Source organism: Acinetobacter sp. AOR12_HL (assembly GCF_027855275.1).
In the GTDB taxonomy this organism is placed as follows: Bacteria; Pseudomonadota; Gammaproteobacteria; order Pseudomonadales; family Moraxellaceae; genus Acinetobacter; species Acinetobacter baumannii.
On record NZ_JAKTIJ010000010.1, the window covers coordinates 173015 to 230685 of the forward strand.

Annotated in this window: 53 protein-coding genes (2 of these 53 running past the window's edge); 20 read left to right on the plus strand and 33 right to left on the minus strand. The window is 37.3% G+C overall.

Annotated features, from left to right (window positions below):
* From MKL36_RS03980 to accC, 5 genes are all read left to right on the plus strand, one after another.
* A protein-coding gene (locus MKL36_RS03980; protein WP_021511174.1) for an ABC transporter substrate-binding protein crosses the window boundary here: on the plus strand, window positions 1-709 show its 3' portion. Its footprint begins 302 nt before the window's first position; only the last 709 of its 1011 coding nucleotides appear in the window; its start codon lies off the left edge, out of view; it ends in the stop codon at window positions 707-709.
* Between the two features lie 333 nt (window positions 710-1042).
* On the plus strand, window positions 1043-2371 hold the full coding sequence (locus tag MKL36_RS03985) for a Y-family DNA polymerase (protein ID WP_021511173.1): 1329 nt from the start codon (window positions 1043-1045) through the stop codon (window positions 2369-2371).
* Window positions 2372-2606: 235 nt separating this feature from the next.
* Window positions 2607-3062 carry a type II 3-dehydroquinate dehydratase gene (aroQ, locus tag MKL36_RS03990; RefSeq protein WP_000099412.1) on the plus strand — a complete coding sequence of 152 codons (456 nt, stop codon included), beginning with the start codon at window positions 2607-2609 and terminating at the stop codon, window positions 3060-3062.
* 17 nt (window positions 3063-3079) lie between these two features.
* Complete coding sequence (gene accB, locus MKL36_RS03995; protein WP_000354611.1) at window positions 3080-3499, plus strand: acetyl-CoA carboxylase biotin carboxyl carrier protein; 420 nt, start codon at window positions 3080-3082, stop codon at window positions 3497-3499.
* 16 nt (window positions 3500-3515) lie between these two features.
* Window positions 3516-4886 (plus strand): acetyl-CoA carboxylase biotin carboxylase subunit, encoded by a 1371-nt coding sequence (gene accC / locus MKL36_RS04000; protein WP_000939648.1) that lies wholly within the window; start codon window positions 3516-3518, stop codon window positions 4884-4886.
* A gap of 54 nt (window positions 4887-4940) precedes the next feature.
* On the opposite strand, the gene MKL36_RS04005 is transcribed toward accC, so the two are convergent.
* The 3 genes from MKL36_RS04005 to MKL36_RS04015 form a co-directional block, all read right to left on the minus strand.
* Entirely contained in the window at window positions 4941-5444 is a 504-nt protein-coding gene (locus tag MKL36_RS04005) for a hypothetical protein (protein ID WP_001238663.1), read from the minus strand.
* A 147-nt stretch (window positions 5445-5591) separates the two neighbouring features.
* The gene (locus MKL36_RS04010) at window positions 5592-6758 is read right to left on the minus strand and encodes an MFS transporter (protein WP_199942078.1); all 1167 of its coding nucleotides are present in this window, start codon (window positions 6756-6758) and stop codon (window positions 5592-5594) included.
* Between the two features lie 280 nt (window positions 6759-7038).
* Window positions 7039-7902, minus strand: coding sequence for an iron-containing redox enzyme family protein (locus tag MKL36_RS04015; protein ID WP_000037356.1), 864 nt, complete (start codon window positions 7900-7902; stop codon window positions 7039-7041).
* A gap of 323 nt (window positions 7903-8225) precedes the next feature.
* Here MKL36_RS04015 and MKL36_RS04020 point away from each other — a divergent pair, with 323 nt between their 5' ends.
* From MKL36_RS04020 to MKL36_RS04030, 3 genes are all read left to right on the plus strand, one after another.
* A complete protein-coding gene (locus tag MKL36_RS04020; RefSeq protein ID WP_000043926.1) occupies window positions 8226-8798 on the plus strand; it encodes a TetR/AcrR family transcriptional regulator in 573 nt (190 codons plus the stop codon).
* Window positions 8799-9409: 611 nt separating this feature from the next.
* Window positions 9410-10750 (plus strand): PepSY-associated TM helix domain-containing protein, encoded by a 1341-nt coding sequence (locus MKL36_RS04025; RefSeq protein ID WP_021511146.1) that lies wholly within the window; start codon window positions 9410-9412, stop codon window positions 10748-10750.
* A 164-nt stretch (window positions 10751-10914) separates the two neighbouring features.
* Entirely contained in the window at window positions 10915-12588 is a 1674-nt protein-coding gene (locus MKL36_RS04030; RefSeq protein ID WP_000157981.1) for an FMN-binding glutamate synthase family protein, read from the plus strand.
* A 41-nt stretch (window positions 12589-12629) separates the two neighbouring features.
* Here MKL36_RS04030 and MKL36_RS04035 read toward each other — a convergent pair whose 3' ends face one another.
* The 5 genes from MKL36_RS04035 to MKL36_RS04055 form a co-directional block, all read right to left on the minus strand.
* A complete protein-coding gene (locus tag MKL36_RS04035) occupies window positions 12630-13658 on the minus strand; it encodes an alpha/beta hydrolase (protein ID WP_001290023.1) in 1029 nt (342 codons plus the stop codon).
* Entirely contained in the window at window positions 13658-14788 is a 1131-nt protein-coding gene (locus MKL36_RS04040) for a YdcF family protein (protein ID WP_001127151.1), read from the minus strand. Before MKL36_RS04040 ends, MKL36_RS04035 begins: the two co-directional genes overlap by 1 nt.
* Window positions 14789-14792: 4 nt before the next feature.
* On the minus strand, window positions 14793-15827 hold the full coding sequence (gene murB / locus MKL36_RS04045) for a UDP-N-acetylmuramate dehydrogenase (RefSeq protein WP_001166920.1): 1035 nt from the start codon (window positions 15825-15827) through the stop codon (window positions 14793-14795).
* Window positions 15828-15847: 20 nt separating this feature from the next.
* Window positions 15848-16351, minus strand: a complete 504-nt coding sequence (locus tag MKL36_RS04050) for a low molecular weight protein-tyrosine-phosphatase (protein WP_000388070.1) — start codon at window positions 16349-16351, stop codon at window positions 15848-15850.
* Between the two features lie 300 nt (window positions 16352-16651).
* Window positions 16652-17896, minus strand: coding sequence for a lactonase family protein (locus MKL36_RS04055; RefSeq protein WP_005138714.1), 1245 nt, complete (start codon window positions 17894-17896; stop codon window positions 16652-16654).
* A gap of 225 nt (window positions 17897-18121) precedes the next feature.
* Between MKL36_RS04055 and MKL36_RS04060 the strand changes: the two genes are divergently transcribed.
* The gene (locus MKL36_RS04060; protein ID WP_021511144.1) at window positions 18122-19279 is read left to right on the plus strand and encodes an iron-containing alcohol dehydrogenase; all 1158 of its coding nucleotides are present in this window, start codon (window positions 18122-18124) and stop codon (window positions 19277-19279) included.
* Window positions 19279-19713: an acyl-CoA thioesterase gene (locus tag MKL36_RS04065; protein ID WP_021511143.1), complete on the plus strand. Its 435-nt coding sequence runs from the start codon at window positions 19279-19281 to the stop codon at window positions 19711-19713. Before MKL36_RS04060 ends, MKL36_RS04065 begins: the two co-directional genes overlap by 1 nt.
* A 47-nt stretch (window positions 19714-19760) precedes the next feature.
* On the opposite strand, the gene MKL36_RS04070 is transcribed toward MKL36_RS04065, so the two are convergent.
* From MKL36_RS04070 to amvA, 4 genes are all read right to left on the minus strand, one after another.
* The gene (locus tag MKL36_RS04070) at window positions 19761-21989 is read right to left on the minus strand and encodes a phosphocholine-specific phospholipase C (RefSeq protein ID WP_021511142.1); all 2229 of its coding nucleotides are present in this window, start codon (window positions 21987-21989) and stop codon (window positions 19761-19763) included.
* A 26-nt stretch (window positions 21990-22015) separates the two neighbouring features.
* Window positions 22016-22168: a hypothetical protein gene (locus MKL36_RS04075; protein WP_001987559.1), complete on the minus strand. Its 153-nt coding sequence runs from the start codon at window positions 22166-22168 to the stop codon at window positions 22016-22018.
* Between the two features lie 144 nt (window positions 22169-22312).
* On the minus strand, window positions 22313-24469 hold the full coding sequence (locus MKL36_RS04080) for a DNA polymerase III subunit gamma/tau (RefSeq protein WP_270908979.1): 2157 nt from the start codon (window positions 24467-24469) through the stop codon (window positions 22313-22315).
* Window positions 24470-24642: 173 nt separating this feature from the next.
* Window positions 24643-26121: a multidrug efflux MFS transporter AmvA gene (amvA, locus tag MKL36_RS04085; RefSeq protein ID WP_021510448.1), complete on the minus strand. Its 1479-nt coding sequence runs from the start codon at window positions 26119-26121 to the stop codon at window positions 24643-24645.
* Between the two features lie 125 nt (window positions 26122-26246).
* Between amvA and MKL36_RS04090 the strand changes: the two genes are divergently transcribed.
* The gene (locus MKL36_RS04090; RefSeq protein ID WP_000323808.1) at window positions 26247-26825 is read left to right on the plus strand and encodes a TetR family transcriptional regulator; all 579 of its coding nucleotides are present in this window, start codon (window positions 26247-26249) and stop codon (window positions 26823-26825) included.
* A gap of 47 nt (window positions 26826-26872) precedes the next feature.
* Here MKL36_RS04090 and MKL36_RS04095 read toward each other — a convergent pair whose 3' ends face one another.
* The 3 genes from MKL36_RS04095 to MKL36_RS04105 all read right to left on the minus strand — a co-directional run bounded on the left by MKL36_RS04095 (window position 26873) and on the right by MKL36_RS04105 (window position 30524).
* Entirely contained in the window at window positions 26873-28132 is a 1260-nt protein-coding gene (locus tag MKL36_RS04095; RefSeq protein ID WP_021510447.1) for a serine hydrolase domain-containing protein, read from the minus strand.
* Window positions 28133-28203: 71 nt separating this feature from the next.
* Window positions 28204-29058 carry a MaoC family dehydratase gene (locus tag MKL36_RS04100; RefSeq protein WP_001097350.1) on the minus strand — a complete coding sequence of 285 codons (855 nt, stop codon included), beginning with the start codon at window positions 29056-29058 and terminating at the stop codon, window positions 28204-28206.
* 74 nt (window positions 29059-29132) lie between these two features.
* The gene (locus tag MKL36_RS04105; protein ID WP_000132115.1) at window positions 29133-30524 is read right to left on the minus strand and encodes a 3-oxoacyl-ACP reductase; all 1392 of its coding nucleotides are present in this window, start codon (window positions 30522-30524) and stop codon (window positions 29133-29135) included.
* Window positions 30525-30759: 235 nt separating this feature from the next.
* Between MKL36_RS04105 and MKL36_RS04110 the strand changes: the two genes are divergently transcribed.
* Window positions 30760-32328, plus strand: a complete 1569-nt coding sequence (locus MKL36_RS04110) for an acetyl-CoA C-acetyltransferase (RefSeq protein WP_000047940.1) — start codon at window positions 30760-30762, stop codon at window positions 32326-32328.
* A gap of 67 nt (window positions 32329-32395) precedes the next feature.
* On the opposite strand, the gene aceI is transcribed toward MKL36_RS04110, so the two are convergent.
* A complete protein-coding gene (aceI, locus tag MKL36_RS04115) occupies window positions 32396-32830 on the minus strand; it encodes a chlorhexidine efflux PACE transporter AceI (protein ID WP_002010078.1) in 435 nt (144 codons plus the stop codon).
* A gap of 90 nt (window positions 32831-32920) precedes the next feature.
* On the opposite strand from aceI, the gene MKL36_RS04120 reads away from it, so the two are divergent.
* From MKL36_RS04120 to leuE, 3 genes are all read left to right on the plus strand, one after another.
* Window positions 32921-33814 carry a LysR family transcriptional regulator gene (locus MKL36_RS04120; protein ID WP_001024738.1) on the plus strand — a complete coding sequence of 298 codons (894 nt, stop codon included), beginning with the start codon at window positions 32921-32923 and terminating at the stop codon, window positions 33812-33814.
* Between the two features lie 130 nt (window positions 33815-33944).
* Entirely contained in the window at window positions 33945-34934 is a 990-nt protein-coding gene (tal, locus tag MKL36_RS04125) for a transaldolase (RefSeq protein WP_000149842.1), read from the plus strand.
* A gap of 72 nt (window positions 34935-35006) precedes the next feature.
* Window positions 35007-35657 carry a leucine efflux protein LeuE gene (gene leuE, locus MKL36_RS04130; protein ID WP_000467074.1) on the plus strand — a complete coding sequence of 217 codons (651 nt, stop codon included), beginning with the start codon at window positions 35007-35009 and terminating at the stop codon, window positions 35655-35657.
* A 36-nt stretch (window positions 35658-35693) separates the two neighbouring features.
* Here leuE and MKL36_RS04135 read toward each other — a convergent pair whose 3' ends face one another.
* Entirely contained in the window at window positions 35694-36167 is a 474-nt protein-coding gene (locus MKL36_RS04135) for an Lrp/AsnC family transcriptional regulator (protein ID WP_000344220.1), read from the minus strand.
* A 186-nt stretch (window positions 36168-36353) separates the two neighbouring features.
* Here MKL36_RS04135 and MKL36_RS04140 point away from each other — a divergent pair, with 186 nt between their 5' ends.
* On the plus strand, window positions 36354-37526 hold the full coding sequence (locus tag MKL36_RS04140) for a benzoate/H(+) symporter BenE family transporter (RefSeq protein WP_021510445.1): 1173 nt from the start codon (window positions 36354-36356) through the stop codon (window positions 37524-37526).
* Between the two features lie 73 nt (window positions 37527-37599).
* Here the strand turns inward: MKL36_RS04140 and MKL36_RS04145 are convergent, their stop codons facing one another.
* From MKL36_RS04145 to MKL36_RS04170, 6 genes are all read right to left on the minus strand, one after another.
* Window positions 37600-38319, minus strand: a complete 720-nt coding sequence (locus MKL36_RS04145; protein ID WP_000775740.1) for an MgtC/SapB family protein — start codon at window positions 38317-38319, stop codon at window positions 37600-37602.
* 15 nt (window positions 38320-38334) lie between these two features.
* Window positions 38335-41091 (minus strand): magnesium-translocating P-type ATPase, encoded by a 2757-nt coding sequence (gene mgtA, locus MKL36_RS04150; protein WP_086374161.1) that lies wholly within the window; start codon window positions 41089-41091, stop codon window positions 38335-38337.
* A 100-nt stretch (window positions 41092-41191) separates the two neighbouring features.
* Entirely contained in the window at window positions 41192-41353 is a 162-nt protein-coding gene (locus MKL36_RS04155) for a hypothetical protein (protein WP_001983688.1), read from the minus strand.
* Between the two features lie 301 nt (window positions 41354-41654).
* On the minus strand, window positions 41655-42098 hold the full coding sequence (locus MKL36_RS04160; protein WP_000221476.1) for an RDD family protein: 444 nt from the start codon (window positions 42096-42098) through the stop codon (window positions 41655-41657).
* Between the two features lie 272 nt (window positions 42099-42370).
* Window positions 42371-42544, minus strand: coding sequence for a hypothetical protein (locus MKL36_RS04165; protein WP_001139332.1), 174 nt, complete (start codon window positions 42542-42544; stop codon window positions 42371-42373).
* Between the two features lie 178 nt (window positions 42545-42722).
* A complete protein-coding gene (locus MKL36_RS04170; protein WP_000774578.1) occupies window positions 42723-42950 on the minus strand; it encodes a hypothetical protein in 228 nt (75 codons plus the stop codon).
* A gap of 288 nt (window positions 42951-43238) precedes the next feature.
* Here MKL36_RS04170 and MKL36_RS04175 point away from each other — a divergent pair, with 288 nt between their 5' ends.
* Window positions 43239-43682 (plus strand): universal stress protein, encoded by a 444-nt coding sequence (locus tag MKL36_RS04175; RefSeq protein ID WP_001109442.1) that lies wholly within the window; start codon window positions 43239-43241, stop codon window positions 43680-43682.
* A 259-nt stretch (window positions 43683-43941) separates the two neighbouring features.
* Entirely contained in the window at window positions 43942-45528 is a 1587-nt protein-coding gene (locus MKL36_RS04180; protein ID WP_021510443.1) for an ATP-binding cassette domain-containing protein, read from the plus strand.
* 73 nt (window positions 45529-45601) lie between these two features.
* Here the strand turns inward: MKL36_RS04180 and MKL36_RS04185 are convergent, their stop codons facing one another.
* The 4 genes from MKL36_RS04185 to MKL36_RS04200 all read right to left on the minus strand — a co-directional run bounded on the left by MKL36_RS04185 (window position 45602) and on the right by MKL36_RS04200 (window position 50334).
* Window positions 45602-46027 carry a hypothetical protein gene (locus MKL36_RS04185; protein ID WP_000720290.1) on the minus strand — a complete coding sequence of 142 codons (426 nt, stop codon included), beginning with the start codon at window positions 46025-46027 and terminating at the stop codon, window positions 45602-45604.
* 423 nt (window positions 46028-46450) lie between these two features.
* The gene (locus MKL36_RS04190) at window positions 46451-46582 is read right to left on the minus strand and encodes a hypothetical protein (protein ID WP_000161254.1); all 132 of its coding nucleotides are present in this window, start codon (window positions 46580-46582) and stop codon (window positions 46451-46453) included.
* A gap of 179 nt (window positions 46583-46761) precedes the next feature.
* A complete protein-coding gene (locus MKL36_RS04195; RefSeq protein WP_004736587.1) occupies window positions 46762-47874 on the minus strand; it encodes an OmpW/AlkL family protein in 1113 nt (370 codons plus the stop codon).
* A 303-nt stretch (window positions 47875-48177) separates the two neighbouring features.
* Complete coding sequence (locus MKL36_RS04200; RefSeq protein ID WP_021510442.1) at window positions 48178-50334, minus strand: TonB-dependent siderophore receptor; 2157 nt, start codon at window positions 50332-50334, stop codon at window positions 48178-48180.
* A 193-nt stretch (window positions 50335-50527) separates the two neighbouring features.
* On the opposite strand from MKL36_RS04200, the gene MKL36_RS04205 reads away from it, so the two are divergent.
* Complete coding sequence (locus MKL36_RS04205) at window positions 50528-51034, plus strand: GNAT family N-acetyltransferase (RefSeq protein ID WP_021510441.1); 507 nt, start codon at window positions 50528-50530, stop codon at window positions 51032-51034.
* A 32-nt stretch (window positions 51035-51066) separates the two neighbouring features.
* Here the strand turns inward: MKL36_RS04205 and MKL36_RS04210 are convergent, their stop codons facing one another.
* From MKL36_RS04210 to MKL36_RS04230, 5 genes are all read right to left on the minus strand, one after another.
* Complete coding sequence (locus tag MKL36_RS04210) at window positions 51067-51450, minus strand: hypothetical protein (RefSeq protein WP_000825561.1); 384 nt, start codon at window positions 51448-51450, stop codon at window positions 51067-51069.
* Between the two features lie 174 nt (window positions 51451-51624).
* Window positions 51625-51906 (minus strand): hypothetical protein, encoded by a 282-nt coding sequence (locus tag MKL36_RS04215; RefSeq protein ID WP_000650376.1) that lies wholly within the window; start codon window positions 51904-51906, stop codon window positions 51625-51627.
* A 188-nt stretch (window positions 51907-52094) separates the two neighbouring features.
* Window positions 52095-52565, minus strand: a complete 471-nt coding sequence (locus MKL36_RS04220) for a hypothetical protein (protein WP_001123845.1) — start codon at window positions 52563-52565, stop codon at window positions 52095-52097.
* Window positions 52566-52976: 411 nt separating this feature from the next.
* Entirely contained in the window at window positions 52977-53228 is a 252-nt protein-coding gene (locus tag MKL36_RS04225; protein ID WP_000179474.1) for a hypothetical protein, read from the minus strand.
* 298 nt (window positions 53229-53526) lie between these two features.
* A complete protein-coding gene (locus MKL36_RS04230) occupies window positions 53527-54762 on the minus strand; it encodes a mechanosensitive ion channel family protein (RefSeq protein WP_000345327.1) in 1236 nt (411 codons plus the stop codon).
* 451 nt (window positions 54763-55213) lie between these two features.
* On the opposite strand from MKL36_RS04230, the gene MKL36_RS04235 reads away from it, so the two are divergent.
* The gene (locus MKL36_RS04235; protein ID WP_021510440.1) at window positions 55214-57484 is read left to right on the plus strand and encodes a TonB-dependent receptor; all 2271 of its coding nucleotides are present in this window, start codon (window positions 55214-55216) and stop codon (window positions 57482-57484) included.
* 62 nt (window positions 57485-57546) lie between these two features.
* On the opposite strand, the gene MKL36_RS04240 is transcribed toward MKL36_RS04235, so the two are convergent.
* Window positions 57547-57671 carry the 3' portion of a TetR/AcrR family transcriptional regulator gene (locus tag MKL36_RS04240; RefSeq protein ID WP_002059404.1) on the minus strand. Its footprint extends 430 nt past the window's final position, so only the last 125 of its 555 coding nucleotides appear in the window; its start codon lies beyond the right edge, outside the window; the stop codon is at window positions 57547-57549.

Sequence of the window (57671 nt, forward strand, 5' to 3'; positions counted from 1 at the left end):
AATTCATCAACTGGCTATTAAAGAAAATGATAATGCACAAACTACCGCCCAAAAAGTTACTCAATACATTGAGCAAGATCATACTCTTTCTCTAGCCCATGTATTTAAACATTCAATCCATCATTATTGTTTAAGAGAATGGCTTGCTTTGGCAGACTCTAGAATAGCTCAAACGCTCAAACTCAAAGCACTTCCGCCACCGTATATGGTCGAAGCTTTAGATAACCATGTGATTGATGGTTTTTGTGTGGGAGAGCCTTGGAATACTCAAGGTGAACTTTTAGGTTTAAGTAAAATCGTCTGCTCAAGTCAAGACATTATTCCCAATGTGGCAGATAAAGTTCTCGCAGTAACTCAAGAATGGGCTGAACAACATCCTCAAACCTTAGTTGCCCTTACAACGGCAATTATGAAAGCTCAAAAAGAATTGAGTAATTTAAAAGATTTTGCACCTGTCTTAAAGTTATTGGTCGAGTTTGGGATTGTCCGATTTCACTGTTCTGAAGAAGTACATGTCGATAAATATTATATGATTCAAAATATTGTAAAACACTTGGTTAAAGAAAATGCGGCTCCCCAACCTGAAGATTTCCATTGGTTATTTCAGCAAATGCAAAAATGGGAAAAACTCCAATTAGCCCCTGATCAAATCATAGAACTGAGTGCACAATGCATTAATCTCGATTGCTACAATCAAGCCAAACTCTAAAAAATACTTAAGCACATTATAAAAAAAAGCTGTCTTTATTAAAAAAGACAGCTTGAAAGACCCATAAGACAAATGCGTTATACGCATTACTACATTTAAAAGACTCAACTCATCCATTAAATATAGCTCTTATGTTTCCGATCATAACCAATTAAAACTTATCATTTTCAGACATTTCCATATCAATAACTGACATTTCATAGACTTTATCTCCTACCTATAATTTCGACGAACAACCGAAACTCCCCTAGATATCAGTCCGTAATTTTGTTAACTTGATTATGTTACAAATTCAAAATACAGATTTGAGCTAATGAGTAAGGGAATGAAATCATGAAAGATATCTCACACCGTGAAGTTTATGCACTGGTTGATATTAATAATTGCTATGTTAGCTGTGAGCGTCTTTTCAACCCTAAACTCAATGATAAACCTGTAGTTGTTTTATCTAATAACGATGGCTGTGTGGTCTCACGTAGTGAAGAGGCAAAACTTTTAGGGATTAAAATGGGCGTACCGTGGTTCCAAATTGAAAAAGATGCTTTACAAGCAGGCGTTCAAGTCTATTCAAGCAACTACACTTTATATGCCGAGATGTCCCGCCGTTTTTTTGCTGTTCTCGGTGAGTTTTTCTCTCCAGATGATTTAGAAGCCTACTCTATAGATGAATGCTTTATTCATCTCACCCCCTACCTCCAATCTATCGATATCTCTGACTACTGCAACAAAGTGAGAAACACTCTCCTAAAATGGTTAGGCTTACCTTGTTGCATTGGAATTGGATATTCAAAGACACAAGCAAAACTTGCCAATCACTATGCTAAGAAAATTAAAAGTTTTAAAGGAGTATGTAATTTCATCACCTTAGATCCATTAATTATGGAAGACCTCATGCAACAGACATCAGTCAAAGAGGTATGGGGAATCGGCTATCAATTAGTCAAACAGCTACAAAGTTATGAGGTGTACACATGCCTAGACTTAACTTTTGCCAATGAACACCATATGGCAAAGGCATTTTCTGTGGTCATGGCACGCACCATTCGTGAGCTAAAAGGCCAATCCTGTATTCAACTTGATGATCCAGCTATTCCAACGAAACGGATTTTAGCATCACGAAGTTTTGCTCAAGCTTTATCCAGTATTGAGATTATTAAACAAGCACTTATCTTTCACCTTAACCGGGCACATCGCCGTTTAATGAAACAAGAACAACTTTGTGCCTGTGTTCAAGTTATGCTTTATGAAAAAACCGACAAACCGCCCTATAAAAAAGCCACATCTCAAGCAATTGGTCTTCATTATGCAACAGATGATTTATGCATACTTACTAAAGCAGCGATGCAGCAAATTGATGTTTTATATAAAGAAAATAAAAGTTATATAAAAATTGGAGTATTATTTTGTGGTCTACACGCACGTCAGCAACATATTGATGATTTATGGCAGCCTCTGGAACTTATTCATCAAAGACAACAATTGATGGAAACTTTAGGTACAGTCCGTAAGCGCTTTGGTAGCCACTATTTACAAGTTGGATATCACTCACGTAATCCATCTTGGCAAATGAAACAATGTCATCGCTCAAAAAATTACCTAACTCGCTGGAATGAAATGTTAACGATTGAAGATGCTTATCCCCCCGTTACACAAAATACATGAACTGTTTTTGTCAATTCGGTTTAAAATAAGCTCCGTTAAATTACTTGAAATTTTGTCATTTTTTAACATTGCTAATTCGTCGCAAAATTTACAATATATAAGCCGAATTTGGTGTACCCTTTCTGCGACAATTAAAAGAAATTATAAAAAACTTGTAGAAACATATGCCATAATAAGCAAACTTTGCAGACATCTTGCAAAGATTATTTGCAACTTTAGAGCTGGAGCAATCTGAATGAGTTCGACCATTTTGGTAATTCATGGACCGAATTTGAATTTGCTGGGAAAACGCGAACCAGAAGTATATGGTCATCTTACCCTAGACAATATCAACCAACAACTTATTGCTCAAGCTGAACAAGCCTCAATTACACTAGATACTTTTCAAAGCAACTGGGAAGGTGCCATTGTTGACCGTATTCATCAGGCACAAACAGAAGGCGTAAAACTGATTATTATTAACCCTGCTGCCCTCACCCACACTTCAGTTGCTTTACGCGATGCCTTACTTGGCGTTGCTATTCCCTTTATTGAAGTACATTTATCAAATGTTCACGCACGTGAAGCTTTCAGACATCACTCTTATTTATCAGACAAAGCAATTGGCGTGATTTGTGGTCTAGGCGCAAAAGGTTATAGCTTTGCACTCGATTACGCTATTGAAAAAATTCAACCATCTAACCCAAACTAGTTCAGGAATAGTCGCCCATGGATATCCGCAAAATTAAGAAACTCATCGATTTAATGATTGAGTCTGACTTGCAAGCGATTGAAGTTAAAGAAGGTGATCAATCGATCGCTTTAACTCGTCGCAATCCTGTCGTTGCTGCGGCTGGTGTAGCACTTCCGGCAGCTCCTGTTGCTGAAGCACCTGTTGCAAAAACACCACGTGGAGCAGTTGAAACTTCTCCTATGGTTGGTGTGTTCTATGCTGCTCCAAGCCCAGGCGAAGCACCATTTGTTAAAGTAGGTCAAACAGTATCTGCTGGTGAGACTTTGGGTATTATTGAAGCAATGAAAATCATGAACCCGATTGAAGCAACTCAAAGCGGTGTGATTGAAGAAATTTTAGTGAAAAATGGTGAAGTGATCCAATTCGGTCAACCTTTATTCCGTTATCGCGCGTAATACCCCGGGGACATCTATGTTGCAAAAAGTTTTAATTGCAAACCGTGGTGAAATCGCTTTACGAATTACCCGGGCTTGCAAAACACTAGGAATCAAAACTGTTGGTATCTATTCAGATGCCGATAAAGATTTGATGCATTTACGTTTCGTTGATGAAGCAGTATGTATTGGTCCGGGTGCAAGTAGTGACAGCTATTTAAACATCCCGGCAATTATTACTGCTGCAGAAATTACTGGTGCCGATGCAATTCATCCAGGTTATGGCTTCCTTTCGGAAAATGCCGAGTTTGCTGAAATTGTAGAAAGCTCAGGTTTCACATTTATTGGCCCTCGCCCAGAACATATTCGTTTAATGGGTAACAAGGTTTCTGCAATTGTTGCAATGAAAAAAGCTGGCGTACCTACGGTACCTGGCTGCGACCATGCTGTAACTATCCATAACGCATTAGCTGAAGCGAAAGAAATCGGTTTCCCGCTTATTGTTAAAGCGGCAGCTGGTGGTGGTGGCCGTGGTATGCGTATTGTTGAACGTGTAGACACACTACTTGAGTCAGTTCAAGCGGCTCAACGTGATGCAGAAATGTGGTTCGGCGATGATACCGTGTATATGGAACGCTTCTTACAAAAACCTCGCCATGTCGAAGTTCAAGTTTTGGGTGATGGTAATGGCCACGCGATTCATTTATATGACCGTGACTGTTCATTACAACGTCGTCACCAAAAAGTGTTAGAAGAAGCTCCTGCTCCAAATCTACCGGAACAAGCACGTGCTGATATTTTACAAGCCTGTGTACACGCATGTCAGTTAATGCAATATCGTGGTGCTGGTACGTTTGAATTCTTATTTGAAGATGGTGAATTCTTCTTCATTGAAATGAATACTCGTGTTCAGGTTGAGCACCCTGTAACTGAAATGGTAACTGGGGTTGACATTATTGAACAGCAATTACGTATTGCAGCTGGTTTAGGCTTAGAGCTTCAACAAGAAGATATTGAAGTTCGTGGTCATGCCATTGAATGTCGTATCAATGCCGAAGATCCAACAACATTCTTACCTTCACCAGGTAAAATTGAAAGTTTCTATGCACCAGGTGGTGCGGGTATTCGTTTAGATTCTCATATCTATCCTGGATATAGCATTCCGCCATATTACGATTCAATGATTGCAAAATTGATTGCTCATGGTAAAGATCGTGAAACTTCACTTGCCCGCATGCGTCAAGCGTTAGATGAAATGATTCTTACAGGAATTAAAACCAATATTCCTTTACATAAAGATCTTATTTTGCAGGATAAAAACTTCTGTTCTCAAGCAATGGACATCCATTACCTTGAAAAACACTTGTTAAAGCAAGTGGAAGAAGAAAAGAAAGCTGAAACTGCTTAATCTGCTTCATATAAAAAAGCCTCTTAAATAAGAGGCTTTTTTATATCTACTTGTTTATGGCAACATTCGGCGTAAAGTTGCGAAACATTGCTCACCCTTAGCCGTTGAGCAGAAATTAATAGTATGGTCATTTTTCCATTGCACGAAATATTGAGAAATATCACCTGTCTGATCTTGCTTCTGACCAGAACAATCTACTTTATTATTATCAAACTTAATTTGCATTACTAAAGCCGATAGCTGCTCTTTAGGGTCATCAGATGGCTGATATTCATAAATACCGTATGACCACTCTTCACCACTTTTAATCACCACATCGTTACTACTGCGGAAATTATAATACTCTACACATTTTTTATTATTTGGAATCTCCATTCCCCATAATCCCATAATTTCAGGACGCGTAACAATACGTATAGCATTAGGATTACTTGCAGTGCGAACAGGTTGTTCTGTGGGCTGTTGAGTCACTGTCTCAGCCATAGCAAAACCAGAACAAGCCAATAATAATCCCATAATATAAATATTTTTCATAGATTTATTAATCATTAAACGCATGGGTTTAAGTTAGCACATTTTTTTAGAAAAACATTGTTTCATAACCATATAAAAACAATATTTTTCAACCGTAATGAACCGATACTTCTCATCAAACAATTTCTATCTTTAACTCGGTATTCCTAACAATTTTTATCACTATTTAATCTAAGAAACTGAATTTTCGATTCGTTTAGGTAACCAATAAACAAAGCACAAACCCAATAGAACCACTAAAGCAGCGATCATAAAAATATGCTCACCCGTAAGAATTTTCCAGTAATGACCAGCCAAAATACTTCCGAACGCCACTCCAAGTCCCCACATGGTGCTATAAAAAGCCTGACCTCGACCTTGCTGCCCTATTGAAAAGTTTTGAAAGATAAGCCGCATTGCGATGAGATGAAATAATCCAAAACTAAAGGCGTGTAGGCACTGTGCAAATAGCTGACCTATGAAATAGTGAGAGAAAATAGCAACTAATAACCAGCGTATACTTGTCAAAATCAAACATACTGCTACAAGGCTACGCCAAGAAAAATATTTAAAAAACGTAGTTGCATATGCAAACATCACAATTTCAGAAACCACGCCCATAGCCCATAAAAAGCCAATTTCCGTTGTACTAAAATTTAACGATTTCAGAAAATTGCTATAGAAGCTATAAAAAGGTGCATGTGAAAAAAGAAGAATAAACTCAATTGTGAAAAAAGCAGCAACTTCAGGACGTTTCAGCACAGGCAATAAAGGTTCTAAATGCTTTTGTGAAGTTGGGGCCCCTTCTGGTTCACGTATCGTAAATGCCCAAATAAATGCTAATGAGGCAATGATAAGCAATAATATAGGCAACATTGAAATCGGAATGATTTCTAAAATTGCCCCTATTGTAAATACACCTACAATAAACCCAACTGATCCCCATTTTCGAATCTTGCCATAAAGTTTCGCCCTTTGGTCTCCTAACCAAAATAAAGTTACTCCTTCAAATTGAGCTAAAATAGCATTTTGGAAAAAACTAAAAATAAGCATCAATAAAGCAACTGACTGAAAAGTATTAGGAATTATAAAAATAGCTAACCATATACATGCCTCCATCCATGTGGCAATCCGCACTAATAGCATTCTTTTACCGGATTTATCGGCGATCCAGCCCCAAACTAAAGGGGCAAAGAAGCGCGTCACAATAGCAATAGAAGATAAAATACCTATCTCTTGATAATTAAATCCCTGATCTTGGAGATATAAGTTCCAATACGGCATAAATGTGCCAACAATGGAATAATAAAAGAAGTAGAATCCGCCTAATCTGGTTTGGATTGTAAATGGTTGGAACAAGACTTAAACCTTTGTATTTTCAATAGGTTAAAAATTTCAGATAGCTGTAAATGAATGTCTTCATTTGCTCACACTTATAGGATGCATGTTTTTAAGCCCCATACATATCAACTTACTGACTTTCGTAATTCTATCATTTCCCACAGATGCAAATAATGTATTAAATGAAATACTTCAGGTTATTAGTTTATAGATGGGCTGGATTTAAAGTATTAAAAAAGCCTATTCATATGTGAATAGGCTTTTTAGTTTTTATCAATTATTCGTCTTACTATGAATGTTATGCTAACTTCTTTGCTTCTAAATAGTGAATATCAGCAATTTGTGCATCCCAAAACTCATTCCATAAAGCACAATAATCCATACAAAGCGTTGTTAAGCTCTCATAGTCTTCTTTAGTTATTGCTTGCGCTAACGCAAACCAGAGATCATCTTCATGATCATCATCTGCTGCTTCTGAGGTTTCGTCAGTAGATACCCCATGAACATGGTAATAGCCACCACCTTCAACATCGACGCCAATGGCTTTAGTCGCTTCACGAAGTGGTGGGCTAAAAAGAATCACTTCTTCTTCGGCCACTGCAAGTAAAGCAACTACTTTAATATAACTATCATAAGATGATTCTAGAAAATTTCTTACCTGATCTGCAATTTTTGAAGGTTGATACTCTCTACGGTCCTTCTCACTCAAACCATAATCATTCAATAAATCTTCATATAAAGGATAATGCGCATACTCCGGATTACCTAGATAATAATTGTCCGGGTCTGTTCCTGGTCTAAAACCAAATTCATCAAGTACATTTAAACTTAATAAAACGCGTGGAAACATTTTAGCTCCAGAATGGAGTTTAGGCTCCAATTGTTTTGTCTGGAACTGGGCCATTAATAAGGCATCAGTAAAGATCTGAACAATCGCATGACGATATTCTAAATGAATTCTTGTTAAAGTGAATTTATCAAGCAATCCATTATTTAAAACTTCGATCGCCGGATGTTTACATACTGGTAATTCAGCAATTCTCGCTCTTAATTGTTTGAGAAATTTTAGATTTTCTTCCCACTGTTCTGTAGGAATACTATTCTTCATCCCCAGTAATGCCTTTTGTCTTGGATTATCGAAATCTTCAAATTTTTTTGACATAATCATTCTCAATAACAAATTAATTCTTATAGTTAGGTTATGAGTTCCCCATTATTTTAATCGTGCATTCATTTGCTACTAAATAAAATTGTATACTCATCCCTAAACAATTTGATATTAGGTTTATTATTACTACAAATCAATGGATAATTTAATGAATTTTTTTAATGAATCAAATAACAATTAATATCGAAAAATACTATTTTTTTAGGCTCTCACATGTTGTATTACATTAGCGTTTTCAATATGATTAAACTGACTTTTGCCAGAGCACTAGCCTTAAAAAAGAAACGGATTTCAAAAGATTTACTACGGGGAAATCGATGTCAAAAAGAGACACTATTATAAAAACAGCAACTGCCCTTTTTAATGAAAAAAGCTATAACTCTATTGGAGTGGACAGAATTATTGCTGAATCCAATGTTGCAAAGATGACATTCTACAAGTATTTTCCCTCAAAGGAAAAGCTAATAGAATCATGCCTTTACAAAAGGAATTCTGATATACAGTCTGCTATATTAGAAAGAATCAATACCAATGACCTACCTTTAGTTCAACTCAGAAGCTTATTTAATTGGTATATTGACTGGATTTACACAGAAGACTTTAATGGATGCTTATTTAAAAAAGCAACTATGGAAGTAGTACAACTTTACCCATCCGTTAAAAATCCTATTAATGAATATAGAGAATGGCTCTATGAGCTTGTTTTTTCTATTTTAATTAAAATTCAGGTAGAAGACGCAGCTGCATTAACCAATCTATTTCTTAATATCCTCGATGGAGTTATTAATGATGGAACAATTGATAAAAATTTAATTAATGCTGAAAAAACTTGGTCTTATATTAAAAAAATAATCGATCTTGAGAAAATTGAGGAATTAGTCGCTATTTAATTTAATAACATTGAAATACTAGACTAAAAAACAAGAGTGTATACTTTTGTTTTTTAGTCTAAAAGCTTCATTTAAAAATTTTATTAAGCACTAAATATTATAAAAATTAATAAGATAATTTTTCTTAAAATATTAACCAATAGAATTAGTAACAATATAAAACTCTCTCAAAAAGCTTAGACATAAACCATTAATATCCATAAAAGAGTTCTTACTCATTAGCTGTATTCACTCAAACCAACATCATAAATCTATTGGTACTAGAATAAATTAAGAAATTATAATTATTAAGAAATAAATCATAGGCTATTTAGTTTCTCTAGATAAATTAAAAGAATAATATTTAAAACAAACTTAACAATAAAAATTTTTCTATAAAGTGCTTTTTCATAAATATCTATACTAAATATTGTATTGATCATATGAGTTGTGTATTCAGAGAGCAAAATTTACGAGATATTTCATAACACCAAGCAACAGCATTGCTAGCAATTTAGCACAATGATACTTTAGAAAATCTACAATCAAGATAGCCAATGAAAAGTGCAATTTCAAAATACAATTTAAAGTAGATATACTTCACGACAAAGTTTGCTCGATATCTATTTAAAATGTCCCCTACTTCTAGCTTTTGGCGTAGTCTCTTCCGTCTCATACATATTTATGCTGGTATTTTTATTGCCCCATTTATATTTGTTGCCGCATTTACTGGCTTACTATATGCAATTACGCCTCAGTTAGAGCAATTCATCTATAAAGATGCATTAAATGTTCAGCCTTTAAATAATGAGATATACCCTCTAAGCCAGCAGATTGAAAGCGCAAGAGAAGTCATGCCTGTAACTGCACAAATTACAGAAGTCAGACCATCACCAAGCCCTGTGCAAACTACGCGGGTTATTTTTTCCGATCATACACACCATCTAAATAATGAAGCCGTTTTTATTGATCCTTATACGCTTTCTGTAAAAGGACAACTTGCTGTGTATGGAACCAGTGGCGTATTACCGTTACGTACATTCTTAGATCAATTACACAGCAATTTATTATTAGGAAAATGGGGACGTTTTTATAGTGAACTTGCTGCAAGTTGGCTTGGTTTTTTAACTTTAAGTGGGCTATACAGTTGGTGGAAGCGTCGCTCAAACTTCAAAAACAGACAAACAAATAAAAATCACTTATTAAAATGGCATAGTTCTATTGGGTTAGCTTTACTACCACTTTTATTGTTCATTGCGATTACTGGTCTTACATGGTCTCAATGGGCTGGTGATAATATTCGTATTGCCCGTCAATGGTTAAACTGGCAAACACCAACATTGACCACCTCACTAAATCAGATTTCATTGCCAGAAATGTCTCATCATGAACATCACGAAATGATCATGGAAACGCCAAATTTAGACATCATGCCAGCTGAATTCGATTCTGTATTAGCAATTGCTCGAGCAAATGGGATTAATTCAACAGAAATACAAATCAAACCGCCAGTTGCTGAGAACCAAGCTTGGACTGTTGCGGAAATACAGCGTAAATGGCCCACACAAGCAGATAGTATTGCGATTGATATGCATGAACACAAGGTAATCGATAAACTCGCTTTTAAAGATTATTCATTAGTTGCAAAACTTACACGCTGGGGAGTTGATGCACATATTGGGGTACTATTCGGTTGGGTCAATCAATTGATTCTGGTTCTGTATGCGCTCGGGCTATGTGTAATGATTGTTTATGCGTATAAAGCTTGGTTTAAAACCTCCAATGTAAAACTTACGACCCATCATTTTATTAACCAAACTTTGTTCGTATGGAAACATGCAACTACACAACAAAGAATAATTACGATATTAATGCTTGCTGCTCTAGGGCTGAGTTTACCTATTTTTGGATTTAGCTTAGTCATCACCTTATTTATTTTGCTCATAAAAAAACAGCTCCCTCTTAAAGCTTAATAAAGCTCTGGTCTTTGCCAACTCATCAGCTTCTCGTATTAGGGAGATGATCAGTTGGTAAAATATTAAATGAATAAAATACCGGTTAAACAATTCCCTACTTGTAGTTTTGGCTGCTTCTTGGCAAGGTATGTGCCAGTAAAACATTAGGAATTTGTTCACATATGGCGAGTCCGGCACAAATCATTCGACATAAATTTCTCAATACATTCTTTTCACGCCACTCTATTTGGTTCTTGTGTATTTTTACTGCACTCACAATCACGTGGTTTAGAACCGTATATACACCTCATAGTATTTATTATTTTATTTCGGATACTTTACTCAACGGTTTATGGGTCGTCAGTGGCGCATTAAGCTTATTAGGTCTATATGATGTCTTACAAAATAGACATTCAATCTTAAGAAATTACCCGATTATGGGCCATTTCCGTTTTTTATTTGAAGATATACGCCCTGAAATTCGCCAATACTTTATTGAAGCGGATCAAGATGCCCTTCCTTTCTCGCGTATGCAAAGAAGTTTGGTTTATCAACGTGCTAAAAATGAGAATGCAGATAAACCTTTTGGATCAATTATTGATGTCTATCAAGAAGATTATCGCTTTATTGTTCACTCCATTAGTCCATGTCCACCAGCGGATCCTAAGAGTTTCCGTATTCAAATTGGTAATGCCCAATGCCTTCAACCTTATAGTGCATCCATTATGAATATCTCTGCCATGAGCTTCGGTAGTTTAAGTGCGAATGCAATACGTGCATTAAATAAAGGAGCACAATTAGGCGGTTTTTATCACGATACCGGTGAAGGTAGTCTCAGCCCTTATCATTTAGAAAATGGTGGTGATATTGTTTGGCAAATTGCCAGTGGATATTTTGGCTGCCGCACTTTAGACGGAAAATTTGATGAACAGAAGTTTGCTAAGCAGTCTCAATTGCCACAAATCAAAATGATTGAGCTTAAGCTTTCGCAAGGAGCTAAACCAGGCCATGGCGGTATTTTACCTAAACATAAGATTACTGCTGAAATTGCCGAGATCCGTGGTGTTTCCCGTGACCATGATTGTATCTCTCCTGCCAAGCATTCAAGCTTTTCGACACCAATTGAAATGATGCATTTCTTACAGAAGTTACGGACTTTATCTGGTGGTAAACCAGTAGGTTTCAAACTGTGTATTGGTCAACCTTGGCAATTTATGAGTATTGTAAAAGCAATGCTTGAAACAAAAATTGTGCCTGATTTTATTGTAGTTGATGGTTCTGAAGGTGGCACTGGCGCAGCCCCTATTGAGTTTAGTGACTATATCGGAACACCATTACGTGAAGGCCTACGCTTTGTTCATAATACACTTGTAGGTGCTGGCCTAAGAGATCAAGTTAAAATTGGTGCAAGCGGTAAAATTATTAGTGCATTTGATATTGCCAGCACATTTGCTCTCGGTGCAGATTGGGTGAACTCAGCACGTGGTTTTATGTTTGCAGTTGGATGTATTCAAGCGCAAAGTTGCCATACAAACCAATGTCCTGTAGGCGTTGCAACCCAAGATAAAGATCGCCAGAAAGCACTTCATGTACCGACCAAAGCAGAACGTGTATTTAATTTCCACAAAAATACATTACATGCATTATCAGAAATGATTGCTGCGGCAGGTTTACGTCATCCATCGGATATTAAAGCTCATCATTTAGCTCAACGGATTAATGACCGTGAAATTAAAAACTATGCTCAATTACACTTCTTCTTAAAAGAAGGTGAGCTTTTACAATCTGAACTGAAAAATGATGATGATAATTTCTATTATCGTATGTGGAATATGGCTGACGCCAATCATTTTTAAATAGTTAAAACTGGAGCTGCCTATAGAGGCAGCTTCAAACTTTAATAATAAAAATGTTTCGGCTTTGCATGTAAAAAGGCTGGAATTAAACCTGTTAAAGCCGCACGAATATCTGCACGTTCGTTAATTAATTGATGAGAACCCTCTTCTAGCATCAATAATGTTTGAAGCCTAAACTTACGACGAATAAACTCGATGTTGTAACGCCAGTCTACTGTTTGATCTAATGCCCCTTGTGCAAGCCAGACAGGAATACGGCAAGCAGGTCGCTCTTCCATTTCCTGCATCCATTTTGACATTGCCAAAATCCAGTCCATGCCCATCATGCGTGGCTGCAATGGATCTTTTAAACGAATAAATCTTAAAAATTCAGGATTATGGTTATTCCGTCTAAAGTGTCGAGGCACTTGGCGTTTAATACGACGGATAATGCCTAGACCTACCGGATTATGCCACCATGCTGTTTTAGCAGGTCGAATTAATGGTGAAAGCAATAAAACCCTATCGACGATTGGGTCTTGTCTTTTTTCTGCATACTCAAGCAAGTGATGCATCCAGATTGCCCCACCCGTACTTTGACCAATACCTACCCATGGTTTCGGTAATTGATCAGCATGTTTGACATATTGATAAACCGCCATCAGAACTTGTTGATAATGGTCAAAATTTTGAATACTTGCAGGTGAACCATTACTCAAACCATGACCAGGTAAGTCGTAGGTAATAACACTAAAGCCTTGTTCAAGTATTTCGCGAATAATGGGCTGATAAATTCCGCTATGCTCCAGATAACCATGCAATAAACATACGGTTCCTTGGATTTTGTCTAATTTAGGTTTAAAAACTTGAACATGCAGACGAAATAAAGGCATTTGGACATAGCCTTGCCAATGTTCACAGTCCAGTAAATGTAAACCGTATAATTTACGGTATGCTAAAAGCTCACGAGAAGGTTCTTCTAAGGTATTTAAATTGAGTGGGCTTAAAACTTGCGGAGTGAGTTCACGGTTCGGAACCGGTAAATCTAATTGTTTTAATACGGCAGGATTGAGAAATGGAATCTCAGACATTAAGGCACCTCTCGACAATCACTTGAACCAAATAACATGTCACGAATTGTCGCAAGTAATTCATAATTTGCACGACGACTATGATCGTAGTTTTGTATACTCGGTTGCCAACGTGTAAGCGGTGTTGGCATTGGAGCAGTAACAGGAATAGTTTCTATCCCATTTAAGGCAAATAAACGGCGCGTACGTGGCATATGATATTCATCTGTGACCAACATAACTGTAGGCGCACCACCTTTCTTTTGAAGTAACAATGAACTAAAGCGAGTATTCTCACAGGTATTCATACTGCGCTTTTCTAATAATTTTGCATCTACCCCACGTGCTTTCAACCATGCTTGCATATAAGGGGCTTCAACTCCACTTAGTACGATAGGTAGATGGTTTTTCTTTTCAACTTCTAAGGTTTTTTCTAGTCTTAACCGCGTATAGCTGTTAACTACAATATCTTTGCCATTTTTATCTAAAGTTAAACCGCCACCCAATACTACAATCGCATAAGGTTCTGATAACTTTTTAGGTTGAGCAGGCAGAGGGTTTTTACGAACATATTCAACTTTCTGCTCAGGCTCGCTCGCCGCTTTTTGATGCTCAGGCACTACAGGTTTTCTTGCTAAAAACTCCGTATATTGCTCTGTAAGGGCTTTATTTTCAGAACTATTAATAGAAAGTGCTGCATCGATAGGACTACTTGCTTCATCGGCCGCATCAATTTCTGAGTTTTTCGCAACCAAAGGAACACTCACAGCCGTCGTTTCTTTCTCTTCCTGTAGTTCTTGTTCTTTTTCTTCTAAAAGAATAATTTGCTGCAAAGCCTTATAGTTTTCTTGTATGTACCCCAAATCTGCTGTCTTATTTTCACGTAAAGCATCTTCTGTTAACTTCAAATAAGCCTGACGAGCAATCCATAAATTTGACCCCGGCTCTAAGTTATCATGTTCACTTAATGCTGCTTTTCGCTGGCTTTCCGCAGCCACCTCATTAACATCTACCGGAACAAAATAGTTAAGTCCAGCTACAATAAGTTTTGAATAAAACGGCGAATACAAAAAAATCACGAAACAGCCTAATAGTACAAATAGTACAGTAACTACTTGTACAAAACGTACCATCAAGTGTACTTTTGGCATAAAACTATTCCGTATGATTTTCAATTAAACCTAAATTGTTATAAAGCACAGGCTCTGGTTCTAACATAATTTGGAAACGCTGTTCAACATCATGTTGTACAGCTTGATAAGTTTTCTTTACATCCGCAAGAGATGCATTGGCATAATTCACCAAAACCAAGGCTTGCTTATGGAACATTCCCACTACACCGAGCTGTTTACCTTTCCATCCAGCCTGATCAATTAACCAACCAGCAGCAATTTTAACGTTACCATTAGCCTGAGGATAATGTGGAATTGTTGAGAATTGTGCGATTAATCGTTCAAATTCTTGAGTATTTACAATCGGATTTTTAAAGAAACTTCCTACATTCGGATATTCTTTTGGATCAGGTAATTTACTTTGACGAATATGAATGACCTGATTTTGTAAATTTTCAGCAGTCAGGTTATCTCCTACTGCCTGTTTTAAATCACCATAATTTAGCTTTAGATTGGCTTGTTTAAGCAGCTTAAAGGTGACATGAGTAATGATGTAACGAGCTGGGTCATCTTTAAAAATGCTATGACGATAAGAAAAATGACAATCTGCTGCCGAAATTGATCCGGTTTGTTTTAATAGACGGTCATAGACTTGTACCGACTCAATAAACTCACCAACCTCAACACCATAAGCACCAATATTTTGCACTGGTGAAGCACCAACCAAGCCCGGAATAAGTGCCAAGTTCTGTAAGCCAAACCAATTTTGTTTTGTAGTATATAAAACGAAATCGTGCCAAACCTGTCCTGCACCGACTTTAACTCGAATAAAATCCTGATCTTCAGATAAAACGTCTATGCCCTGAATATCAAGATGAATAACTAAAGCATTAATTTGTTGCGGTAATAGCATGTTACTACCGCCAGATAATACAAGTACATTTAGCTCATGCTCTTTAGCAAAAGCTAAAGCTTCTTCAATATCTTCAATAGATTTGACCTTAGTGTAATGAGAAGCTGTAACATCTAAACTTAAAGTATTGAATGGCTTAAGCTGTACTTGATTTTGAATTTGCATTGTATTGAAAAACCTGTTTTTTAAACATTTAATTGTTTTTTTAGGATATTAATCCACGCCAACGCACTTGATTCACATTGGTCGAGTACACGTTCAAAGCCCTCATCTCCACCATAGTAAGGGTCAGGCAGAGCTTGTTGTGGATATTGAGGATCATGTTCACTCATTAATGCCACTTTTGCCCGAATTTGATGACTGCCAAATTGGAAGATAGCTCTTTGTAGCAAGTCGTGAATATCATCAAAGTTTTGATGATCCATTGCCAAAATCAAATCAAAATCTAAAAAGTCTTGAGTTGAAAGTTGTCTTGCCCGCAAAGAAGATAAGTCATAGCCTCTTTTTTTTGCATGCAATTGGCTACGCTGATCAGGTGCTTTATTTGGATGATAGTTACTTGTTCCAGCTGAATCGACAATGATATTGAGTTGATGCTGATCACAATAATGTCTAAAAACCACTTCAGCCGTGGGAGAACGGCAAATATTTCCTAAACAGACACATAACACCTTATACTGTGCTTCCATTAGAAATTTATTCCAACCACTTAAACTAAAAAATAAATAAGTATTTTACACGCAAAAATCTGCAAAAACCCGACAAAATTATTCATTATTATCAGGTTTGAATTGACCATTGTGACAAGCCCTCATTTTCTCAAAACTCACGCGGCTTGAAAAGTAAAATGAGAAATTTTAAAGGAATTTTCTATGTGCTCAATCCTCAACTCAATCTTGATTGTCTTTCAAGATTGAGTATCTGTAGCAATGAACACTGAAAAATGTAATAGCTTATAAATATTGCAGGATCAGTGTGAGAAAAAATTATTAAAAGAATTTGATATCAGTTGGAGTCGATATTTTAGCTGCATCGCCTAAAGGTTTTAATGAGCCATTTTTGGTATCAAAACGGAATAAACTAATGTTATTACTATAAACATTCGTCACATACAGATATTTACCTGACTCATCAAATGAAAAAGCACGTGGTTCAATACCATTGGCCTTATAAACTTGTGGTTGACCTAAAAGCCCATTCTGTTGGATTTTAAATACCAAAAGTTTGTTGTCCGCACCACGATTTGCAGCGATCACATACTTACCATTTGGACTAAGAATAATTCCACTTGCACTCTTGAATTCAGGTGTTTTGTCTTCGTGAACCAGTTTTAGCTCAGCGACTTTTTTCAAATGGCCATCTTGTACGTTAAACGTCACAATTTCACTTCGCATTTCCGCGGTAATGTATGCCTGTTTACCATTTGGTGAAAAGACCATATGACGTGGACCAGAACCATGCTTAAAACTCACATCTCGGCTCTTGTCCGCTTCAAGTGGTTGAGGCTTACTTGGGTTGTAACGAAAAGCATAGACTTTGTCATTTCCAAGATCACTTGCATATAAATACTTACCATCTGGGCTAAAAGTTGTCGAATGGGCATGGCCACTATCCTGACGCCCTTTAACATGACCAGAACCCTCCGAAAAAACAATATTTTGTACCATTTCACCCAAATGTCCATTTGGTAAAATTGGCAAAACAGCGACACCGCCACGTCCTTTATCAAATGCAGAATAATTCGACACAAATAGGAATTTACCATCTAAACTGATGGATGCATGTGTTGGATGCCCGCCATGACTATTTACCGTATTCAATACCTCTACCTTTCCATTTTGAACCGATAATGCCGTTACCGCCCCTTCATTTTCTTCATTAGTGGTATATGCAAAACGGCCATCTTTCGATTTTACAACCCAAGATGGACTTTTCATTTGCAATACCTTAACAGGAGTTAAGGTCCCGTCAGCATTAACTTGTAGCTGGTACAAACCTTCACTGGCTTTTTCTGGTTTTTGCACAAGCGGTGCATCTGGGATAGATGTCCAGGTTCCTACTAAAGCGATTTGTTGTTGTGCTGCGTTTACTGTAGAGCCCCATCCAAATGACAAAAGCGTCAATGATAATGTTGCTGTTAATTTTTGAATTAGCTCACGATACTTAATATTTGCATATCCATTTTTGTCGGTATCCTTGCCGTATCCAGTTTTGACATCAGTATCTATTTTCACATGCATATCCTTAAAAAAATTTACCTTATTTGCATTTACCAATAAGGTATTCACAATCTAATTTCATTTAATGATTTTGAAAATTAGTTTATAAAATGCCAATTTTCAAGTGAATTTTCTTTAACTAAATGCAGCTTAAAAGCACAGCTACTTTTAAGAGAATTTGCAGAATGAATCCTATAGAATGCATCTATAATAATTTTCAAAAATAAGGAAATAATGTATATGAGCCATTTTCAGTTTCAGACCGTTCCCAACATTATTTCAGGACTCGGTTCTATACAAGAATTACAGAATGTGTTGGCATCAAAAACTTACCGCAAGTTATTACTGGTAACAGATGCAGGTATGATTAAAAATCAGTTACACCGGCCTATTCTTCAAATTTTAGATACTCTTAAAATTGAACATGTCATTTATGCTGATGTTCAGGCCGACCCACCAGAGCAAGTGGTATTAGATGCAGCGAATTATGCTAAACAGCAAAATGTAGATGTTATTGTCGGCTTTGGAGGCGGAAGTTCTTTAGATGTAGCCAAAGTGATTGCCTTACTCGCACATCCTAACCAAACTCAAAACCTACAAGAAATGTATGGGGTAAATCAGGTCAAAACAGCCCGACTTCCACTTATTTTAATTCCCACTACAGCCGGTACTGGCTCGGAAGTGACGCCCATATCAATAGTGACTACAGGTGAAACGACAAAAATGGGAATTGTCTCTCCGGTACTCTATGCCGATACAGCAATTCTTGATGCAACTTTTACTCAAAATCTACCTGCCCATATTACGGCTGCTACAGGTATTGATGCGATGGTCCATGCCATTGAGGCATATACCTCTAAACATAAGAAAAATATTTATACCGATATTTTAGCGAAACACGCTTTGAAGCTGCTGAACCATAACTTACCGAAAGTTCTTAAAAACGGTAATGATTTAGAGGCACGTCAGAACATGCTGTTCGGCTCAATGCTTGCGGGTCAGGCATTTGCAAACTCACCTGTTGCTGCCGTGCATGCTTTAGCCTATCCATTGGGTGGACATTTTCATTTGTCGCATGGACATACCAATGCTTTGGTGCTCGTTGAAGTACTGAAATTTAATACTCCCTATGCCAAACAATACTATGCAGAACTTATGCAATGGCTAGACCCATATAGTAACGGTAGCACCGATGGGTTATGTGATCTGTTTATTGACCATATGCAAAATCACTTAGACCGTAGTGGTTTGACTTTAAAACTTAGCGATTTGGGTATTGAAGAGTCTAGCTTACCAAGACTTGCTCAAGATGCCATGTTGCAAACTCGATTACTGCAAAATAATCCACGTGACATGACAGAAGCAGCTGCTTTAGCAATTTATCAGGCGATTTATTAATGACTAAACCCGTTTTAAAAACTCGTCATCAATTTAAATTCTTTTTAGATATTCAAACTCGCTGGGCAGATAACGATATTTACGGTCATGTGAATAATGTGACCTATTATAGCTATTTTGATACGGCAGCCAATGCTTTGCTCATCCAGAAAACAGGTTTTGATATTCATGAAGCAAAATCAATTGGTTTAGTCGTTGACTCAGCTTGTAGCTTTTTTCAAGAGTTATCATTTCCAGAAGTTATTCAGGTAGGCGTTGCGATTGGTAAAATTGGTACGACATCTTTACGCTATGAATTGGCAATCTTTAAACAAGGTCAAGACCAAGCATCAGCTCAAGGACATTTTGTGCATGTGTTTGTTGACCGTGAAACACGCAAGACTGTTCCAATATCCGAGTCAGTCCGTGAAGTTTTAGAGAATTTTTTATTATAAAAAATGAGGCAAAAAGAAAATAAGCTCCTCTTTTTGCCTCATCCTTCTTAGATCATTGCAGGATCACTAAAGGAGTCCTCACCTGTTTCGACTCGGCCAGCAAAACGTCGGTAATAATACGGATCACTCTGGCTCGTAACTTCAAAATCATACCAATGCCCAACATCAACCAACGACCAATGTTGCTTAACAACTTGTCCCGCTTTTACGGTCAGTTGCAATGGTGCATCTTGTCGATATGCACAAGGTTTTACTGTCAATATTGTATCCTTGGTTCCCTCATTCATAAGTTCGACATAAACATCACCATTAGCAATGTCATAGCACACTCGAATTTCAGGTTTAACACCACTATCGATAATACGTTGAGTATCCCCTTTAAAATGACGATGGTAGCCATTTGGACCAAGTACCCATAGGTCATAACGGCCTAAGTTATTGTTTAAAGCATCCCACTCATCATCTAAAGTTTTATTCGGCTCGACAATATAATGCTTTGGAATACGGTCTAAATTGAGCTTGTCATATACGTGGAAAACCGCTGCCTGCTTACCCGTATTAGAAAAAATCAATTGCACCTTACCATCTGCTTTACAACGCGCACTGGTATGCAACTCATAAGGTAGCGCCCGTGATAGACGGATCCCACTTTGCTGAATGGGTAACTTAATATCCGTGGGTACAGGAACAGCTGGCAAAGCTTCTTGGTTTTCCCTTAGCGCATCTGCCTGCACACGTGTTTGTTTACCACTCAGCTGCGGTAAAACATCTGCATTTGGTGTTTTAAAGTTAAATGCACTGGTTAAATCACCACATACTGCACGGCGGTATGGGCTGATATTCGGCTCTTTTACACCAAAACGTTTTTCTAAAAACATGAGCACGGAAGTATGATCAAAAACTTGTGAGTTGACCCAACCACCACGGCTCCATGGGGAAATCACATATAAAGGAACACGAGGGCCCGGACCATAAACTCGTCCATCAGGTGCAGGCTGTGAATGGCTCCCCTCAGGTGCAGCATGATCAAAATATTCATCTTGCATATCAGCATTGCTTAGTGTCGATTTACCTGCGTACTGGCCATTTTTGAGTCGAGATGGTGCTGATGGCGATGGCATATGGTCAAAGTAACCATCATTTTCATCAAAGTTGATGAGCAGAGCCGTTTTACTCCACACCTCTGGTACAGCAGTTAATGCATCAATAATTTCTTGAATAAACCAAGCTCCTTGAACCGGGCTTGAAGGGTCCGGATGTTCGCAGTATATCGATGGCGCGTTAATCCAAGAAACTTGAGTTAACTTCCCTTCACGAATGTCTCTTTTAAAAGCGTCGAGATACTCTTCTGGTTTATTGCCCGGTAGCGTATTTGCAATGCCTTTATAGAGTGGATTTTTGGCATTATCAGTAGCCGCATCATAGGCTTTATACGGTAGTTTTTGACCCGTATCGGCATACGGTTTATTCGGCTCTCCACCGCTTGAAACGGGATAACCGGATGCAATGTTGGCCTTTCTAAAAGAACGGAATGCACCCAACATATTATCGCCCCATTCATCTGGCATATTCTGATAACAAATCCAGCTTATCCCTGCTTCTTCTAATCTTTCGGCATAGGTTTTCCAAGTGTAACCACGGTCTGCCGTTGCTGGGTTACCATCAATCCAGTCCCATTCATTATTTACAAATGAACGCTTGGTCGGTGTTGCACCATTGGTACCAGTTAAATGAAAAGAGCGGTTCGCATCTGTTCCGGTGTGCATAGAACAATGGTAGGCATCACAAATCGTAAAGGCATTGGCAAGTGCAAACTGATATGGGATTTCTTTTTCTTTAAAATAGCCCATAGATATATCGGTTTTATGAGTTGGCCAGTTTGCCATACGTCCATTGTCCCACGCCAACTGACTGTCATCCCACGTATGAGGCGTGCCATCTGCACGCTGTGCATTATTGGCTGTTCCATCTAAGTGAAATGGGGTTAAAACCTGACCATTACTTCTCAGCTGTTCCCAGACACGGCGACCATTTGGCAGAGGGATTGTAAAACGGTCAGCAAAGCCTCGAACGCCCTTTAACGTACCAAAATAATGGTCAAAAGATCGGTTTTCCTGCATTAAGATGATGACATGTTCAACATCCTGAATAGTGCCCGTTTTATTATTTGCAGGAATTGCTAGAGCTTTTTGAATACTCGATGGGAAAGCCGCTAACGCTGCAGCGCCAAAGCCCATATTTAAAGAGTAATTTAAAAATTTACGACGTGTAATCATGATCAAATTCTTTTTATTATTTAAGTTTATGGAGCACAGCGCATGACAGGCTTTTTACCTGTGTCGGGTGTATTCGAATTATCATTTGCCGAGTCGTTACAACCACTCAGCAGAATGGCGCCGATTAATAAAAAATAAGAATATTTAAAGGAAGTTGTTCCTGTGCATTGCCTTTTCATGACGATATATAGTCCATTTAAAATCTAAAATGGCTAACATAGAAAAGTACAATGACAGTGGCGTGACCTGAATATTTCAATCCAGTGAAAACTATGAAAATTCTAATTTTTCAAATTTCTCACCAGATCAAAACTCAATTGAACTTAAGGCTTTAATTGAATATTTTGCAGCTCACCATCAAAAGTCTCTATGAGGCTTTTAATAACGGGTTGTTGCTGTAATAGTTCTGTAGCCCGATGGAAAGCTTTTTCTTTACGAACGCTTTGCATAACATACGGTGTAGCAGTATTGACTACACCATACTCGACCGTAAATTGTGTATTTGGCCACTGCTGCTTTAAAGCTTCAATTAGGGCTTGTTGTAGCTGAGTCAACATATTTTCATATTCTTGAGGAATATGGAAAACCGTGTTGCCACCAATTTCTCCAGTCATCACACCATGTTGAGCAAGTTCTTGAACGGCTGGAGAAAGCTGGCTATTTCTAAACCAAAACTCCCACTTTTCAAGTGTCCACTCACCTTCCAAAGTTTGTGATGGCAACTTTAAAATATCTTGTGGCATCAGTTGGCTGTTATCTGTTGCGTTAGGCTCTTTTACCACCGCAACTGTTTCAACAATTTCAGCTTGCACCAATGACTGTTGTTCAATAACAGGTTCAGAAATCAAGTCATAAGCTGACGTATCTTGAGCAAGTGAAAATTCAGCACTCGATGCTTCAAATAAACCTATAGGCTCAGCAGTAGAAGCTGGTTCAGGTTCGATTTGTTTGACTTGGGTTTCAGCCTGAACTTGTACTAACTTTTGTTCTGGTACCGGAATGAAATCTTCCTCAAGAACACTAACGGTCTCTTGAACAACTGCTGACTCAAGTCCAATCAACTCATGATGATTTGGGTCAAATACCATTAAGTCCTGATTAGGTTCAGGTTCAGGTTCAGGTTCAGGTTCAGGTTCAGGTTCAGGTTCAGGTTCAGGTTCAGGTTCAGGTTCAGGTTCAGGTTCAGGTTCAGGTTCAGGTTCAGGTTCAGGTTCAGGTTCAGGTTCAGGTTCAGGTTCAGGTTCAGGTTCAACCATAGCGGGTTGGCTAATAACTTCAACAGGCTGAACAGCACTTACAGGAGCAATCTCTTGGGCTGTTTGAGCTTGTGAATTTAGGCCTACTTCTATTTGCCCATTTTGTTGAACAGGCTCTGAAACTAAAATTTCATTTGGTGCTAAAGGACGGAATGCCAATAATCGTAAAACGCACATTTCAAAACCTTGCTCTTGCGTTACGGCAAGCTGCAAGTCTGAACGGCCTTTACATGCGATTTGGTAGTAAAGCTGCAAATCTTGAGCAGAAATCAGTTTAGAAAGCTGAAGAATTTTGGCATTAATTTCTTCACTGTACTTTAAGCCGAGCTCTGGTAAATATTGTAATAAAGCTAACTCATGCAATGTTGAAATGAGCTGATCCAGTACTAACGAGACATCCAAGGCCTGATATCTAAACTGGAGTAATAATTGGCTCACTTTTTCACGTTGGTTTTGATGAACCGCTAAAATCAAATCATATATGATCGTACGGTCAATCAGGCCAAGCATTTCTTTAACATCTTGATGATGTACAGCACCCTGCCCATAAGCAATCGCTTGGTCAGTTAAAGATAATGCATCACGTAAAGAGCCTTGTGCAGATTCAGCAATTTGCCAGATTGCATCTTGGTCAGCAGCAATCTGTTCTTTTTCAAGAATAGCGCCAAGATGCTTGGTAATTTCATCTACAGCTAAAGGTCTTAGAGTAAATTGCAAACACCGTGAAATAACCGTAATCGGTAGCTTTTGTGGGTCTGTCGTAGCAAACAAAAACTTAACGTGTTCTGGTGGTTCTTCTAGTGTTTTTAATAACGCATTAAAAGAATGCGTAGAGAGCATATGTACTTCGTCAATCAGGTAAACTTTAAAACGACCTTGCGTTGGTGCATAAGGAACGTTGTCTAAAAGTTCACGCGTATCTTCTACTTTTGTTCTTGAAGCAGCATCGATTTCGATTAGGTCAATAAAGCGGCCTTCATTTACCGCCTTACAAGTGGCACAAACTTCACATGGCGTAGAAGTCACACCTGTTTCACAGTTCAAACACTTGGCTAAAATACGTGCAATTGTAGTTTTACCTACACCACGCGTTCCCGTAAATAAATAAGCATGGTGAAGACGACCGCGTTCCAATGCACTACTTAATGCACGAGAAACATGGTTTTGTCCCACTAACTCATTGAAATTACGTGGACGGTATTTTCTAGCAAGTACTTGATACATGTATGCTCCTTGTTACAGGCATAAGCATACTTTGTTTTTAAAAGAGTGTGAACGTATAAAGTTCATATCCGTACAGATAAACTGCGAACTACATCATTTGTCTGGACTATCAGTGAATTTTAAAGTTTCGAAGAAAAAGTTTTCTACCGAAACTTGAAATACTGTGAAAAATATTAATTTACTTTCTTCGGAAAACTAAACCAGACAAATACAGTTAAAAGGAAGAAACAGATCGCTGAGAGGGTAAGCACCCAACTATGTGCATAGCTAAAAGCTTGCTGCGCCACTACAACTAATTGCCCTCCTAAAGGATTTTCAAGGTTAGACGCTAATTGCATGGTTTCTCCAATCGAGATACTCGCTTTTTCAATTAAGTCTGACGGAAGCTCGGCTGGCAAAATAATTGAGCGGCTATAAAACCAAGACAACATTAAACCAAAAATAGCGACACCTAAACCTGCTCCAAGCTCATAGGCCATTCCCTCAATAGCACCTGCTGCACTCGCCTTTTGAGGGGGCACAGATGACATAATGGCAGCAGTTGAGGCAAGTAAGGCAATCTCAATGCTAAAGCCTAAAAAGACCATACACGTCCATGCTAAAAAGTGGTCGGTTGAAAAATTAAGCTGAGCAAGCCCCCACAAACTGATCGCGCTCACTAAAATACCTAGGCTCGATACTCTACGTAAACCCCATTTATTTAAACAAATACCTGCTAATGGACCACCTAAACTAATTGCAATCATAAATGGAATAATAAACATCGCCGCCTGTAATGGAGAAAACCCGTGTACAAACTGCAACTCTTGGGACAGTAATAATTCAAAGCCAACCAAAGCAATCATGGAAACAACCGCCATAACAATGCTGGTAGAAATTACTGGATGTTTAAATAACTCCAGATCAATCATTGGTGTCGTAGCTCTTTTTTGGCTTCGAATGAAGTGAATTAATGTGCTTATACCCACCACAAACATCACAACCGTGAGCACCGAAAAGTTATACATAGCCGATTTAATTGAATAGATGAGGCTTAAAATTGCTACAACCAAAACTAAAGCTTGCCCTAAGTTAATTGGCTGATCAGTTTTCTCTTGTTGTTTAGGAATGATCATCACGATCATAACTAGAACGACTAAAATGATCGGGATATTAATGAGGAATACAGCTCCCCAGTGGAAATGCTCTAATACAAAACCACCGACTAATGGACCAAAAGCTGCTCCACCTCCACCTACTGTAGACCAAAGACCAAGTGCAAAATTTCTCTGCTTTTCTTCGGTAAAAGCATTACGGATACCGGATAAAGTGGCAGGAATAAGCATAGCTGCCCCTAGGCCTAAAACAGCACGAGAAGCAATTAAGGCATAGGCAGTTGGAGAAAAAGCCGCAGCTAACGAACCCATACCAAAAACTGCGGTTCCAATAAATAATAATTTTTTAAAGCCAATACGATCACCGAGTGCACCCATCGGCAAAATCAAACCCGCCATAATCAGCGAATAAATATCAATAATCCATAAAAGCTGATTGGCAGTTAAATTCAATGCTGCACTTAAAGATGGTGTTGCAACATGCATCACCGTTGCATCAATCGTAACTGGTAAATAAATGAGGACGATAATTGTCAGGATTAACCATTTTTTTTGCATAACGCTCTTCGATATCCAAAACTTGGACATGTGTTCAAATTGCGGTTATTATATACACAATTGGACACTTGTCCAACTTTAAATTTTAATGTAGTTTGTGTCGAATTCAGTCAGGTGTAAGTAACATGGCCTATCTTAATCGCGATCAACGCAGAGAAATGATTCTGCAAGCTGCCATGCAAATTGCTTTGGCTGAAGGTTTTACAGCCATGACGGTACGCCGAATCGCAACAGAAGCACAAACCTCTACCGGACAAGTCCATCATCATTTTTCTTCGGCATCTCATTTAAAAGCTGAAGCTTTTTTAAAGTTGATGGAACAGCTTGATGAAATTGAACAAACTCTCCAAACAACTAGCCAATTTCAAAGACTCTTCATCTTATTAGGTGCAGAAAATATAGATAGGCTTCAGCCCTACTTACGTTTATGGAATGAAGCTGAACTCTTAATTGAACAAGATATTGAAATACAAAAAGCGTATAACCTCGCCATGCAAAGTTGGCATCAAGCTATTGTGCAATCGATCGAATGCGGTCAAAAAGAAGGCGAATTTAAAAATAGGTCTAATTCCACAGACATTGCATGGCGACTCATTGCCTTTGTGTGTGGATTAGAAGGGATTTATAAACTTGGTTTACAAGGTTTAGTTGAAGAAGATTTTAAGCGTCATACCGAAGCAATTATTCGCCTAGAATTATTATAAATGTTGAGCTGGCATTGCTTAAAAATACCAGCTTTAAAATACTAAAATTAGAACCAGCCTTTACGGCCTTTTAAAATTTGGTCGGTGCAACGTAAAGCTTCTTGGGTCAGGCCCCACAAACGATAATCGCCTGTAATTGAACCAATCTGGAAGTTATGGGTATAGGCAAAGCTGAGGTCACGCTCAGGATCACACCACGCTCCCGAACCATTGTAACCAATATGCCCAAAGCCATTTTTTGCACGTTTACCCATAGTAATAATGCGATGATATCCTAAGCGCCAATTCATCGGTATTGGCATGACACGATCACGTGCATAACTTTGAATAGTACTAAGTTCTTTAAATATTTCTGAGCGAATCAATTGCTGTCCATCCCATTCACCTTGATTTGCAAGCATCGCATAAATTTTAGCAAGGCTATTTGCAGTAAATGTCCCGTTCGCTGCCGGAATGACTGCTTGCAGTCCCTCATCACTAAAGAAACTAAAATTTTTCATTCCTTTTGGAATCATGGCATCCTGAAAGTCTTGCGGGTCTTGACCCGTCCATGTAATCACTTTTTCAGAGAGTGAACTCTTACGCGTCTGCGGCTTTTTAGGTTTTTCAACTTGAGTAGACGCTGATTTTTCTGGTTTTGGTTGAATAATTAGACGTGCTACACGATCCAACTCATTTACAGGCGTTCCAAAATAAGCGCCATCTAACTGTAATGGCTCAACAAGATATTTTTGCATGAGCTGATCTAGAGATTGACCAGTTGCTTTTTCAAGTACGCCACCGACAAGCCAACCGAATGTTAAAGCTTGATAAGCATTACCCTCTCCTGCAAGGAATCTTGGCTTAGTCGCCGCGACCACATCTAACATATGTGACCAGTCAAGCATTTCTCTCGCACTTTCGATGATATTTCGAACATCAAACATGCCGCTTTGATGGCTTAGCACATGACGCAAAGTCATTTGCTCTTTTCCATTTTGAGCAAACTCAGGCCAATAGGTCGCAATCGGTTTGTCGTATTCTAAAAACCCTTCACTTACCAAAATATGCGCTAAAGTTGCAAGTACACCTTTACCTGTAGAGTAGCAAACTGCCAATGTGTCAGGTTGCCAAGCTTCAGTTTGTGATTTTAGACCGGTGTAGATATCTACAACTTTTTGGCCTCTAAAATAAACCGCTAAAGCAGCTCCACCTTGTCCTGTTCTAGCATCTTGAAGACGGCTGAACTGGTGAGCTAAATCAATAAAACGTTCATCTAAAATACCGTGATAGTTATGGGTATCGGCCAGTAAAATTTCTTTAATCACATGAAGTTCCTTGCATTTTTTGTTATTTTGCTCAAAAGCAGCCCAAACCTCTGTTCAGGCTGCTGCTATTTTTATAATGCTTTTACAGTTCCTGCAACATGCGGTTTTTGTGATTTGGCATTACGAATCAAGAAATCAGTCTTTTTATCTGCATTTGCAGTTAAAAACTCAACTTTTGATGGCAAGAACATTGGTAGCTTAAACCACACATCTGCTTCATAAGCATTTGGCAACTCAAGGTTCGCTAAGGCTTTTGCTTTGCTCCACATGCCATGCGCAATGGCTTGCTTAAAACCAAATGCTTTTGCAGTAATGGCATGAATGTGAATTAAGTTAAAATCACCAGACACTTTCGCATAACGGCGACCAGTGTTTTCTAAAATATTCCACTCTGCCTTTGGAACATAAGCTGGTGCTTGTTCTTCTTTAGCTTTCTCACCCACTCTTTTCTCAACTTTTTGGCGAGATAAATAAGTCGTTAAGCCTTCCATCACCACTTCATTGCCAACTTTTGCCGTGGTAATAAAGTCAAACTGAACGCCTTTATCATGTGGTTTTAGTTCCCCAAATTTACATGACAGAGTGAGTTTTTCAGTTACGCCAATCGGTCTGGTCTGTTTAATCTGGTTACGAATATGCACTAAACCTAAAATTGGAAATGGGAAGGCTTCTGCTGTCATCATGTGCATTTGCAAGCTTTGAGAAAGTACCGCTAGATAAATTGCCGGTACAAAGCCATTATTTTGAAAGCCACATACTTCGTTATAAGCCTTCAAATGGTTCTGATCAATTTCTAGGGTATCTACCACATATTCAACTTGCGGTAATATTTTTGGACCTTTCGGTTTTTTAAAAATTAAACCTTGCACTACTTTTGGATAAGCCAATGCCGCTTTTGGTAGTTGGCTAAAATGACGAGTATTCATACCTAACCTTTTATAATTTATAGATTCTTGAATAAAAAAGGGATGCACAAGCACCCCTCTTTAACTAAAAGTGCTTAAGCGCCCAACAAGCTTTGACCGCACACGCGTACAACGTTGCCATTTACACCTGTAGAAGCAGTTGATGCAAACCATGCAATTGTTTCTGCTACATCAACAGGTAAACCGCCTTGTTGCATTGAGTTCATACGGCGACCAGCTTCACGAATTGCAAATGGAATCGCAGCAGTCATTTGAGTCTCGATAAAGCCAGGTGCTACTGCGTTAATGGTAATACCATTTTTTAGAATAGGCGCAGTAAATTTCACTAGACCAATGACACCTGCTTTAGATGCAGCATAGTTGGTTTGACCAAGGTTACCAGCAATACCACTAATTGATGATACACAAACAATGCGGCCATTTGCATTTAGACCATCGTTTTCTAACAAGTAATCGTTTACGCGTTCAGCAGCAGACAAGTTAATATTAATGACCAAATCCCAAAGCTCTGGCTTCATATTTGCCAAAGTTTTGTCACGTGTAATACCAGCGTTATGAACGATAATATCTAAACCGCCTTGTTTTGCCGCAGCAGCTTTAATTTTTTCGCCCGCATCAGCAGCTGTAATGTCAATTGCCAATGTAGAACCGCCAATGTCAGCTGCTACACGGTCAAGATCAGCTTGTTGTTGTGGTACGTCTAAACAAATAACATGCGCACCGTCACGTGCCAACACGTGTGCAATTGCCTCACCAATACCACGGCTTGCACCAGTTACTAACGCAGTTTTTCCAGCAAGCGGTTTTGCCCAATCAACATCAACTACATCTGCCTTAGATACACGAATCACTTGACCAGATACATAAGCTGAACGTGGTGAAAGCAAGAAGCGTAATGTTGATTCAAGGTTTGCAGCAGCACCTTCGTCTACATACACAACTTGAGCAGTAATACCCTTTTTAAATTCTTTACCTACAGATTTGATAAAACCTTCAAGTGCACGCTGAGCAATCGCTTGTTTTACAGTTTTCGCAGTTTCAGGCGTTGTACCAATAACAATCACTCGACCAGAAGTCGCAACTTGACGTGCAATCGGATTAAAGAATTTATAAAGTTCGTTTAACTGTTCTGAGTTTTGAATACCAGATGCATCAAATACAACAGCCTTAAATTTTGATTCTTTATCGCCTGCATTGAATGGACGTAAATTTAAACCAACTTTTGCAGCTTCTTGTTGTAATGCAACATTATTGCCTACATAGCTATCTGCATGAATATTGCTAAGTACTTGTGCAATCGCACCAGACAAAACGCTTGATGGCGCCGCGCCAACCAATACTGCACCTTTCACTACTGGCTGAGCACTTTCAAAACGCTCTAATACAACAGGCGAAGGTAAACCCAGATTTTTAACAACGAATTTACCAATAGGAGATTGCGTAAATGCTTGGTATTGATCAGTCATGATTATTATCTCTCAAAGAAATGAATTTTCTACGACAGGCTTCATTATGTTATGAGATGGATAGAAACAATATGAAAGCAGTCGTTCATTAGAGTTACTCCAAATCATACTTGAGTTCATCTTTGGATGTCTTGACCTGAATGCTATCTACAATGTCATTCTAGTCAATACAGGTCTATTTGAATTGTGTTAAGGTAGCTAACAAGAATATCGTTATTATGCTTGGAAAAGCCTTATGAGCAAAACAACTCAAGAAAATCCAGCAGTCGAGAATTCTGCTCAGGAAAAAGTGTCAAATACATCAAAGTCGGCTTCTAACACGGCTAAGCGTAACAGCACTACTCCTAAAGCAGCAACTAATACACCAAAAACGACACGTACTCGTTCAACGACTGCACCTGCACGTAGCCCTCGTAGTAAGAGCGCTGCTTCAGCAACCCCGTCTACATCTTCAAATGTAGCTGCAGCACCAAAAGCAACAAAAACCAAAACTTCTGTTCAACAGGATAAAACCATGAGTCAAAACACTGTTCGCCGCGTTGCAATCCTTGGTGGCAACCGTATTCCATTTGCACGTTCAAATACTGCCTACTTTAAAGCGTCTAATTCTGACATGCTGACAGCAGCATTGAATGGTTTGGTTGAGCGCTTTAACTTACAAGGTAAACGTATTGGCGAAGTTGTTGCGGGCGCTGTTTTAAAACATAGCCGTGACTTCAACATGACTCGTGAAGTTGTATTGAGCACAGATCTTGCTCCTGAAACTCCTGCTTACGACATCCAAATTGCATGTGGTACAGGTTTACAGGCAGCATTTGTTGTTGCTAACAAAATTGCGCTTGGTCAAATCGACGTAGGTATTGCAGGTGGCGTAGATACAACTTCTGACGCACCGATTGCTGTAGGTGATGGTTTACGTAAAGTTTTACTTGAGCTTAATGTTGCTAAAACAGGTAAAGACCGTCTTAAAGCTCTAACAAAGATTGATTTTAAAAAGCTTCTTGATGCACCAAGCAATGGTGAACCGCGTACTGGCCTTTCAATGGGTGAGCACCAAGCAATCACTGCTTTAGAATGGGGTATCACTCGTGAAGCACAAGACGAGCTAGCTGCAAGCAGCCATCAAAAACTTGCTGCTGCTTATGAGCGTGGTTTCTTTGATGACTTAATGACTCCATTCTTAGGTCTTAACCGTGACAACAACTTACGTCCTGACAGTACAGTTGAAAAACTTGCTAAGTTAAAACCAGTTTTCGGTAAAGGCGAAACTGCAACAATGACTGCAGGTAACTCAACTCCGTTGACTGATGGTGCTTCTGTGGTATTGCTTGCTTCTGAAGAATGGGCAAAAGAAAACGGACATGAAGTTTTAGCTTATCTTTCTTTCTCTGAAACAGCAGCTGTTGACTTCATTGGCAAGAACGGTCCTAAAGAAGGCTTATTGATGGCTCCTGCTTATGCAGTACCTCGTATGCTTAAGCGTGCTAACCTTAAGCTTCAAGACTTCGATTTCTACGAAATCCATGAAGCATTTGCATCTCAAGTACTCTCTACCTTAAAAGCTTGGGAAGATGAAAAATTCTGTAAAGAACGTCTTGGCTTAGATGCACCGTTGGGTTCAATTGACCGCTCTAAACTGAACGTAAATGGTTCATCTTTAGGTGCAGGTCACCCATTTGCTGCAACTGGTGGCCGTATCTTGGCTACTGCAGCTAAATTAATTAATGAAAAAGGTTCAGGCCGCGCATTAATCTCGATCTGTACAGCAGGCGGTGAAGGTGTGGTTGCGATTGTAGAAAAATAATTTCTATTTATCGACCAAAAAAAATAAGCACCCATCTGGGTGCTTATTTCATTTCAATCTATGTGAATTAGTGAAGTGATGCTGCTTTAGCATTTGGGAAAAACTTATCTTCAATATGGTCATAGCACCACTGGAAAATAAAGGTATAAACCAAAATACATAAGGTCAAACCTATATCTAAAATAAATGCATCAATCACTGTCATCTGCATCATATATGCAATCATTGGAACAGTCGCAATCAGCAAACCACCCTCAAAACCAATCGCATGTAAAATCCGCACAGGGATCGTTCTTTCCCAATTAAATTTATGCTCTACTTTTTCGAAATAGTGGTTAAAAATCATATTCCAGAAAACTGAAACCACTGCCATAAACACACCAAGTGTTCCGGTCACTTCCATCGGCATGTCAAAAATAAAACTTAATGCAATCGCAATGATGACCAACAAAATTCCTTCATAACTGATTGCATGAATGAGTCTTCTCTTGGAAATCAACATTTTTAAATACTCAATAATAACTTGGATAATGTGCATTTTATTTTTATAATTTTGATTAATCCAATCAGGTTCTTTCATTTTTTTTGACAGATGAATATTAATCAAGAACAACTACTCATGTTCCAAGCCGTTATGGAAACAGGTTCATTTTCAGCAGCAGCAAGGAAACTCGGTAAAGTCCCCTCTGCTGTGAGTATGTCGATTGCTAATTTAGAAATTGATCTGAACCTGACTTTATTTGAACGTAAAGGCCGTGAACCTACTCCTACAGCCGAAGCACGAGTGCTATATGAAAAAACGGCGCAACTATTGATTGAAATGAATCAATGGAAACAGCACGCGCATGCATTAAGTACTGGGCTGGAACCTAATCTTACTATTGTTGTGGTGTCTGAGCTGTTACATACCAATTGGACCGACTATGTTTGCCTGCTAGAAAGTCGCTTTCCCGATCTACAAATTAATATTGTGTCTGCCCCTCAAGAAGATGCGCTTCAAATGTTGTTAGATGGAACTGCCCAACTGGCCCTTATGTTTGAACGTGAGCATTTAGACAATAGAGAACAGTTTGTTGAACTCAAACGTGAAGCCTTAATTCCAGTTATTTCAAAAACCCATCCGCTCGCAAGCCAAGAGCATGTTTCATATGAGCAGATTTTAGGTACAAGACAAATTGTGGTGGCAAGTCGAGATGAAACATTAAAACCCGAATTATTATTTTCAAAACATTACTGGCGTACAGATAACCACCACTCTGCTTGCTTAATGATTTTACGTAATTTAGGTTGGGGTGTACTGCCACAAGAGATGTTTAAAGAAAATCCTGAGTTAAACAACAAGCTTAAAGCATTAGATGTATTTGATTTTACGCCTCGATTTGAATATTACGTTGATTTGGTCTGGAGCCGCGAAAGTGAACTCGGAGCTGCTGCACGGTTTTTGATTGACTATATTCGTAATAAGCGAATGCAACCGGCTCCCTAAAATCATTTCAATTTAGATGCAGAACCTAAACGTTTTTCTTTGAAACATAACAATTGATATATCGACAGTATGGATAGAGTTTGTGCTATAAAGAAAACATAAGATTTTTTATTGAAGATGTTGAATATCAATGACTCATACAGCACTTGACCAATTAAAAACATTAACGATCGTTGTTGCTGACAGTAGCGACCTTGAAGCAATTCGTAAATTTCGTCCCTTAGATGCTACAACGAATCCTTCGTTAATTACCGCTGCGGCAGAACAACCAGAAAGTAAAGAGCTCATTGAAGATGCTTATTATCAAGCCAAAGAAGAAGGCTATAAAAATGATGAACTGATTGAAAGAACCATTGATATTTTAACCGTAAAATTTGGTGTAGAAATTTTAAAACTCATTGAAGGCCGTGTTTCTACAGAAGTCGATGCTGCACTTTCATATGACACCGAAGCGACCATTCAAAAAGCGCATGAATTATGTGAGCTTTATAAAGGGTATGGGATCGATCAGTCACGTATTCTTATTAAAATTGCATCGACTTGGGAAGGTATTCAAGCGGCTAAAGTGCTTGAAGCTGAAGGTATTGCTTGTAACCTCACTCTCCTTTTCGGTTTACATCAAGCCCAAGCGTGTGCAGATGCCAAAGTTACTTTAATCTCACCTTTTGTAGGCCGTATTTTAGACTGGTACAAAAAAGCTGAAGGTGTAGATTCTTACCCAATCGAGAAAGATCCAGGTGTGGTTTCAGTTAAGAAAATCTACACTTACTACAAGCAGCAAAATATTCCAACTCAAGTCATGGGTGCGAGCTTCCGTAGCATCGACCAAGTGCTAGGCCTTGCAGGATGTGATTTGCTTACGATCTCTCCAAGCTTGCTAACGCAGCTTGAGCAAGATACGCGTACAGTCGATGCAGCACTTGATGCAAACAAAGCAAAACAGGCAGAAGCGATTGTTAGACCAGCTCAAGATGAGCAAAGTTTTAAAGATGAACTTAACCATGACTTAATGGCATTCCAACTTTTACAAGGTGGTGTTGATGGCTTTATTAAAGCGCGAGATCAATTAAGTCTTTTATTACGTCAATCTTTTGGAATTGATGCAGAAATTAAATCTTAAAAACTGCACTTTTCATACAAAATTACCGATTTTTGTTATCATGACAAAAATCGGTTTTTTATTGGGTTTCTCGTGTTCGGCATAACAGACTTAACAACATATATTATTGGTACATTCCTAATTGTGTTATTGCCAGGACCCAATTCTCTTTATGTGATGTCTATTGCTTCACGCTATGGTATTAAAACCGGATATATGGGGGCACTTGGTATTTTTACCGGTGACTTAATTTTAATGCTCTGTACTGTACTTGGTGCAGCTTCTTTATTAAAAGCATTCCCTTGGGTTTTTATCGTACTCAAACTCGTCGGCGCACTTTACTTGTCTTATTTAGGTTTTAAGCTTTTACAAGGCAGCATCCAACGCTGGAAATTACGTAATCAACCCCAAGCAGAAATGGCTGATTTACCTGCTTTAGATAAAGTTCACCCTTATAAAACAGCCTTAAGTATTAGTTTACTCAACCCTAAAGCGATTTTATTTTTCCTGTCTTTCTTTGTGCAGTTTGTTGAACCGGATTATGCCTATCCAGCTTTAAGCTTTTTAATTTTAGCGGTGATTTTACAAATTATTAGCTTTAGTTATTTAACTGCGCTTATTTTCTCTGGAATTAAACTTTCAACTTTTTTCAAACAAAACCATAAAATTGCAGCAAGCGGAATTTTCTTAGTTGGCATTTTATTTTTCGGATTTGGCTTAAAGCTGGCAACTTCAACAATGTAAGCTGCCGAGTCAAGGAAGTCAGAATTTATTAAGTTGTTAAAATGCCAGCATGCCATCTGTTTTAACTTCATTGAGCACAAAAAATGTCCTCACCTGTCTTACCCCAGGTAAGGCAATAATTTTTTCACTATGAAAACGGTTAAAAGCAGCCAAATCTTTAACACGAATTTTTAGAAAGTAATCGACTTCTCCGGCAACCAAGTAACATTCTAGAACATTCTCCAAATCACCTGCTGCTTGTTCAAACGCCTGAAAGCTATCAGGTGTCGAGCGATCCAGCACTACTCCGACCAAAACAATAGTCTCACGTTGCACCATACCCGGATTAATTCGAGCACGCACATCCAAGATGGCCCCAATCTTAAAAAGACGCTGAGTATGGTTCCAACATGACGAAGTACTAATGCCAACAAGTTTTGCCAGTTCAGCATTACTTAAACGTCCATTCTCTTGTAAACAGCGCATAATTTTCAATTCAAGAGGTGATAAATTTTCAGCCTGCTCATCCATAAAACAATATCCCAAATTCACCGTTTGTTATGAAATAAATAATATCATTAATAGCTATTTAAAAAATATTCTTTCATTTTAAAGTCAAAAATAGAAAGCACCTTCTTAAAAAAAATTGTTAGATTTACCTAGCTGAAAACATAGGCAGAAACATATTAATTTTTCAGGGACTTAGAACATTTAGCTATGCAAAAGATTCTTCAAGATTTCTCAATACCAGCCGTATTTGCTGGTTTTATTACCTTTCTTATTGGTATTAGTGTTTCGGCTATTTTAGTGATTCAGGCTGCTCAAGCTTTAGGTGCGTCATCTGAACAAATCACCTCATGGTTTTGGGCTTTAGGCTTAGGTATTGGTTTATCAGGACTCATCCTTTCTTGGAAATTTAAATATCCCGTAGCAACAGCTTGGTCAACTGCGGGCCTCGCTTTAATTATGGCAACAGGTAGTGGCTATAGTTTAAATGAAGCAATTGGCGCTTTTTTAGTAGGTGGTTTACTTACTGCGATTTTAGGCTTTTCAGGTATATTCCAAAAAGCGCTTTCCTATATACCACAAAGCTTAACCAGTGCCATGCTTGCCGGAGTTTTGCTTAAGTTTGGGATTTCGCTTTTCGCGAGCTTGCAAAATGATTGGATATTTGTTTTATCTTTACTCGCTATTTATGTCATTACAAAAAGATTATGGCCGCGTTACAGCATTGTATTTACCGCCTTGGCAGGTATTGCCCTCTGCCCTGTCTTTTTAAACTTTCATATGCCTACTCTTGAGTGGTCCTTGGCTAAACCCGTTTGGATTAGTCCTGAATTTAGCTGGTCAGCACTTTTAGGCTTAGCATTACCACTTTTTGTGATTAGCATGGCGTCGCAATATTTACCTGGTATAGCCATGATCAAGAGTTATGGCTATAAACCACATGTTAATCAACTGATTGGTTGGACTGGTTTAACTCAAGTTGTGCTCGCACCTTTTGGATGTTACAGCGTTAATATTGCTGCGATAAGTGCTGCCGTAAGCTTAGATGACCAAGTTCATCCTGATCTAAGCAAACGTTATATTGCGGGTATAAGCTGTGGCTTTTTTTATGTGTTGATGGGGCTATTTGCTGCAACCCTCACAAGCTTACTGATGTCTTTTCCTCATATTTTTATTGTAGCGTTAGCAGGCATTGCCTTACTTGGTACGATTAGTCACAACATTGCGCTTGCGTTTGGTCCAGTTGAAGACCGCGAAGCGGCATTATTTACCTTTTTATGTAGTGCGTCAGGTATCCAATTTTTCGGTGTTGGTTCAGCTTTCTGGGGACTGGTTGTCGGTATTGTTGTATTTATAGTCCTTAAATTTAAAGCTAAAAAATAAGGCTTAAACGAAAGAGTTTCCGCTTCATCATTTAGAGAAATTCATAAAAAATTAAGCGTAAACTCTCGTTAAATTAATTAATTGTGTTTTTATCCCAAAATGCTTGCCGTATTTGCGGCATTGCATTTAAGTGATTAATGATGTGTTGTGCTTCTTCTGCTTCAATTGAAGTTGCAATTAGCGTTACTTCTATCTCAACCTCTTTTTCTCCAAAAGGTGTGACATCAATATCTTTAGCAGGATAATTATGATGCTTTAAGGTTAGGTTTAATTCATCCATAACAACCTTGCTCTGACTTCGGTCACATATAATGTAAATTACATGTAAAACTTCTGTGTCATCGTCTAACGGACGACGGTCAATAATATGGACAATCGGCCTTAATAGCGTATTGGCAGATAAAATAAAGGCTGTCGCCAATATTGCTTCAATAATTAAATCAGCACCCGCGGCAGCACCTACTGCCGCAGAACACCATAAAGTCGCTGCGGTATTTAAACCGTGGATGTTGCCTTCTTGGCGCATAATGACACCCGCACCCAAAAAACCAATACCCGAAACAACATAGGCAATTACCCGAACAGCTCCATCTGCTCCAGTAAGATTAATTGCAATATCTACAAAAATTGCTGCACCTACCGCAACTAGAACATTTGTTCGAAGACCAGCTGTACGTTGCCTATACTGACGTTCGAACCCAATTAACGCCCCTAAAATAAAAGCAGCCGAGAGACTAATTAAAGTATCAATAATATTTGATAAGTCTGTATGTTGTAGAAATTGCAATTTCATTTTGCACCTATTGTTTTATTGCCAGCCATAACGGCGGATATAGATTTTCTTTACCCATTGAGTAACACACATATAAGCACCTAAAATTACAGGTAAATATAAAAAATAACTTAAAGGTAAAGCTTGTAGTTTTAAATAGCTTGCTAAAGGACCCATTGGTAAGAAAATCCCGATACACATAATCACCGCTGTCATTATTAATAATGGAGTCGCGGCACGACTCTGAATAAATGGAATTTGAGCTGTGCGGATCATATGGACAATTAATGTCTGGGTAAGTAACCCCACCACAAACCAGCCTGATTGGAATAGCGTCTGATGTTCAGGAGTATTTGCTGAAAATACAAACCACATTAACCCAAAAGTAATCATGTCAAAAATGGAGCTAATCGGTCCAAACACCACCATAAAGCGGCCAACTTCTTCAGGTTGCCAACGCTGTGGTTTTACAATTAACTCTTCATCCACATTGTCAAAAGGAATCACAATTTGTGAAACATCATAAAGTAAGTTTTGAATGAGTAAGTGAATAGGCAGCATTGGTAAAAATGGAATAAAAGCACTCGCAATAAGTACCGAAAAAACGTTACCAAAATTTGAACTCGCCGTCATTTTGATATATTTCAGCATATTGGCAAAAGTTCTACGACCTTCAATCACACCTTTTTCAAGAACCATCAGGCTTTTTTCAAGCAAGATTAAATCTGCAGACTCTTTAGCGATATCTACTGCGGTATCTACTGAAATACCAATATCGGCAGCACGTATAGCAGCGGCATCGTTAATACCGTCTCCTAAAAAACCAACCACGTGACCATTCGCTTTTAACTGCTCAACAATACGTTCTTTGTGAACCGGACTTAATTTCGCAAAAATGTGGTATTGCTCTACTGCTCTTTTGAGTTGTTGATCAGTTAAGGTTTCAATTACACCGCCCAATAAAACTTGATCATAATTCAGGCCAATTTCTCGGCACACTTTTTGGGTGACAAATTCATTATCCCCAGTCAGCACTTTTACCGTTACACCATGGGCATGTAAACTCTGTACAGCTTCTTTGGCAGACTCTTTAGGTGGATCAAGAAAAGTAATATAACCTATTAAAATCAGATCATTTTCCTCAACAACTGAATAATTTTCCTGATGATTTTTAAACTCACGATACGCTACTGCCACCACTCTTAAACCATCTCGGTTATAGCGTTGAGTTAATGCCTCAATTGCTACTTCACGTTGCTTTGTTAAAGGCTCTACTTTGCCATTTACCTCGACATAACGGCAAACCTTTAACATTTCCTCAACTGCGCCTTTGGTAATCATACGGGCTTTTTGTTGAGGCGTTTGTACCACGACTGACATACGGCGGCGATCAAAATCAAAAGGAACTTCATCTAACTTCTTGTAACGTAACTTCTGTATTTTGATCTGATCATCAACAGCTTCTAAAACAGCTACATCAAGCAAATTTTTTAGGCCTGTTTGATAATAACTATTTAAAAATGCCTGCATGAGTACAAAGTCTGATTTCTCGCCTTGAACATCAATATGTTGAGATAAAAAGATTTTGTCTTGAGTTAGAGTTCCAGTTTTATCGGTACATAGAACATCCATGGCACCAAAGTTTTGGATCGCATCTAGACGTTTAACAATCACTTTCTTTTTAGATAAGAAAACCGCCCCCTTTGCCAAAGTTGAAGTCACAATCATCGGTAGCATTTCTGGAGTAAGACCGACAGCTACAGATAATGCGAATAAAAATGCTTCGGCCCAATCGCCTTTGGTGAAGCCATTAATGAAAAGTACAACAGGTGCCATCACCAACATAAAGCGAATGAGCAACCAACTTACTTTGTTGACACTCATTTGAAATGCAGTCGTGCTCCGATCAGTAGCCGTGACTCGATGAGCCAATGCACCGAAATATGTTTGAATACCCGTACTTAAAACCACTGCCTGAGCTGAACCAGAAACAATATTGGTCCCCATGAATACAATATTATCAAGCTCTAAAGCACTGGTTTCTTCGAGATTTTTCTGCAACGGAAATTTCTCGACAGGCATTGATTCACCAGTCATTGCAGCTTGAGAGACAAACAAATCTTTAGCAGACAAAATTCTACAATCCGCAGGAATCATGTCACCCGCAGATAATAAAATTACATCACCCGGTACTAAATACTGAATTGGTATCTCAAATTGGTGAGTGGTTTGGTTTTTAGTATCAATGCCATAACGCTCATGCATAAGTTCTAAATCTTCTGCACTGACTTGATGGCGCAATACAGTAGCAGTATTACTCACCATTGCCTTTAAGGCATCCGCAGCTTGATTTGACTTTGCTTCTTGCCAGTAACGAAGTAGTGTTGAAAGAATTACCATCACACTAATAATGGTTGAACCTGTTAGATCATCGGTAAAAAAAGCAATTAGTGCCAACAGGCTAAGTAAAATATTGAACGGATTACGGTAGCAATACCAAAGGTGTTGCCACCAAGTTAATGGCTTTTCATGAGTAACTTCATTAAGTCCCACCGTCATTTGTTGGGTATACGCTTGCTCTTCTGTAAGCCCCATCAAATGAGTATCGAATTGTTTTAATAGATCATTCGTTTGAGCCCTTGACGCATTAAGCAAACGCTTAGATAAATTTTTGCTAATTTCTTGAGCATAACTAGATTGATGTAGCTCTTTAAAAGATCGATTACGACCGAAAAAACGCATCAAATGAAATCTTTGTAAAAATGATGTGAAGAGTCGTTGCCAGAATTTCATCACGAAATCCTCCATTTTTTAGGCGTACAAAGCTCTCGACCTTATTGAAAATAAAGTCTTTTAAATTTTTTAATTTAGAAAGGAATAGGAGATCGTAGACTTACGATGAAGAAGAGAAAATTAGCCCAAAGCCAGACCAACGTTGACGGAATGTCACATAACTGAACATGGTCCGAATGCTTTGAATCGCATGAGACGAATTGTTTACCAAGATTAAAATCTGGTAGATATAACGGTCGTGTATGGAAGCGTATAAAAACATTGGCTTCTCCCCATTTCTAGCGAGAAACTAAACAGATAAATGCTGAAGTGAATGATTACAAATCAAGTAATTTGTATAGGTTTAATCTAATTTTTAACAAAGCTATCTCATTGCAAGATAGCCTCTCCTAAAGGTTACCTTGCTCAGTATTGGCTTTGGTTTAATTGATAATTAAACTCGAACCTCGAACAACTACCCATTTAGGATCTCCGTTAAATAAACTCGCGGCAAGTATAGGTTTTACTCTACAAGGCACAAGATTTTTTTTGTAATTTTTTATTAATTCATCAGTGACTATAACTCACAGTTCTCTAACCACCACTGTTTTAGCCATCTTGTCATGCCATCCTTGTTTTTTAGCATCAAATGCGACCCAAATAAGACCGATACAAAACACTAAAATAGATGGAATATATCCGATATAGCGAATGAGAGATTGTACGAAAGTTAACTTATTACCTGTCTTTTCATCGAGAACTTTTAAACGCATTAGACGTTTTCCTGGAGTCCCTGCAAAGTAGATCCAACACAAAACAGTATATAAAAATGGAAATGCATAATTTACGATCATATCAAACCAATAGTTTTGCGGTTTACTACTCATACCTGTAGCAAATATGAGATCGTAATCTCCATGATAAAAGATCCATGCGGCTGGAATAATTGCTAAAAAAAGAATAAGAGTATCAATGATCATTGCGCCAAATCTTAACCAAAACCCTGCATATTCATATTTATAGGTCATGTGTTCACCTCGCTTTTGTTATTTTTTACCTAATGCCACAGTAACTAATTTATTGGTCTTTCATCGTAATTGAAATCTTTTTATTTTTAAATACTTAATGTATTTTTTAATTTCTGATTTTATTTAGAATTGTAATAAGATTTTTGAAAAATAAAAGCCACATCAATTTAAGTTAAAATAATATATATCATATTAAAATATTTAAATTACACCTCATTTGTATGAGGTGAAAACTAATTATATTTATTAATTTGATCATTTATAACCAATGATTATTTCCAGAATAAAACATCAATTTTAAATTCTTTTTTTAGCAAAAAAGCTGCACAAATAAGCCCAATACCGATGATGATTAAAAACATGCTTAAACTTAATAATCCTCCCACAGCAGAGCAAAAGCCTAAAATAGCTAAAATATAAAATAAAATTACACTAATACTTGGCATTCAATTTATTCCACTACTTAAAAATAAAAGCAATTTATTCTATCGAGTCTGTAAAGGAATGCTGTTTTCAAATGTTGATTACACCCTATATTTGTATCAACTTAAAAACAATATGTTAATAATTCCTACTAAATGTAAACAACAAAAATATAAATGTGATAAATATCACATTTATATTTTATTTAACTTCAAAATAATGTTTTTCAGTAATAAGTTTTATTTTTAGATTTTTATATAATCGATCTTTTGAGTTTTCTAACGAAGGAACAACTTTTTCTGCAAACTTATCATCTGCCATGAGTCTTGCATAAGTTTTATATCCAATCACTAGCTTTTCTGGCTCTTTACCAGTTTGGCGAAATTCCTCGATAAGTTTACTGACTTTCTTTGCTGTTAAATCTGCCATATCTTACTACTTCCCCCTTACATATGATTTGGTTATACGATTTCTGTGTGACAAAAATATGAAAGGTAATTTATTGTAAAGTTCTTCTAAAAAATTAAATTTGGTATAGTCTCAACTCCCTCTTTATCATCATCAGATAAAAGCATTAAAAATCAAATATATACTTAAATCCCATTTAATTTAACTACAAGTGAATTGAATTGATTTCTACCTTTAAACAAATGTGTTAATCTTTAAGTAAGAAAAGCTTCATACATATAACAACTTGTAAATAAGAGGAATAACATTATGAATTACCGACATATTATTGTACCTGTAGATGGTTCTGAGATTTCTTTGGCAGCAGCACGACAAGCGGCCCATATCGCTAAAGCTTTTGGTAGTAAACTTACAGCAATTAGTCTGGTTGCAGTGGACCCGTTTAGTGGTGTCGATTTCTATTACATCTCTCCTGTTGTAAAAGATTATTTTGTTGAAGCGCGTGCTAATGCAGAAAAAACACTTGCGAAAGTAAAAGCCCTATGCGCTGAAGAAGGTGTTGATATTGAAACACAAATTATTCAAGGTGAAATCTCATCTGATGGCATTCTTAAAGCTGTAGAAGAGTTGGGTTCAGACCTGATTGTTATTGGTTCACATGGTCGTAAAGGTTTCCAAAAACTTATTTTGGGTAGTTTTGCGCAAGATGTTCTAAACAGCACTAAAATCCAAGTTTTGGTGGTAAAAGAATAATTGCTGAGTCGACTAAAAGCCTAATCCATTGATTAGGCTTTTTATCATAAAAAATGCATAAGTTTTACACAGCTTAAAAACCGTTATACACTATTGTTCTCTTTCCCTCTATTTTGTGAGTCACGCCAATGAAGTAAGTCTTTTTTCTCATCAATTTTCTCTTTTTTGATGTGCAAAATAGACTATTCTTTAGTGACTTAGCGTCTTTATTTAAAGCTTTACACTCCTATTTTGTACATCCTGTATTTATGAGGTTCTTATGACTCAGCAGCAGGCATGTGTAATATCACAACTCACTTTGGAGTTTCCTTCAAAAGTGGTGTTTAAAGAATTGAATTTCTCACTTGAGCATCATCAAGTATCAGCCTTAATTGGCCGCAATGGTCAAGGTAAGTCTTTACTTATGCAATTGCTTCACAAGATTTCACCCACTACAGAAATGCATATAAGTGGTCAAATAAACTGGCAAACAAACCATGCATATTTATCTCAGCTCACTCGTCTCCAATCAGACACAATTGCAGAAGCTTTAGAGGTCAACCATCTTTACAACGCTTTTCAAAGAGTGGAACAAGGCGAAGCTGAATACGATGATTATGATTTGTTAGAAGGACATTGGGATCTTCCTAATATTTGGGAGGCTTTACTACGGTCTGCTCAGCTACCAACCGATTTAGACTTTCCTGTTAAGCAGCTAAGCGAAGGCCAAAAAACCAAGTTAGCCTTATCCGCATTATTTTTAAAAACTGATCATTACCTATTACTTGATGAGCCAAGCAACCATCTCGATCAAGAAGCTAGACAGTGGTTAATTGCTCAGTTAAAGAAACATCCAGTAGGCGCTCTTATTATTAGTCATGATCTGACTTTGTTAAATGAAGTCGACCATATTTATCACTTAAATGAGCATGGCCTACAGCACACTACAGGAAATTATGAAAAATTTTATGCGCAATATCAGTCCCAAATCGAGGCTTTAGAACAGTCAGTACATCAGCATCAACGTGAAGTTAAGCACATGAAGCAAAAGCAGCATGAAGTTTTAATGAAAGCCCAAAAACGTGAGCGTGCTGGCAACAAACTTCGTGACTCAAACTCGCAAGCTAAAATTTTGCTCGATTTTAAAAAAGAACAGGCTGGGCAAAGCCTAGGAGCAATTCATTCTCAACATCAGCGTCAAATCGATCAAAGCCAGCAAGACTTGAAGAGTAAAAAAGTACTTCTAGAAACTGTTAAGCCCCAACAATTTATATTCCCCTCTTTACACAAAAGAACAGGAGAAATTCTTAGAATTGATAACGTAAAACTCAACTATGGGACACAACAACCAATTCATCTCGCCTTAAAAGCTTGTCAAAAGATTCATTTGGTTGGCCGAAATGGTATTGGGAAATCAACTTTGCTGAAACAGATTGATCAATCTGCTGTAACTGCTACAGATGAAATTAAACTGTTTGTAAATTGCTTTTATCTCGACCAGAACTTCAGCTTTTTATTAGACCATCTCTCTGCTGTTGAAAACTTAAGAAATATTAACCCAAATATTTCTGAGTTAGAGTGGAGAAATTTATTAGGTCAGCTTCGGATTCGTGGTGATAAAAGCACATATCCCTTAGCTCAACTCAGTGGTGGTGAGAAGTTAAAAGTTGCTTTACTAGGTTTGAGCCATGCTCAGCCTATGCCTGAACTTTTACTACTTGATGAACCAGAAAACCACTTAGATATCGAGTCAAGAGAGTTATTTGCAAATGCTATTTCTAGTTATGAAGGTGCTGTGCTATTAGTTTCACATGATTTAAGTTTTGTTGAAAAATGCGGGATTGTTGATTCAATTTATTTAAATTAACACTACGCTATTTTTATGCCTATATAAAAGCTCTAACTATTAGAGCTTTTATATTAATCTTTTAATTATCATTTTATTTTTTATTATCTAATATTTGTAGATCTAGATTAAAAGAAACTGCTCTATTTCTTTGTGCGTTTTTTTTCATTTGATAAACTTGAACAATATAATCACCATCAACAGGTAGCGTTACTTCACCTGAAAAACCTACAGTCGAACCCACGAATAATGGCTTGTCTTTACCAGGCTTTTGACCTGGAGCAAAAATATTAATATAAGCTAAATTACCATAACTATTAATATTAAATTTTAAAATCTGTCCACTTTTTGCAAAAACTCGATATCTTACATCATCATAACCTTGAAACTTTCCGGTTAACGTAGTTTGAGAAGAACCTTTTAAAAAGCTTACTTTAGTCTCAACATTTTTAGCAACTACCGATAATGGTATAGATAAAATCAAACTAGATAATAATAAAATTTTAATGATTTTTTTCATTTTTAGTCCTCAAAATTATTTTTAAATTATTATAAGAAAGATAATTTTTATTAAATTTAACTTTATGTATAGATTTGATGAGTAGCGTTTGGATTTGTAAGTTATTTCATCGCTATTCAAAAGTGAGTATCATTAAACTTAACTTATCAGCCCTTTAAATTTTACAGTCGAAATTTATGATAATGGCCATAATGAGTCATTTTATCAAAGTGGCTTTAAGTACATGTCCTATAAAAACCGTATTTAATTCAATGCAAGTTATGGAAACCAACTGGCACATATAAAAGAAGATTCATATTTTTTTCTCTAGGGCTGTCTTATTAACGCAAGATGAGTTTGATCCCTAACAATAGCTAGGAATAGCAAGACACAGCAAAGCTATTTTAAAGCCCATCTAACGATAGGCTTTAAAATTTATAAAAATTAGGAGTCTTTATCCATTGAGTGTGGAGTCGTGGTTTTATCTTGCTGTTTAGTATCATTCTCACCTTGGCAAGCCGCCACAGAAAGCGAAACGATTGCTGCTAAACCTAGGGTAGCGATAATTTTAGTCATATCTCACCTCATACAGTTTTAATTGATTAGCTTATAAATACTGGCTATCAATATTACGATCAGCATAGATTTATAGACTTTTTTGTAGTGTTCACAAAGAAATGTAAAATGAAAAAGTATCCCAAAGATTTTAGTTTATTGAATTCATCTTCAGGATACTGCTTCAAATGATTAAAAAATTAAAATCTGTAGCCCACCCCTAAATATGTAATGATCGGATCAATATCAACTTTAGTTGACCCATGAATTAAGCGAGCGCCCGTATTTTGGTTAATGACATCAATTTGTGTTCGATTATTTAGTTTTGCATAAGATACTGAGGCAACTGTATACCAAGAATCATTAAAATCATAAGTAAAACCAGCAGTAAATATAGGCGCAATCGCATCATCTGCATCTACTTTAACCACCATATTTCCACTAGACTCTTTACGATCCAAGGCAGCCCCAGCCTTACCATCTAATACATTTTGAATCATATGACCTGCAGAGATCAGGTCAGAACGAATTTCGTCATTTAGCTTAATATCATTAAAATGAGCATACATTAAACCCACACCTAAATAAGGTCTAAACTTGTTCACCCCACTCTTCCCAAATTGATATTGTGCTTCAATTGCAGGGGTCCAGGCACGAACACTAGCTGCTTTAGGTTTATTGCCTAAATTGGTAATCGGGACTGCTTGACCTAAGGTAATGCCGTTCGGAAAAAGAATTTTAACTAATTCATGTGGTGACAACGCGACACCGCTTAATGGTGCCAAGATTTCACCTTGACCTTTAATATCGACTTTAGGGGGAATGCCTCCAATAAATTGTAAAGACACATTGTCATTGAGGTAATAGTTAAACATAAGCCCTAATGTGTCTGTGTCATCTACTTCAAGGCCGGCATCATTTTGATGCCACTGCTCTAACCCTTGAATCGTTGCCTCACCTGCTACCTCAGGTTTTATATTGCCTTCTTCATCAAGTAAGAGCCCTTTTAAAAAGTCATCATTTAAAGCGAGTTCAAGAAACTCTTTTTGATTAAAAGGTTCACCGCCTACATCTACCTCTGTAGCATTAGGATCAACGGAGTTTAAGAAACTGGTCGGCGAAATGCTTCCAACTTTAGCAACTGTTCCATTTTTAACACTTGTATTGATATTAAATGGATTAGCTTTACCTTGAGGCATTACATGTAACCAACCTGCCGAGACAGAAAACCGTTTTACTCCCTCTGCATAACTCATATTTGCAAATATCAATAATGAGCTGGCTATTACTATTTTCGATAATTTTATTTTCATTTTTATTCCATCCTAGAAATGCATATTGCTAACTCTGCAATATGTTCTTGGAATATAGCCAAGTTATATTTTTTATCAATTAGTATAATTTTTAAGCAAATAAATTTAAGTTAAATCCATCACATTTTCATATATAAATTCATGACTTAGTTATCTTAATTAGCAGACGAACGGTAAAATTTTAGTTAAAAATAATTTTATCAAATGGTAAAAAATAGAGGTGAAAACCAGTACTCTTTTGATACTTAGCTCTTTTTAGAATTATAAAAAAGCACCCTTAGGTGCTTTAAAAAAATAACTTCATTAAAACTTATATTGTAGTGTTAGTGCCGCATTTCGAGGGGCACCTAAAGTAATTTGGCCATATGCCGGGAAAACACCGTAATATTTTTTATCAAATACGTTGTTAATATTAAGCTGAGCCGAAAAATCTTTTGTAATTTGATAACGAGCCATAAGGTTTACAAGTGCATAATCTCCTTGCTCAACTTTCTCAATAACTTTCTTCGGATTCTTAGCATTAACATAAGTACTGCTTTGCCAATTTACCCCGCCACCCACGGTTATGTTTTCTAATTTGCCCGGTAATTTATAGGTGGTAAATGTCTGAATCATCTTACGAGGAAGTTGGGTATTAACATCGGCATCATTTGCATCTTTGGCAGAGAACTGGCTATAACCTGTTGTAATATTCCAGTCTGGTGTGATTTGTCCACTTACTTCAAATTCAAAACCTTCACTCGTCGCACCTTTTGCTGCCCGATAATAGGTTTCTTTTACCCCGTTACGAGTAACTTGTCCTGCTTCCTGAGCTAAATTGTCTTGCTTAATATGATAAAGCGCTAAAGTACCATTCAAACGTCCATCAAACCATGCAGATTTTAAGCCTACTTCAGTACTGTTTCCTTCAACCGGGTCTAAATAGTTTCCATCAAAGTCTTTATTGTCTTGAGGCTGAAAAATACTGGTATAACTTGCATATGCAGTATAGACATCATTGAAATCATAGATAATACCTGCATAAGGAATAAATTCGTGGTCATATTTTATGGATGAACTACGACCATATATATTCTTTTCATAATTTGTAAAACGTCCCCCTAAAATAAATTTTAGAGGCTCAATCGGATTTAAATAAGTCGCAGCGAATAGTGCATTTTGTTCAATATTATATTTCTCATTGAGTGTAGGTGCATTCCATACTGGTTCAGGCATACTGCCGTTCCATTCAAAGAAATTGCCAATATCCATTTTTGTACCAGTTGAACGAGCATATGCTGTAAAGTCCTGATTGGAATATTGATAACCCAAAACAACCTTTTGCTCTAAGCCCCACAAATCAAAACTACCATTGAGCTGCAAAGAAGCATTATCTTGCTCTACCTCAAGGTCATACGCTGATGCATAAGGAGACAGCCCTAGACCAGTATTTTTATCTACACTACCTGAAACATATAAAAGTTTAGAATTAGCATCACGCTTACCATGAGAATAAGACAGTTTAGCTGACCAGTTATCATTAAATTTATGAGTTAAATCTGCAAATAGGTTGGTATATTTAACATTCCAGCGTGTCCAGTCAGCACTTGTAGTGGTATTTTTAGACCAGTTCGTTTTTGTGCCATCACTAAACCAGACAGGTAAACCTCCCCACATTGGTCCACGCGGATCATCTTCCTGATAAGTTACCCCACCCGATAAAAGGGTATTTTCAAATAAATCTGCTTCAGCACTTAACAGTAAAGTTAGCTTTTCTTTAGACAACAAGTCGGTATAGCTGTCGCCTTGTTCATATTGGGCCACTGCTCGTCCACGTACTGTCCCTGATTGATTAAGGGAGTTGGCAATATCACCCATAACACGGTAATTATCCCAACTCCCTGCACTCACTTCTACGTTAGCAGTTGGCTCTGTACTCGTAGCACGCTTACGAACCATATTAATCGCAGCAGATGGATTTCCAGCACCAAATGTAAGACCTGTTGCCCCTCGAACTACATCAATATGATCATATAAGGCCATACTTGAGAAAATTTCACCTGAAGACCAAGGCAAGCTATATGTGGTGGGAATACCATCAATAATATAGTTATCTACTACAAAACCACGTGAATAGATTCCACCTCGGTTGGTTTCATAACGGTTAACACTTACCCCTGTAACATTTTCGGCGACCTCAACCAAAGTTGACAATTGCTGGTCTTGTAAACGCTGTTGAGTAATGACAGAAACAGATTGTGGAACCTCACGAACGGATAAACCCAGTGGAACCGCTGTTTCTGTTTTCCCTGCTATATAACTTTTTTCATTTTCTTCGCCACTTCCAGCTTTTACTTTAATGGTAGGAAGAGTTCCATATTCCGAAGTCTGCTGATCAGTCTCTGCATGCACTGAAATTGTGCTCATTGCTATAGCAAGTGCTAATGCATTAATTTGAAAGTGTTTCGTAGTCCTTTGCATAATCTTTAAGTAGCTTTAAAAAAATTACATGAATAATACAAAGAATAATTATCATTTGATACTGATTATCAATATTACTTTCATTTATTTTATTTATGGCCTATACAAGTTTTTATGATTGAAATTTATTCCTAACTAAGCCGATTGATGCTAAAAATAAAGAATTCGATGATAAAAACAGGTCAAACTTAAAATGAATATTTTTATTCGCGATGAGCGAGAAGAAGATATTAAAGAAATTGAAGAATTGACTAAAGCGGCATTTCTAAATGCTGAACATACGAGCCATACTGAACACTTTATTGTTAATAGTTTAAGAAAGCATAAACAACTTACAGTGTCTTTAGTTGCGGTTGAAGATAATACTATTGTTGGGCATGTGGCAATTTCACCAGTGCAAATTTCATCAGGTGAAAAGAATTGGTATGGCTTAGGACCTATTTCTGTCGTGCCGAATAAGCAAGGACAAGGCATTGGATCATTGCTTATGAATAGCTCTTTAGAAAAATTAAAAAAATCAGGCGCAAAAGGTTGTGTTTTATTAGGTGATCCAAAGTATTACAGTCGCTTTGGTTTTAAGGTATACCCTGACCTAAAACTATCTGGTGTGCCCCCTGAATACTTCCAAGCCTTAAGTTTTCAAAATTATGTTCCTAAAGGTGATGTAAGCTACCATGAAGCATTTAATGCCCAAGAATAGTTTAGAATTTTCTTTATTAAAAATAGATTTTATTAATTATAAGAAATACAAAAGTCTAATTTATCAATTGTTTGCTTAAAGCAGGTCCACGAATCTTTTTCCGGTTTTTCAATAATTTTTTTTGTTTTTAAATCACGATAATAAATAGTCGCATCTTTTAAATTCGACAAATTACTTCCTACAGAAACACATGAATCGTTATTTGAACAAATATTTGATTCTTTAATAAAAACTTTTGTATTAGCAAAAGTTAATCTTTCAAAGTTAGATGTCGAGTTATTTGTAGAAGAAAGTAAGCAAGGCTCAGTAATATTTCTACCATTCACTACAAAACAACTTTTACTGACTTCGAATGGCACTTGAGCAAAGGAGCTTGTAGCATAAGCTAATAGAAATAATATAATAAGGCGCTTCATGTTCTTTCTCTCTATATAATCAACATCTAGTCTAAAACTGCCTATAAATATTTAGACTATATTTTCAGTTAGCTATTTATAATACCTGTATTAAGATAAGTTAAATATTTACTATTCGATAAATTTTACAAAATATTAAAGTATTAGCTTATAGGCTACCTAACAATCGCAAAGTTATTTATTAAGCACTTTCCAATCTGTTCCAATTTGGGCCAAAGCTGGTAGCTCATCACTATTAAAAACATTGTAATTAGCATCTACAGCGAATCGATAGAGTGGTATTGAATCTGCCTCTGTTTTCTTAAAAAAACTAAAATCTTCAGTGATATGTATTAAGTCTTCTGCCCTATTATCTATTCCCAATTTGTTTCCACTGGCACCTGACGGTATATGTATATAACTTTCACAAGTTAATTCGACTATATTTCCATCTAGATCTTGATATGAACATTTCATGTTTAAACCCTTCCGTAATTTTTATAGATGTGTAGAAAAACTTAACATGCTATGCAGATAAGTTATGGAATTTTTTATGATGTAATTGTTTAAGTATGTATATGGCAAAAGAAAACCGCCCCAGAAGGCGGTTGCTGAAATTTTCCAGCGATTATAAAAGTGCGGTGGACACACACTTTTATATGGTTTTAAACCAGATTTATTTTTTTATTATTTTTCTGATATTCTTCAGAATTAAAATAATTCACAATCATCTTTGCATTTTCTTCCGATACTGATTTTTTATTTTCAACTATCGTCTGAGCTTCTTTTTTTACGTTAAAGTCGGCTGGCACAATACTTGAAAGTGGTGGTAATTTTGGCTGCCCGCCAACCGTGATTCTTTCAATAAAGCTCGCTAGCCACATAATATATTCACCCTTATTCTTATATTTAGGCATTAAACTCATGTCGAGTTTAATCGTGCATTCACTTAAAGGTTTACTTAGGCATTCTTCAAAATCGATAAAATTGTATTTGAGTTTACAGGGAGTTCCCTTTATCTCTTTACGAATAATACTGACCAAGTTATTTAGTTGTTCGATCAGGTTATCTGAAAACAATTTATCTTCTTCTAGTTTTTTATAAACCTTCTCGGCAATTATTAGAAATTTTGGCATATTTCCTTCCCTCTTATATTGACCATCGCGATTGATCAGACTTTTAGGGAAGTATGATGAATATATTATTGCAATATGTAAGTGTTGAAATACCAAATGTAATCTATAAGAGTGTTCTGAAACTGACTTCCATAACGAACCACAGCAATGAATAAAAATGTAAAATCCATCACATTTTCAATCCGAAAAATTTTTATAGTTGGTAATAATTTTCTAAAAAAATTATGCTCATCAATAATATTATTTGACCGGTATTTTTTGTTTTTTTGAGTAAAAAATAGAATATAGAAATATTTGAATTATTTTTATTTTACTGCCTTGCTGAATAACCAAGTTGCCTAGTCGAGGGGCTAGAACGTTAACCGTGTCTTCAGCAAGGTCTTTTATGATTATGTTTTAGTTTGTTGCTGCTCACGCACCGCTTAAAGCTGCTTCAAACATTTCAATAATTGCTTTGGCTCCTTCTGCCTTTTGCCTTGCGTCCTGATCGTCAAAGATAACCGTTTCGTCATTTAGTTCACTCACATATCGCCGGGCTTCGTCTAGAGCTCTCCTTATTTTTTGTACTTTATGTTTGTTTACGTCTTTGGCAATGGTTGGCGCATATCCTCCACGTTTAGCGTTTTTAAGTTGTCTAGCTCTGTTCTCAATTGCTGTAGCCATTCAAACACTCCAACTCACCTAACAAATTTTAGTAAAGCAACTTTATTGTTTGTTATTTTTAAACATTTAGTATTTTCTTTGTTCAAAGTGTCAAATTTGTTACTTAAGCCTTACTCCTGCAAGTTTTAAATTGAGTTTGCTTAAAATCTTTTAAGCTACAACTTGCGTGTAGCTTTTAAAATCAACTTATACAGCTATTTAATAATAATTTTCTAAGAATAGTTATAAATTAATGTATAAAATTATTAAAAAGATGCTATCTATTTGAAAATAAAATAGATAGCACGCTAACAGTTGTTTATTCTATTGTTAGTTTTTGAAAATCATGACCTGAAGGTGCCTGATACACTCTTAAGCCAAACTCAGGCAAAATCGCAATCAGATGATCAAAAATATCGGACTGAATTGCTTCATAAGAAACCCATGCGGTGGTATTGGTAAATGCATAGATTTCTAATGGTAGACCTTCACTCGTTGGTTGTAGTTGGCGAACAATAAGTGTTTGATTTTGAGCAATACCCTTATGCTGGCGCAAATAGAATTCAACATATGCTCTAAATGTTCCTATATTGGTTAAGCGTCTTTTGTTATAACGTGACTGACTACCTAAATGCTTATTAAATTCGTCAATCTCAGATTGCTTGGCATTGAGGTATTGATCTAGTAATAAGAAATCTTTGAGTTTTTGTTGCTCTTCTTCGGTCATGAAGTGCACGCTAGTTTGATCGATATAAAGAGAACGCTTCATACGGCGACAGCCCGCATTACTCATACCACGCCAGTTTTTAAAAGTGTCTGTCACTAGTTTATTGGTTGGAATCGTGGTGTATGTTTTATCAAAGTTTTGAACGGTCACAGTGTGCAATGAAATATCAATAACATCACCATCAGCATTGAGCGATGGCATTTCAATCCAGTCCCCAATACGAACCATGTCATAAGAGGCAATTTGTACACTCGCGACCAATGACAAAATTGTATTTTGGAAAACTAACATTAATACGGCTGCCATTGCACCGAAGCCAGCCAACAACGTAAATACATCCTTTTTCAGGAATGTACCCAAAATCATTAATCCGCAAACAACAAAAATAATGAGTTTAACGAGTTGCAAATAACCTTTAATCGGCTTGTTTCTAGATTTTGGATTACGCTGATAGATTAAATTAAATATATTTAATAATTCACTAATGGTGAGCGCAATCGTGAGGAAAATGAATGCTTGTGCGCCCATCTGTACCAAAGCAACCGCTTTTTCCGACAAATGCGGAACGGTAGTAATACCATTCATAATGACAATGGCCGGTACAATATTGGCAAATCGCTTAATGACACTATGCTGGGCAAAAACCGACTGGTTGAGTGACTTAATTTTAGTCACTAAATGACGTATTCCCCGAACAATAATTCGTTTAGCAATGAAATTTGCTAATGCAGCAAAAAGGATCAAAAGTGTGAGCGAAACTAGCATTTCTAGCCAAGGATAGTTGCTTAACTCAGCTTGAAGATCACGATAAAAATTAAAAAAATCCAAAACCTACACCTTAAAACTTTATTTTCAATAATTTTAAAGTGTTCATGTGTTATAGATTAAGGCTTGTTTACATATGTCGTCATAAATACAACAAGGAAGTAATATTCAATCGTAAAATTAGATAAAAGCTGATCACTACTATTCGACTAGACAATAAATAGATTAACAAGTATGGAATAGGTGGAAAGATATTGATCTCAAGTCACTGTTTCTCTTTGTACCTATATAAAAAAAGATTTTTATTCCTTAAGAATGCGACATATGAACAAGTTTTAAGACTTTTAAAATGTATTAAATTAATCAAAACTCTTAACTCTCTTAGAAGATCTTTTGTTATTTATGTTTATTTAAGAGCCACAAATACTTCTATTATATAGATTAATAATATTATTAATTAAAATCATTCTCATTTATAATTCGACGAATTTACAATCACTCTCAGGGCGAGAAAATGGGAAATAAGATAAAAAGTAATAAACTTTTTACTAGGAAGTCTGAAGCAAAAAATATCATTCCACTTCTATCACTTGGTGGAGCCATCTTTCTCTCAAATTCGGCCTTTGCAGCCTCGCCTTCTGAGACAACAGATGCTGAAAAAAAACCTGAAGCACTCCCTACAATTACAATCACCGCTTCACGTGCAGATGAACTTTCTACATCTGCCAAACAAGTGACCAAGCTAGATGAAAAACAAATTGAACTTTTAAGAAATGGTTCATCTGGAAATATTGCAACTGTTTTAGCTAAAGCCGTACCGGGCCTGTCTGACTCAAGCCGAACCATTACCGATTATGGTCAAACTTTACGGGGCCGTAATGCCCTCATCTTGGTCGATGGCGTTCCAATGAACCTGACACGCGACACATCAAGAGGTCTTTCAGCTATCGACCCTGAAAGTATTGCTAACATTGAAGTCATTCGCGGTAGTAACGCAATTTATGGCGGTGGCGCTTCTGGCGGTATTATTTCAATTACCACAAAAGCGGCTGGTGGAAAACCTACCGCCAAAACAGTCGTTGGGCTACAGACACCTTTAACAAATTTCCGTTCTAATGCTTTAAGTGGCGATATTCATCAATATTTCACAGGCAGCTTTAACGCTTTTGACTATGCACTCGACTTTGGTTACCAACGTATTGGTAGCCCATACGATGCAAGTGGCGACCGTGTTGCACCTGAACCAAGTCAAGGAGATTTATATGATTCTGACGGCTATAGCATCGGCGGTAAGCTTGGTTACCATATTGATGACAACCAATATCTACAATTCGCTGCAAACTACTATAATGCCGAGCAAGATTCAGATTATGCATCTGACCCAAGTGTGAAGAATGCCCCTGCCGGAACTGTACCAGCCAAAGCCATTAAAGGCTTAAAACTCAAAGACCAGACTAAAAACGAAAACCAGATCTACAATTTAACCTATAACCATAAAGACTTTTTTGGTAATAAAGTTGATGCTCAAATTTATTACCGTGACTTCTTTACCCGTTTTTCACCATTTGATGCACGTAAAAATCCGAATCGGGGTGGAAACGTAGACCAGATCTATCAAGAAAATAACATACTCGGTAGCCGTTTAACTGTTACCACACCGCTTGAGTTTTTAGGTGACACCTCACTGGTTTGGGGTGGTGACTTTAGCCGTGAAAAAAGCGAAATGCCTTTAGATACTTTCAATCCTGATATTTATGACCAATCTGGTGGCCTAGATTTTGTAAAAACTGGTAAGCTCATTTATTTACCTGAACTTACCACACAAAGTGTTGGTGGCTTTGTACAGTTAAAACATCGCTTTAATGACCAATGGTCGGCTGAAGCAGGTACACGCTATGAAGACAGCTATGCCCAAATTGATAGTTTTATTCCATTATCACAATTTGATCCTAAAACACAATCATATAAGCCAAACCCTTATGTATATCAAGGTGGGAAAGTAAAAGCTGATGCATGGTTATACAATGCTAATGTAACTTTCTCTCCAAATGACCAGCACTCGATTTATGCATCGTTTAACCAAGGTTTTCAATTACCCGATGTTGGTGTAATTATTCGTAATGCAGATAATACTGATAAGAAAAAAAATTATGAATTATCATCTTCATTTTTAGAACCTGTAAAAGTTGATAACTATGAGTTGGGCTGGAAAGGGAACTTCAATAACTTTTCATCAAGCTTAGCAGTCTTCCACTCTACTTCTGATCTAGGCGCTGTGCAGTCTTTCAGCAATGGTCTGGCACTTACTAGAACCAAAGAAAAAGTCACTGGTGTTGAAGCAACTTTTGACTATCTGGACGATGCCAATGTTTGGGGAACTGGTGGTAGCATTACGTGGATGAAAGGCCGTGAAAAACCGCAAAATGGTGCTGAGCAAGACATGACAGGCTTCCGTATTCCGCCATTAAAACTCACAGGTTATATTTCTTATAGCCCAACAGAAACTTGGACAAACCGTTTACAAGCCACTTACTTCGGTTCAGAAGATTACCGCCTAAACGGCAAGAATAGTTTTGGTCGCTACGATGTAAAATCTTATACAACAGCAGATTTAATCAGTAGCTTTGCACTTAATAAAAAAGACACTGTGACGATTGGTTTAGAGAATATGTTTAACCGCAAGTACTATCCTCTATATAGCCAATTATTAAGAACAAGCGATAATACCAGTCACTTAGTTGCAAATGGTGTGACATTAAAAGTGACTTATAGCCATAAGTGGTAATTGAGATTTTAGTTAGTAACTAACATTATAACAGCCCCATTATCGGGGCTTTTATTTTTAGTCTAGAACATCATTATTAAAAAATAATCTAATAATTTATCTCGTTCATCTATTCTATCTTTACTCAAAAGCTGGACCATTGCCCCATCAATCACAAACAAAAACATATAGGCGTCTTCGAGTGTAG

Bases quoted from the DNA above. Each gene is read 5' to 3' on its own strand.
- MKL36_RS04175 (WP_001109442.1), top strand. From the start codon at position 43,239: ATGAATTACCGACATATTATTGTACCTGTAGATGGTTCTGAGATTTCT.
- MKL36_RS04145 (WP_000775740.1), bottom strand. From the start codon at position 38,319: ATGAAATTGCAATTTCTACAACATACAGACTTATCAAATATTATTGAT.
- MKL36_RS04040 (WP_001127151.1), bottom strand. From the start codon at position 14,788: ATGCCAAAAGTACACTTGATGGTACGTTTTGTACAAGTAGTTACTGTA.
- MKL36_RS04155 (WP_001983688.1), bottom strand. From the start codon at position 41,353: ATGTTTTTATACGCTTCCATACACGACCGTTATATCTACCAGATTTTA.
- MKL36_RS04215 (WP_000650376.1), bottom strand. From the start codon at position 51,906: ATGAAATGTTCATATCAAGATCTAGATGGAAATATAGTCGAATTAACT.
- MKL36_RS04080 (WP_270908979.1), bottom strand. From the start codon at position 24,469: ATGTATCAAGTACTTGCTAGAAAATACCGTCCACGTAATTTCAATGAG.
- MKL36_RS04235 (WP_021510440.1), top strand. From the start codon at position 55,214: ATGGGAAATAAGATAAAAAGTAATAAACTTTTTACTAGGAAGTCTGAA.
- MKL36_RS04060 (WP_021511144.1), top strand. From the start codon at position 18,122: ATGAGCCATTTTCAGTTTCAGACCGTTCCCAACATTATTTCAGGACTC.
- MKL36_RS04205 (WP_021510441.1), top strand. From the start codon at position 50,528: ATGAATATTTTTATTCGCGATGAGCGAGAAGAAGATATTAAAGAAATT.
- MKL36_RS04180 (WP_021510443.1), top strand. From the start codon at position 43,942: ATGACTCAGCAGCAGGCATGTGTAATATCACAACTCACTTTGGAGTTT.
- MKL36_RS04170 (WP_000774578.1), bottom strand. From the start codon at position 42,950: ATGGCAGATTTAACAGCAAAGAAAGTCAGTAAACTTATCGAGGAATTT.
- MKL36_RS04190 (WP_000161254.1), bottom strand. From the start codon at position 46,582: ATGACTAAAATTATCGCTACCCTAGGTTTAGCAGCAATCGTTTCGCTT.
- MKL36_RS04160 (WP_000221476.1), bottom strand. From the start codon at position 42,098: ATGACCTATAAATATGAATATGCAGGGTTTTGGTTAAGATTTGGCGCA.
- MKL36_RS04185 (WP_000720290.1), bottom strand. From the start codon at position 46,027: ATGAAAAAAATCATTAAAATTTTATTATTATCTAGTTTGATTTTATCT.
- MKL36_RS04135 (WP_000344220.1), bottom strand. From the start codon at position 36,167: ATGGATGAGCAGGCTGAAAATTTATCACCTCTTGAATTGAAAATTATG.
- tal (WP_000149842.1), top strand. From the start codon at position 33,945: ATGACTCATACAGCACTTGACCAATTAAAAACATTAACGATCGTTGTT.
- mgtA (WP_086374161.1), bottom strand. From the start codon at position 41,091: ATGAAATTCTGGCAACGACTCTTCACATCATTTTTACAAAGATTTCAT.
- MKL36_RS04120 (WP_001024738.1), top strand. From the start codon at position 32,921: ATGAATATTAATCAAGAACAACTACTCATGTTCCAAGCCGTTATGGAA.
- MKL36_RS04050 (WP_000388070.1), bottom strand. From the start codon at position 16,351: ATGGAAGCACAGTATAAGGTGTTATGTGTCTGTTTAGGAAATATTTGC.
- MKL36_RS04105 (WP_000132115.1), bottom strand. From the start codon at position 30,524: ATGACTGATCAATACCAAGCATTTACGCAATCTCCTATTGGTAAATTC.
- accB (WP_000354611.1), top strand. From the start codon at position 3,080: ATGGATATCCGCAAAATTAAGAAACTCATCGATTTAATGATTGAGTCT.
- MKL36_RS04005 (WP_001238663.1), bottom strand. From the start codon at position 5,444: ATGCGTTTAATGATTAATAAATCTATGAAAAATATTTATATTATGGGA.
- MKL36_RS04035 (WP_001290023.1), bottom strand. From the start codon at position 13,658: ATGTCTGAGATTCCATTTCTCAATCCTGCCGTATTAAAACAATTAGAT.
- MKL36_RS04195 (WP_004736587.1), bottom strand. From the start codon at position 47,874: ATGAAAATAAAATTATCGAAAATAGTAATAGCCAGCTCATTATTGATA.
- MKL36_RS04210 (WP_000825561.1), bottom strand. From the start codon at position 51,450: ATGAAGCGCCTTATTATATTATTTCTATTAGCTTATGCTACAAGCTCC.
- MKL36_RS04030 (WP_000157981.1), top strand. From the start codon at position 10,915: ATGGCGAGTCCGGCACAAATCATTCGACATAAATTTCTCAATACATTC.
- MKL36_RS04100 (WP_001097350.1), bottom strand. From the start codon at position 29,058: ATGAATACTCGTCATTTTAGCCAACTACCAAAAGCGGCATTGGCTTAT.
- murB (WP_001166920.1), bottom strand. From the start codon at position 15,827: ATGCAAATTCAAAATCAAGTACAGCTTAAGCCATTCAATACTTTAAGT.
- MKL36_RS04020 (WP_000043926.1), top strand. From the start codon at position 8,226: ATGTCAAAAAGAGACACTATTATAAAAACAGCAACTGCCCTTTTTAAT.
- MKL36_RS04220 (WP_001123845.1), bottom strand. From the start codon at position 52,565: ATGCCAAAATTTCTAATAATTGCCGAGAAGGTTTATAAAAAACTAGAA.
- MKL36_RS04090 (WP_000323808.1), top strand. From the start codon at position 26,247: ATGGCCTATCTTAATCGCGATCAACGCAGAGAAATGATTCTGCAAGCT.
- MKL36_RS04025 (WP_021511146.1), top strand. From the start codon at position 9,410: ATGTCCCCTACTTCTAGCTTTTGGCGTAGTCTCTTCCGTCTCATACAT.
- aceI (WP_002010078.1), bottom strand. From the start codon at position 32,830: ATGTTGATTTCCAAGAGAAGACTCATTCATGCAATCAGTTATGAAGGA.
- MKL36_RS04075 (WP_001987559.1), bottom strand. From the start codon at position 22,168: ATGAAAAGGCAATGCACAGGAACAACTTCCTTTAAATATTCTTATTTT.
- accC (WP_000939648.1), top strand. From the start codon at position 3,516: ATGTTGCAAAAAGTTTTAATTGCAAACCGTGGTGAAATCGCTTTACGA.
- MKL36_RS04065 (WP_021511143.1), top strand. From the start codon at position 19,279: ATGACTAAACCCGTTTTAAAAACTCGTCATCAATTTAAATTCTTTTTA.
- amvA (WP_021510448.1), bottom strand. From the start codon at position 26,121: ATGCAAAAAAAATGGTTAATCCTGACAATTATCGTCCTCATTTATTTA.
- MKL36_RS04165 (WP_001139332.1), bottom strand. From the start codon at position 42,544: ATGCCAAGTATTAGTGTAATTTTATTTTATATTTTAGCTATTTTAGGC.
- MKL36_RS04015 (WP_000037356.1), bottom strand. From the start codon at position 7,902: ATGTCAAAAAAATTTGAAGATTTCGATAATCCAAGACAAAAGGCATTA.
- MKL36_RS03985 (WP_021511173.1), top strand. From the start codon at position 1,043: ATGAAAGATATCTCACACCGTGAAGTTTATGCACTGGTTGATATTAAT.
- MKL36_RS04140 (WP_021510445.1), top strand. From the start codon at position 36,354: ATGCAAAAGATTCTTCAAGATTTCTCAATACCAGCCGTATTTGCTGGT.
- MKL36_RS04225 (WP_000179474.1), bottom strand. From the start codon at position 53,228: ATGGCTACAGCAATTGAGAACAGAGCTAGACAACTTAAAAACGCTAAA.
- MKL36_RS04200 (WP_021510442.1), bottom strand. From the start codon at position 50,334: ATGCAAAGGACTACGAAACACTTTCAAATTAATGCATTAGCACTTGCT.
- aroQ (WP_000099412.1), top strand. From the start codon at position 2,607: ATGAGTTCGACCATTTTGGTAATTCATGGACCGAATTTGAATTTGCTG.
- MKL36_RS04110 (WP_000047940.1), top strand. From the start codon at position 30,760: ATGAGCAAAACAACTCAAGAAAATCCAGCAGTCGAGAATTCTGCTCAG.
- MKL36_RS04070 (WP_021511142.1), bottom strand. From the start codon at position 21,989: ATGATTACACGTCGTAAATTTTTAAATTACTCTTTAAATATGGGCTTT.